The organism is uncultured Victivallis sp., from assembly GCA_944389935.1.
Classification (GTDB): domain Bacteria; phylum Verrucomicrobiota; class Lentisphaeria; order Victivallales; family Victivallaceae; genus Victivallis.
The window spans coordinates 1-40,492 of record CALXOE010000035.1; the positions used below are offsets into that span (position 1 = coordinate 1).

At 61.1% G+C, this 40,492-nt stretch carries 34 protein-coding genes; 20 read left to right on the plus strand and 14 right to left on the minus strand.

The genetic code is table 11. From position 1 onward, the window contains the following. The first annotated feature begins 123 nt into the window (after positions 1–123). Genes Q0J85_RS10715 through Q0J85_RS10725 form a run of 3 tightly spaced genes read left to right on the plus strand, consistent with a single transcriptional unit; the run spans position 124 to position 2,552 of the window. Positions 124–690: a sigma-70 family RNA polymerase sigma factor gene (locus tag Q0J85_RS10715; protein ID WP_294481299.1), complete on the plus strand. Its 567-nt coding sequence runs from the start codon at positions 124–126 to the stop codon at positions 688–690. Between the two features lie 5 nt (positions 691–695). Then, complete coding sequence (locus Q0J85_RS10720; RefSeq protein ID WP_294481300.1) at positions 696–953, plus strand: hypothetical protein; 258 nt, start codon at positions 696–698, stop codon at positions 951–953. Then, the gene (locus Q0J85_RS10725) at positions 954–2,552 is read left to right on the plus strand and encodes a serine/threonine-protein kinase (protein ID WP_294481301.1); all 1,599 of its coding nucleotides are present in this window, start codon (positions 954–956) and stop codon (positions 2,550–2,552) included. Positions 2,553–2,626: 74 nt separating this feature from the next. On the opposite strand, the gene Q0J85_RS10730 is transcribed toward Q0J85_RS10725, so the two are convergent. The 8 genes from Q0J85_RS10730 to tmk form a co-directional block, all read right to left on the minus strand. After that, the gene (locus tag Q0J85_RS10730) at positions 2,627–4,654 is read right to left on the minus strand and encodes an FAD-dependent oxidoreductase (RefSeq protein WP_294481302.1); all 2,028 of its coding nucleotides are present in this window, start codon (positions 4,652–4,654) and stop codon (positions 2,627–2,629) included. Further along, positions 4,651–6,375, minus strand: coding sequence for an NADH-ubiquinone oxidoreductase-F iron-sulfur binding region domain-containing protein (locus tag Q0J85_RS10735; RefSeq protein ID WP_294481303.1), 1,725 nt, complete (start codon positions 6,373–6,375; stop codon positions 4,651–4,653). The genes Q0J85_RS10730 and Q0J85_RS10735 overlap by 4 nt, the downstream gene beginning before the upstream one ends. Then, complete coding sequence (locus Q0J85_RS10740; protein WP_294481304.1) at positions 6,372–6,824, minus strand: NAD(P)H-dependent oxidoreductase subunit E; 453 nt, start codon at positions 6,822–6,824, stop codon at positions 6,372–6,374. The genes Q0J85_RS10735 and Q0J85_RS10740 overlap by 4 nt, the downstream gene beginning before the upstream one ends. A 91-nt stretch (positions 6,825–6,915) precedes the next feature. Next, positions 6,916–7,803, minus strand: a complete 888-nt coding sequence (locus tag Q0J85_RS10745; protein ID WP_294481306.1) for a 4-deoxy-4-formamido-L-arabinose-phosphoundecaprenol deformylase — start codon at positions 7,801–7,803, stop codon at positions 6,916–6,918. 11 nt (positions 7,804–7,814) lie between these two features. Next, positions 7,815–9,809: a bifunctional UDP-4-amino-4-deoxy-L-arabinose formyltransferase/UDP-glucuronic acid oxidase ArnA gene (arnA, locus tag Q0J85_RS10750; protein WP_294481309.1), complete on the minus strand. Its 1,995-nt coding sequence runs from the start codon at positions 9,807–9,809 to the stop codon at positions 7,815–7,817. 164 nt (positions 9,810–9,973) lie between these two features. Then, positions 9,974–11,320 (minus strand): phosphoglucosamine mutase, encoded by a 1,347-nt coding sequence (gene glmM, locus Q0J85_RS10755; RefSeq protein WP_294481310.1) that lies wholly within the window; start codon positions 11,318–11,320, stop codon positions 9,974–9,976. A gap of 16 nt (positions 11,321–11,336) precedes the next feature. Further along, positions 11,337–12,398 carry a hypothetical protein gene (locus Q0J85_RS10760; RefSeq protein ID WP_294481311.1) on the minus strand — a complete coding sequence of 354 codons (1,062 nt, stop codon included), beginning with the start codon at positions 12,396–12,398 and terminating at the stop codon, positions 11,337–11,339. Next, entirely contained in the window at positions 12,376–13,038 is a 663-nt protein-coding gene (gene tmk / locus Q0J85_RS10765) for a dTMP kinase (protein ID WP_294481313.1), read from the minus strand. Before tmk ends, Q0J85_RS10760 begins: the two co-directional genes overlap by 23 nt. 110 nt (positions 13,039–13,148) lie before the next feature. Here tmk and Q0J85_RS10770 point away from each other — a divergent pair, with 110 nt between their 5' ends. Genes Q0J85_RS10770 through Q0J85_RS10795 form a run of 6 tightly spaced genes read left to right on the plus strand, consistent with a single transcriptional unit; the run spans position 13,149 to position 17,907 of the window. Continuing rightward, positions 13,149–14,267: a hypothetical protein gene (locus tag Q0J85_RS10770; protein ID WP_294481315.1), complete on the plus strand. Its 1,119-nt coding sequence runs from the start codon at positions 13,149–13,151 to the stop codon at positions 14,265–14,267. Positions 14,268–14,308: 41 nt separating this feature from the next. Continuing rightward, positions 14,309–15,004 (plus strand): hypothetical protein, encoded by a 696-nt coding sequence (locus Q0J85_RS10775; protein WP_294481317.1) that lies wholly within the window; start codon positions 14,309–14,311, stop codon positions 15,002–15,004. A gap of 12 nt (positions 15,005–15,016) precedes the next feature. Continuing rightward, a complete protein-coding gene (locus Q0J85_RS10780) occupies positions 15,017–15,790 on the plus strand; it encodes an RNA methyltransferase (protein ID WP_294481319.1) in 774 nt (257 codons plus the stop codon). A 5-nt stretch (positions 15,791–15,795) separates the two neighbouring features. Further along, positions 15,796–16,932, plus strand: coding sequence for an MraY family glycosyltransferase (locus Q0J85_RS10785; protein WP_294481321.1), 1,137 nt, complete (start codon positions 15,796–15,798; stop codon positions 16,930–16,932). Further along, positions 16,929–17,426 (plus strand): dCMP deaminase family protein, encoded by a 498-nt coding sequence (locus Q0J85_RS10790; RefSeq protein ID WP_294481322.1) that lies wholly within the window; start codon positions 16,929–16,931, stop codon positions 17,424–17,426. The genes Q0J85_RS10785 and Q0J85_RS10790 overlap by 4 nt, the downstream gene beginning before the upstream one ends. After that, positions 17,419–17,907 carry an adenylyltransferase/cytidyltransferase family protein gene (locus tag Q0J85_RS10795; protein WP_294481323.1) on the plus strand — a complete coding sequence of 163 codons (489 nt, stop codon included), beginning with the start codon at positions 17,419–17,421 and terminating at the stop codon, positions 17,905–17,907. Before Q0J85_RS10790 ends, Q0J85_RS10795 begins: the two co-directional genes overlap by 8 nt. 274 nt (positions 17,908–18,181) lie before the next feature. Here the strand turns inward: Q0J85_RS10795 and Q0J85_RS10800 are convergent, their stop codons facing one another. The 3 genes from Q0J85_RS10800 to Q0J85_RS10810 all read right to left on the minus strand — a co-directional run bounded on the left by Q0J85_RS10800 (position 18,182) and on the right by Q0J85_RS10810 (position 20,626). Next, positions 18,182–18,946 (minus strand): sugar phosphate isomerase/epimerase, encoded by a 765-nt coding sequence (locus Q0J85_RS10800; protein ID WP_294481324.1) that lies wholly within the window; start codon positions 18,944–18,946, stop codon positions 18,182–18,184. Positions 18,947–19,211: 265 nt separating this feature from the next. After that, positions 19,212–19,817: a GntR family transcriptional regulator gene (locus Q0J85_RS10805; protein WP_294481326.1), complete on the minus strand. Its 606-nt coding sequence runs from the start codon at positions 19,815–19,817 to the stop codon at positions 19,212–19,214. Beyond that, positions 19,817–20,626 carry a nitroreductase family protein gene (locus Q0J85_RS10810; RefSeq protein WP_294481327.1) on the minus strand — a complete coding sequence of 270 codons (810 nt, stop codon included), beginning with the start codon at positions 20,624–20,626 and terminating at the stop codon, positions 19,817–19,819. Before Q0J85_RS10810 ends, Q0J85_RS10805 begins: the two co-directional genes overlap by 1 nt. A gap of 218 nt (positions 20,627–20,844) precedes the next feature. Here Q0J85_RS10810 and Q0J85_RS10815 point away from each other — a divergent pair, with 218 nt between their 5' ends. From Q0J85_RS10815 to Q0J85_RS10845, 7 genes are all read left to right on the plus strand, one after another. Next, positions 20,845–21,627, plus strand: coding sequence for an alpha/beta hydrolase (locus tag Q0J85_RS10815; protein WP_294481328.1), 783 nt, complete (start codon positions 20,845–20,847; stop codon positions 21,625–21,627). Then, a complete protein-coding gene (locus tag Q0J85_RS10820; protein WP_294481329.1) occupies positions 21,624–22,547 on the plus strand; it encodes a sulfite exporter TauE/SafE family protein in 924 nt (307 codons plus the stop codon). The genes Q0J85_RS10815 and Q0J85_RS10820 overlap by 4 nt, the downstream gene beginning before the upstream one ends. 90 nt (positions 22,548–22,637) lie before the next feature. Beyond that, a complete protein-coding gene (locus Q0J85_RS10825) occupies positions 22,638–22,913 on the plus strand; it encodes a hypothetical protein (RefSeq protein WP_294481330.1) in 276 nt (91 codons plus the stop codon). Positions 22,914–23,046: 133 nt separating this feature from the next. Continuing rightward, positions 23,047–23,640, plus strand: coding sequence for a hypothetical protein (locus Q0J85_RS10830; protein ID WP_294481333.1), 594 nt, complete (start codon positions 23,047–23,049; stop codon positions 23,638–23,640). After that, positions 23,633–25,012 carry a UDP-N-acetylmuramoyl-tripeptide--D-alanyl-D-alanine ligase gene (gene murF / locus Q0J85_RS10835; protein ID WP_294481334.1) on the plus strand — a complete coding sequence of 460 codons (1,380 nt, stop codon included), beginning with the start codon at positions 23,633–23,635 and terminating at the stop codon, positions 25,010–25,012. The genes Q0J85_RS10830 and murF overlap by 8 nt, the downstream gene beginning before the upstream one ends. Positions 25,013–25,034: 22 nt before the next feature. Then, positions 25,035–26,522: a UDP-N-acetylmuramoyl-L-alanyl-D-glutamate--2,6-diaminopimelate ligase gene (locus tag Q0J85_RS10840; protein ID WP_294481335.1), complete on the plus strand. Its 1,488-nt coding sequence runs from the start codon at positions 25,035–25,037 to the stop codon at positions 26,520–26,522. Positions 26,523–26,625: 103 nt separating this feature from the next. Continuing rightward, positions 26,626–28,503, plus strand: a complete 1,878-nt coding sequence (locus tag Q0J85_RS10845) for a S9 family peptidase (protein ID WP_294481337.1) — start codon at positions 26,626–26,628, stop codon at positions 28,501–28,503. 61 nt (positions 28,504–28,564) lie between these two features. Here the strand turns inward: Q0J85_RS10845 and Q0J85_RS10850 are convergent, their stop codons facing one another. Beyond that, on the minus strand, positions 28,565–29,482 hold the full coding sequence (locus tag Q0J85_RS10850) for a hypothetical protein (protein WP_294481340.1): 918 nt from the start codon (positions 29,480–29,482) through the stop codon (positions 28,565–28,567). Positions 29,483–29,649: 167 nt separating this feature from the next. On the opposite strand from Q0J85_RS10850, the gene Q0J85_RS10855 reads away from it, so the two are divergent. Continuing rightward, positions 29,650–30,474, plus strand: a complete 825-nt coding sequence (locus Q0J85_RS10855; protein WP_294481342.1) for an FtsQ-type POTRA domain-containing protein — start codon at positions 29,650–29,652, stop codon at positions 30,472–30,474. 84 nt (positions 30,475–30,558) lie between these two features. Here the strand turns inward: Q0J85_RS10855 and Q0J85_RS10860 are convergent, their stop codons facing one another. Beyond that, positions 30,559–32,673: a carboxy terminal-processing peptidase gene (locus tag Q0J85_RS10860; protein ID WP_294481344.1), complete on the minus strand. Its 2,115-nt coding sequence runs from the start codon at positions 32,671–32,673 to the stop codon at positions 30,559–30,561. A 173-nt stretch (positions 32,674–32,846) separates the two neighbouring features. Between Q0J85_RS10860 and Q0J85_RS10865 the strand changes: the two genes are divergently transcribed. The 3 genes from Q0J85_RS10865 to Q0J85_RS10875 all read left to right on the plus strand — a co-directional run bounded on the left by Q0J85_RS10865 (position 32,847) and on the right by Q0J85_RS10875 (position 39,557). Further along, on the plus strand, positions 32,847–37,070 hold the full coding sequence (locus Q0J85_RS10865; RefSeq protein WP_294481345.1) for an amylo-alpha-1,6-glucosidase: 4,224 nt from the start codon (positions 32,847–32,849) through the stop codon (positions 37,068–37,070). Next, the gene (locus Q0J85_RS10870) at positions 37,067–38,590 is read left to right on the plus strand and encodes an amidohydrolase family protein (protein WP_294481347.1); all 1,524 of its coding nucleotides are present in this window, start codon (positions 37,067–37,069) and stop codon (positions 38,588–38,590) included. The genes Q0J85_RS10865 and Q0J85_RS10870 overlap by 4 nt, the downstream gene beginning before the upstream one ends. 70 nt (positions 38,591–38,660) lie before the next feature. Then, positions 38,661–39,557, plus strand: coding sequence for an AraC family transcriptional regulator (locus Q0J85_RS10875; protein WP_294481348.1), 897 nt, complete (start codon positions 38,661–38,663; stop codon positions 39,555–39,557). 49 nt (positions 39,558–39,606) lie between these two features. Here Q0J85_RS10875 and Q0J85_RS10880 read toward each other — a convergent pair whose 3' ends face one another. After that, positions 39,607–40,284: a fructose-6-phosphate aldolase gene (locus Q0J85_RS10880; RefSeq protein WP_367274638.1), complete on the minus strand. Its 678-nt coding sequence runs from the start codon at positions 40,282–40,284 to the stop codon at positions 39,607–39,609. Positions 40,285–40,492: the final 208 nt, after the last annotated feature.

Here is a 40,492-nt window from a genome sequence, read left to right on the forward strand (position 1 = left end):
ACAGGGAACTGCCGGGCTCACGACCAATCTGCATGCAGACGGCAGCCCGGTCTGGCTCGACAGTTCGGCTGTCTCGGAGAACCGAACGTATGTGTCTGATGTAATGGAAGTTGCTGCTGACTGATGGCTTATACCACAAAGAAATCCCTCCTGGAGGCGATCTGCCGGGGGGATGAGATCTCCTGGCATGAATTTTACGGGACTTATCGTCCGTTGATCGTGGTGCGCGGAAGGGATTACAAACTCAGCGATACCGAGATCAACGAACTGGTGCAGGCGGTCATGCTGCGTTTTTTCAATCGAAGCAAGACATTTCTCTATGATCGTTCGCGGGGAAAATTCCGGGATTATCTCGGGGTGATGATCTATCATTGCGCATTGAACATCATCCGGCAGCGTCCCAGGAACGAAGTCGGTTATGACGGAATCGAGATTCTCGAACCGGAGAACGATCAGGATCGCTGGCGGCGGGAATGGCAACTGCACATTCTCTCCATGGCGATGAAGCAGTTGAAACTTCGACTGGAGGATTCCACCTTTCAGGCGTTTGAACTCTATGCGGTTCAGGGGGAGGATCCGGCGGTGGTGGCGCGCTTTCTGAGAATCCCGGTCGGGATGGTCTATGTCGCAAAGAGCCGGGCGCTTGCGCTGCTTCGGAAGATTGTCCGGGAGCTGCAGGAAGAGGAGTGACGGTCATGCACTATGCGAGATACGAACTTGATCAGTATCGGTGTCATGAGATGTTCTGGGTTCGTCGTATTTTCTGCAGGCTGCATCTCCGGCACTGCCGCCGGTGCCGGAAGCGACTGGCCCGGCTGGCGATGGATGACATCCTGATTGCCGATCTTCGGAAGTTGATGCAGGAGATGAACATTCCCGACAACCCCGGAGAGTACCACGCCCTCTGTGATTTGTTTCAGGAGGATTCCGACAGGCGGAGATCGACGGTGTAGATGCAGATTCCGGATTTTGAGATTTTATGGAAAAGCGGGCGCGGCGCTTCCGGAGAGGTATGGATCGCCCGGAATCGCGCCGGTTCTCTGGTCGCCTTGAAGACGATTGAAAAATCGGAGCAGGCGGCTGGGGAACTGGCCGGACTGCGCAGTTATTTCCTGATTGCCGGAACTCCGCACCTGATCCGGATTTTTCACATCGGCGAAGTCGACAATATCCTCTACTACACGATGGAGCTCGCGGACAATCTCGGTACGAATGAGCGCTATATCCCCGCGACACTGGACAATCTTCTGCGGCAGAAAAAGCGGCTTTCTCCGGCGGAGACCGCCCAACTCGGCCGGAAATTGCTCGACGGGCTTGAGACGCTCCATCAAAACCGGTTGATTCACCGGGACATCAAACCTGAGAACATCCTGTTTGTCGGCGGGAAACCGAAACTCTCCGATATCGGCCTCATACGCTCCGTGTCCCACTCTCTCGGGATCGGCGGCACTCTGGGATTCATTCCGCCTGAACGGTTGAAAGCCGGTACCGGCGCCATGAGCAGCGCGGACGATCTTTTCGCTCTCGGCAAGGTGCTCTACTGCTGTCTCACCGGAAACGATGTCGAGGAGTACCCTGTCTTTCCCCACTCCCTGCTGCGGCCGGAATATTCGCAGCTGAATAAAGTGATTCTGACGGCCTGCAACCGGGATCCGGCAAAGCGATTCCGGAGCGCGGCCGAGTTCAGTCGGGCTCTGGGGCGGGGCGCGATCGGAAAAAGGCGGCTGCTGCCGTCATTTTTCCGGGGACGTTACCTGGGATTCTGGCTCGGGGCGGTTATTGCGTTTTCCTGCATCTGGCAGCGCCTGACCCCGGAAGTGGTGTCGTCGGAAACGGGACATGTTCCGTCAGCTCTGGCGGGGGATGAATTTTCTCCCGCTGAAAATGTTCCTCCCGGGGGGAGCAACTGCCTCGAACCGACGTTTTCGCAGGCTTCCCCCGATCCGTTTGAGTCGATCCTGAGACATCGGGAGATGATTCCCGACAGCTTTTCCGAAAAAGATTGGAAATTATTAAGCTCAAAAAACCTGCAGCTGTCCAATAAAACGCTCCGGGGATGGCCCGATGCGCGGGGAGGGGTGCGGCTGCTTCTGCCGTTGGATTACTCGTATGCGATTCGTTTCCAGATCGACTACGGGAGGCTCGACGGCCTCCTCATTTTCCGGAGTTCCATCTGGAATCCAAACGGTTCCGAGGACTCTTTCATCCAGTGGAGTCTGCTGCGGACACAGGAACATTTCACCTTGAATCCACTGGAGTTTCAGGAGGAAAACGGTAAGCGCAGGATCTTGATTCATCCGGTCAAACAGCCGCGGAAAACTCCGGGATTCCACCGGGTCGAAATGGTTCAGACCTCCCGGATGTTCGGAGTGTATATCGACGGAGAACTGCTCCTCTATGCGCCCGGTTTCTTCTGCGGGGGATACTTTACGCTCTTCGCCGTAGGAGGGAAATCCAACTTTTTCGAGTTGAAGAACTTTGAATTGTGGCACATGTCGCATCTGCCCGGAGGTCTGTCGACTGACCCGTATTGGCTGACCGCGGGAAGATGATGGCTCTTTTATGAAAAAAAACGGTTGCGAAACGGCATTCCGCCGTCCGCAACCGTTCTGTCTCTTCTCTCGGATTACTTTTTGATCCGCCAGTCGAGCGCGCCGACGGGGCAGGCATTGATGCACTCGCCGCACTCCGCACAGCTCGTCGGGAAGCCCTTGTCGAACGCCGTCCCGATGTAGGTCGAGAATCCGCGTTTCTTGGGCGACAGGAGCGTCTTGTTGACGACCTCTTTGCAGATTTTCACGCAGACGTTGCATTTGATGCATTTGCCGCGATCCTGGATGATCGAGGGATGCCGGATATCGTAGCTGACCGGCAGCCGTTCCCCCTTGATCGAATCAGCCTTGCAGCCATACTCGTCGCCGAATTTGCGGAGTTTGCAATCCTCCTTGTCCGTGCAGCTGCACTCGATGCAGCGCTTTCCCTCGTGCATGATCTGCTCGGGGGTCATCGTCGCCGCGACCTCCTTGAACGAGTTTTTGCGCAGTTCGAGGCTGATGAGCTGCTGCTTCTCGCGCGGATCTTCCGAAACGTCATCGCGCAGGAAAACCAGATCCTCTTTCGCAAGATCCTGCCACTTGCCGCGGCTCACGTAGACGGTGTGATCCACCGGCAGATCCTTGCCGAGCAGCGCGTTGGTCACCTCGAGCGCGGCCTGCCGACCGGAGGCGACACCCTCGACCACGGTCGCCGCGCCGGAGAGACAGTCGCCCGCCGCGTAGAGCCGGTCGCCGAACTGGCAGGTGTTCTCTTTCACGTCGATGTTGCGGAAGCGGTTGGTCGGGATTCCCGCCGGCACGACGGTTCCCTGGCCGATCGCCGCGATGATCGTGTCGGCCTCGGTCTCGAATTCGCTGCCCGGGATCTCGACCGGTTTGCGACGCCCGGAGGCGTCCGGTTCGCCGAGCTGCATGCGGCGGCAGGTCATGACGAGCTTGTTCCCGCGCTTTTCGACCTTGACCGGGGCGACGAGGAAGTGGAAGTTCACACCCTCTTCGCGCGCCTCGTGGATCTCGATCTTCTCCGCCGGCATCTCCGCCTCGGTACGGCGGTAGAAGCAGTTCACATCGGGGCTGCCGAGGCGGACGCTCGTGCGCACGCAGTCCATGGCGGTGTTGCCGCCGCCGACCACGATGACCTTGCCCGGATTCGGCGCATTGTTGCCGTTCGAGGCGACTTCATACAGAAATTCGATGCCCTGTTTCGCGAGTTCTTCCCCCTCGCAGCGGAGGCCGGAGGCTTTCCAGCAGCCGACTGCGACGATGACCGCGTCGAAGTTCGCCTTGAGTTCGTCGAGCGAGAGATTGTCACCGAGTTTCCGGCCGAACTCAAAATGGATTCCCATCTTCGGGAAGTGCGCGAGTTCGCGGTCGAGTGTCGCTTTCGGCAGACGGTACTCCGGAATGCCGTAGCGCAGCATGCCGCCGGCTTTCGGCTGCGCGTCGAAGAGCGTCGACTCGATCCCTTCGAGCCTCAGATAATAGGCGGCCGAGAGTCCCGCCGGACCGGCGCCGACAATCGCGACTTTCTTCCCGGTCAGTTCCGGGAGCTCCTCCATGTATTCGTCATAGTGCAGATCCGCCGCGAGACGCTTGAAGTCGTTGATCGCGACCGGTTCGCCGTAGACATTGCGCCGGCACTGCTTTTCGCAGAACCGCGGGCAGACACGGCCGATCGACATCGGCAGCGGAATCCGCTTCTTGATGATCTCGAGACTCTTGAGAAATTCGCCCTTGCGCCCGGCGCGGACGTACTCCTCAACGCTCGCATGGGCCGGGCACGCCATCGTGCACGGGGCTTCGCAGTCGCCGGTGTGCTCGGAGAGCAGCAGCGAGAGCGCGGTCCGGCGCATATCGAGAACTTCCGGAGAGGAGGCGTCGATCTCCTGTCCCTGCGACGGTTTCGCCGCGCAGCTCGGCAGGAAACGGCCGGTTTTCTTGTCGCGCACCACGCAGACGAAGCAGCTCGTGGTCTTGGAAATACGCGCTTCGCCGCAGAGCCCCGGGATCCGGATCCCGTTGGCTTTGGCGACATCCATGATGGTCTGGCCGGGTTCCGCCGTGACAGTCCGGCCGTCCAGGATAAATTCAATGCTCATTGTATGGAACCTTTCTTGACCCGGTGAATGGTCTTCTTGGGGCAAACGTCCTTGCAGGCGTTGCAGCGGGTGCACTTTTCATTGTCGATCACGAGATCATCGGAGATCGCTCCGACCGGACAGGTCTTGACGCAGAGCTTGCACTTGATGCAGTTCGTCTTGTCGAGGTACATGTCCACGAGCGCGCTGCACTGCAGAGCCTCGCACTGATGATCTTTCACGTGCGCTTCGTACTCGTGACGGTAGTAGCGCAGCGTCGCGAGCACCGGATTCGGCGCGGTCTGGCCGAGGCCGCACAGCGAGCCCATCCGGATTTTCGGGCCGATGTCCTCGAGGAACTCCAGATCGGCCATCTCGCCCTTGCCGGCGACGATGCGTTCGAGCGTCTCGAACATGCGGGTCGTTCCGACGCGGCAGAACGTGCACTTGCCGCAGCTCTCACGGTGCGTGAAGTCGAGGAAGTAACGCGCGGTTTCAACCATGCAGCGGTCTTTGCCGATCACGATCATGCCGCCGGAACCCATGATTGCACCGAGTTTCTTGAGCGAGTCGTAGTCGACCGGCGTATCGAAGAGCTCGACCGGAATGCAGCCGCCGGAGGGACCGCCGGTCTGAACCGCTTTGACTTTGTCCGGATCCGCTCCGCCGATATCGAAGACGATTTCGCGCAGCGTCGTTCCCATCGGAACCTCGACGAGGCCCGGATTCTTCAGGTCTCCGGCGAGAGCGAAGAGCTTCGTCCCCTTGCTCCCCTCGGTACCGATCGCCGCGAACGCCGCCGCGCCCTCGCGCAGAATCAGCGGCACGTTGCCGAACGTCTCGACGTTGTTGATCATCGAGGGATAGCCTTTCCAGCCGCTGTCGGTCGGGAACGGCGGACGGAAACGCGGCGTGCCGCGCTGCCCCTCGAGCGAAGCGATGAGAGCGGTCTCCTCGCCGCAGACGAATGCTCCCGCGCCCTCCTTGATGATGATCTCAAGTTCGCGGCCGTTGATGACGTTGAGCTTGTGCTCATAGATCTGGTTGATCGCGATCTTCAGATGGCAGATCGCCATCGGGTATTCCGCGCGGCAGTAGATGAACAGTTTCGTCGCTCCGGTCGCGTAGGCCGCGATCAGCATGCCCTCGAGCACCTGGTGCGGAACCGACTCCATGAGCGAACGGTCCATGAACGCACCCGGGTCGCCCTCGTCGGCGTTGCAGATGAGGATCTTTTCCGGCGCGTCTTTCGCGGCGAGGAAGCTCCACTTCGTCCCGGTCGGGAAGCCGCCGCCCCCGCGGCCGCGCAGCCCGGAGAGCTTGACCTCGTTCACCACATCGGCGGGGGTCATCGAGAGCGCGCGTTTGAGTCCCTCGTAGCCGCCGTTTTCGGTGTAGTCCTCGAAGCGGGTCGGGTCGATCCGGCCCGCGAGGGCGAGCACCTTGATGAGCTCTTTCGCCTTGCGGGCGGGCGGCACTTCAAAGCGGTCTTTCTCGCCGAGCGAGAGGATGTTGTCGATATAGCCGTTCTCGGCTTTCACGTTGCGGTAGAAAATGGAGTCCCCGTTGTCGAGCAGAACCTCGACCATCGGTTCGGCATAGCAGTGCCCGAGGCACCCGGTTCCCTCGACCGGAATCGATTCGGCGCGCGAACGCAGGAGTTCGAGCACCGCATCCGCACCCGCGGCCACGCCGCAGCTCGCGACGCCGACACGGATCTTCCTGATTTTTTCCTGGCTCATTTGTTCTCGTACTCCTTCAGGATTTTGACGATGCTTTTGCGGTCGAGCTTGCCGTAGACGCGGCCGTTCACGCTCATGACCGGGGCGAGACTGCAACAACCGAGACAGGCGACCGTCTCGAGCGAGAAGTGGCCGCGGGCGTCGGTTTCTCCCGACTTGATGCCGAGTTCACGGCTCAGCCACTCGCCGACCTGCGTCGATCCCTTGATGTGGCATGCCGTTCCGTCGCAGATCGCGATCTTGTACTTGCCGGGTTTGACCCGCTTGAACTGAGCGTAGAAGCTCAACACTCCCTCGACCTCGACCGCCGGAATCCCGAAATATTCGGAGATCGCCGCGATGCTCTCGTCGGAGACGTACCCTTCGGCGCCCTGAACCGCCTGCAACCCCTTGATGAGGTTCGACGGCTCCTTGCCGACCTTCTCCAGAAACGCGTACTTTTGGTCCATTCCTTTTGAAACTCCTGTTTCACCTTTTTCGGGATTCCGCGCCGGGCCGCGGCATGGAATCCCTGTTCTGCATTTTGCTTTTCGTAATTCTCTATTTCTGCACGGCGAGAACGCCTTCGCGTCCCGGGAACTCCCGCAGTTCCATTTCCCCGTCCGGTGCGGAATCTTTCACGCGCCGGGCGAGTTCGCCGAGCGGAATGATTTCGTAACCCAGCGCTTTCACCCGGTCGAGATAGGCGTCGAACATCGCCGCGCACTTCCCGCCCTCCGCTTCGGCGTGGATGGTCAGCACGTTCGGACGCTCTTCCGTGAGCAGCCCGATCTGGTGATCGTTGTAGTTCGCGTCATTCACTCCGTCGCGGCCGAGCGCCTCGTCGTAAGTCGGCAGCGTGACCGGAATCTGCAGCTGCTCGAGCCGTTTCCCGTTCACAACCGGATAGAACGGATGCGTTCCGCGGCAGTCGCTGTTGTACTTGAACGGATAACGCATCTTCACTTCCAGCAGCCGGGCATTCGTGCGCCAGCCGGGCGCGGCGCTGGTGTGGACGATCCCCCCGGTGACTCCGGCGAGGAACGCCAGCCCTCGATCGATCTCGTCGGCCATTTCCGCCTCGCTCATCGACATGAGCTTGGCCTGTGCCTTGTGGTGATCCCACGCATGGAATCCGATCTCGTGCCCCGCATCCATCGTTTCGCGGATCACCGGGCGGAAGCGTTTCCCGATTTTCGGACCCGGCCAGGCCGTTCCCATCAGGATGATCTCCGGCCCGTAAAGCCCAGCCGCATCCGTGCGCAGCATCTTCCAGAGGAACGACGGTTTCAGCAGCCGCCAGAGATGGCGCCCCATGTTGTCCGGGCCCACCGAAAAGTAGAACGTCCCTCTGACTCCGTGCTTTTTCAGAATTTCGCAGAGACGCGGAACGCCGCGGCCGGTGCCGCGATAGGTGTCCACATCGATGCGAAGTGCGATTGTTTTCATCTGGCCGGGGCTCAGTCGAGGTTGAATTCACCGGACTTGATCGCTTCGGAGAGGAAGAAATCCAGCGTCGTTTCGATCGACTGCTCGAGCGGAATCTTCGGCTCCCAGTCCAGCAGACGTTTCGCGTTCCGGATCGACGGCACGCGGTGCTGCACGTCCTGATAGCCCTTGCCGTAGAATGCGCCGGACTCCACCACGAGATAGCCCGCGAACGGCGGAAACTTCGCGCGCAGCGGGTGGCGGTCGAACTTTTCAACGAGCATTTCGGCCATCGCCTTGATGCTCGCTTCATTGCCCGGATTCCCGATGTTGATGATCGCGCCGTCGCACTTGCCGTCCTTGTTTTCGATGATGCGGTAGAGCGCCTCGATTCCCTCGGTGATGTCGACGAAGCACCGTTTCTGCTCGCCGCCGTCGATGAGCTGAATCGGAGAACCCTGCACGAGATTCAGAATCAGCTGCGTAATCGCCCGCGACGAACCGATCCGGGCGCTCGTGAGGCTGTCGAGCCGCGGTCCGATCCAGTTGAACGGCCGGAACAGCGTGAACTGCAGCTGTCCTTTGGCGCCGTAAGCCCAGATCACGCGGTCGAGCAGCTGTTTGCTGGTCGAATAGATCCACCGCTGCATGCGGATCGGCCCGGTCACAAGTTTGGAGTTGTCCTCGTCGAACTGCGGATCCTGGCACATGCCGTAGACTTCGCTCGTCGACGGGAAGATGATCCTCTTGTTGTATTTCACGCAGTAACGGACGATGCGCAGATTCTCTTCAAAGTCGAGCTCAAATACCCGCAGCGGATTGCGCGTATATTCGATCGGAGTCGCAATCGCCACGAGCGGCAGGACGATGTCGCATTTGCGGATGTGGTATTCGATCCATTCGCGGTGGATCGAGATGTCCCCCTCGCGGAAATGAAACCCCTCGCGCCCCATCAGGTGATCGATGTAGTTGCTGCGCAAGTCGAGCCCGAACACCTCGTACTTGCCGGAGTCGAGCAGCCGTTCCGAGAGATGGCTGCCGATGAAGCCGTTCACGCCGAGGATCAGCACGGATTTCTTGCGTTTCGCCTCCCGGAGTTTTTTCGGATTCGCGCCGAACGCCATGTTCGGGACGATGCGCGCATCCGCGGCGAGCTGGTCGCCGGTCATGAACACCCCGTTTTCAAGCTGTGCGGTTTTGATCCGCAGCGCCTGTTCGCCGCAGGCGATCGTGAACGGGGACGCGGCAAGCACGGTTCCCGGCGCGGCCTTGCGTTCGGCCGGAACCACCTCCGCCGACCAGAAGAAACATTTCCGGTCGCCGATGAAGCTGAACGCTCCCGGATACGGTTTCGTGACCGCGCGGATCAGATTGCGGACGGCTTCGGCGCTCTTCGACCAGTCGATCTCGCCGTCGGCGGGTTTGCGTCCGGGGAACTTCGTCGCTTTCGAGTCATCCTGCGGGGTGCGCGCGGCTGTTCCCGCTGCGAGTTTCGGCAGCTCGCGGTCGAGCAGAACCCCGGCCGCCACGGTCGCCTTGTCGAAGACGGTTTTCGCCGTATCGTCGCTCGTGATGGAGATTTTCTCCTGCGAGATGATGTCGCCCGCGTCGGCGCGTTTTTCCATATAGTGCAGCGTGAGACCGGTTTCGGTTTCCCCGTTGATGATCGCCCAGTTGATCGGAACGCGGCCGCGATATTTCGGCAGCAGCGAGCCGTGCAGGTTGATTGCCCCTTTCGACGGAATCGCAAGGAGCTCCTCCCCGAGCATCTCCCGGTAATAGAACGAAAAGAGGAAATCCGGCTGCATCGCGCGGATCCGGTTGATCCAGACCGGGTGGTTCACGCTCTCCGGCGCGAAGACGGGAATCCCGTACTCGCCGGCCAGTTCCGCGACCGACCCGAACCAGATGTTTTCCGTCGGATTGTCCCGGTGGGTGAAGACCGCACTGATTTCAAATCCGTTTCTGCGCAGCGCCTCGATTCCGGCGCGGCCGATGTTATGATACGCAAGAACAACACATTTCATCTTGTCAAACCCTTCCTGATCATGGCAGCACACAATAACGTCATAATATACTCCGCTTTTACGGAGTTTTCCAGACGCCCCCGGTAAAAAACATTTTTTTTATAAAACCGCGAAACGAAAAAGCCGCCGCAGACGGAAGCCGGCGGCGATTTTCCGGAGTTCCGTCAGTTCAGCTCCTGCTTCGCCGCGGCGGAGAGCCGTTCGATCCAGTGCTGTACATCGGAACTTTGTTCGGCTTCGACGAGAATCCGGATCTTGTTTTCGGTTCCGGAGTAGCGTACGATCGTGCGTCCCGATTCGCCGAGCGCCGCCCGGCACGCCTCGATCTCCGCGGGCAGCAGCGACAGCTCCTCGAGCGGAGTCTTGCGCGCGACGGCGAACGAGTGCAGCTTCTGCGGAAAGACCGTCATGAATCCGGCCAGTTCCGCGAGCGGTTTCCCGCTCTCTTTCATGAGTTTGAGCACGTGCAGGGCCGAGATGATGCCGTCACCGGTGGTCGCGTAATCCATGAAGATGATGTGCCCGGACTGCTCACCGCCGACGTTGAACCCGCCCGCGCGCATCCGTTCGATCACGTACCGGTCGCCGACGTCGGTCACTTCCACGCGGATGCCCGCCTGCTTCATCGCGCGAGAAAGCCCGAGATTGCTCATGCTCGTGACCACGACCGTGTCAGAGGCGAGTTTTTTCTCGCGCTGGAACGAGAGTGCGAGCATCCCGATGATCCGGTCGCCGTTGACCTCATTGCCGTTCGCGTCGCAGAAGATCACGCGGTCGGCATCGCCGTCGAGCGCGATTCCCGCATCGGCGCCGTACTTGCGGACCAGCTCGCCCATATTTTCGGGGTGCAGCGCACCGCAGCCATCGTTGATGTTGAGGCCGTTGGGCTTGACCGCGGTCTCAATCACCTCCGCACCGAGCTCCCGGAAAATCGGCGGCGCGATCGAGTAGGCTGCGCCGTTCGCGCAGTCGAGAACGAGCTTGAGCCCGCGCAGACTCAGATTCCGGATCGACCCTTTCGCAAACTCGATGTACCGCCCGCGCGCGTCTTCGATGCGGAACGCCTTGCCGATCGCCTCGCCGGGGACGCCGTCCTCCGCGAGTTTTCCGCCGAGAATCTCCTTTTCGATCTCGAGTTCCACCGCGTCGGGCAATTTGAAGCCGTCTTCCGCGAAGATCTTGATTCCGTTGTCGCAGGCCGGGTTGTGGCTCGCGGTGATCATGATTCCGCAGACCGCCCCCATCGATTTGGTCAGGTGAGCCACGGCAGGAGTCGGCATCGGGCCGACCGCGAGCACGTCCATCCCCATGCTGAGCAATCCGCTCGTGATCGCGTTTTCGAGCATGTATCCCGAAATGCGCGTATCTTTTCCGAGCACGACCCGCTGATGTCCCGAGGCCCCGCCGAGCACTTTCGCCGTGGCTTTTCCGACCAGCAGCGCGAGTTCCGGTGTGATCGGGTAACTGTTTGCGCGGCCGCGGATTCCGTCCGTTCCGAATAATTTTTTCATCTGCGTGAATCTCTCCTCATGATTTCATGGCTGTGCCGACTGCGAATGCGCGCAGCGCCAGCTCCTCGTTGACGTTGAAGCGGAGCGTGAACAGCAGCTCATCGGCTCCCTTGAGCACCATAGCGGCGAATTCCGGCGTCACGTTGGCGGGCGGCCCCGCCGGGAACAGCTCCGGATTCGCAAGCTCCCCGAACGGAACGCCCGACGCGAGCTGGAACAGCTCCGCGGCGAACGTGTGAATCGCGCTCAGAAACATTCCGCGCTCTTTCATGTAAGCGCCGTAACCCGCGTCCGTGGCCTGTGCTTCGACCCGTTTGACGGTGGGCGCATCGCCGGACTGGGCCGCGGCCTGGATTCTCCCCTCCCACTCCGCAGCCGTTCTCGCGGTCGCGGCGCTGTTGAGTCCCGCCGCAACCCGGCAGATGGCCGCGGCCTGCGCTTCGGCGAGCGCCAGATTGCCGCGGGCTTCCCCGACAAGTTTGTTCAGCGCCGCAACGAGCTCCCCGAACCCCGCGAAATCGTATTCGCAGCGGTTCGCCAGGAGCGGCAGAAGCTGGCAGCGGGAACGGGTCGTCGGGAGCAGCGCGGCCGGATTCCCGGTCGCGAGAATGAGCAGCGTCTCGGGCGGCGGCTCTTCGAGCGTCTTCAAGAGCGCGTTCTGCGACTCCTCGTTGAGCCGGTCCGCGTCGAAGATGATGCCGACCTTGCGTCTGCCGCCGGAGGTGCTGGTCAAGTGGAACTGTTTTTCAAAGTTCCGCAGCGTATTCGGCTCGGGGTTGTTCCGGTCGCCGATCTTGATCTCGTACATCTTCCCGACCGGTGTGAGCGTGTAGAGCTCCTGATAGTTTCCGGATTCGATTCCGCGGCAGACGCGGCAGATGCCGCACGGCTTCCCGTCCCGCCCGGCAGGGCAGGCCGCAAGCTGGGCGAGCACCGTCGCAAACTCCCTGCGGACACGTTCGGAATCGGCCTGCAGCAGAAATGCGTGCGTGAGTCTGCCCGCGCGGGAAGCGTTTTCAAGATGTTGAAGAACAACCGGATACAGTTTCCGGTACTTATCGTACAAATTCGTCGGCAATTCCTCGAATCTCCTCGTGAATCGTCTCCGGAGTGCGAGTCGCATCGATGATGCGGATCCTCTCCGGTTCGCGGGCGGCGATCGCAAGAAATGCGGCGCGCACGCGCTGGTGAAATTCCAGCTTCTCCTCCTCGAAGCGGTCATGTTCTCCCCGGGTTTCTTCCCGGATGCTGGTGCGCGCGAAACCGACTTCGGGCGGGAGGTCCAGCAGAAACGTGAGATCCGGCACGCACTCGGCCATCGCAAATCGGTTCAGAAATTCGATCGCGGGCGGTTCGATCCCGCGCGCTCCGCCCTGGTAGGCGGTCGTGGAGTCCGCGAACCGGTCGCAGATCACGATCGTGCCGGCCGCGAGGGCGGGCCGGATCTTTTCGCGCACATGCTGGGCGCGTGCGGCTTCCATGAGCAGCAGTTCGGTGCTTGCGTGCATCTTCTCCGGGCCGTCGAAATTCTTCACGAGCGTGCGCATCCGCTCCGCCAGAGGTGTCCCGCCCGGTTCGCGGGTGACGAGAACCGGACGCCCGAGGGCGGCGAAATGTTCGGCGAGCTTCCGCACCTGCGTGCTTTTTCCGGAACCTTCGGGGCCTTCAAACGTGATGAAATATCCGTTGTACGAGTGTTTGAGTGCTTTGTTTACCATAATTCCCGTTTTTTCCTTGCAAAAAGAAGATAGCTCCATTTGCCGGAAAGTTCAACCTGTGTTATATTTTACGATATGATTTTTTTCAACATTAACCGGAAAATGAGATCATGGCTAAAGAATTGACCCGGGACACCTATTTGTCCAAGCATGTCGGCGACTTCCCCGCGGAAGTCACAATCGGCGGACGCACCTACGTGAAAGTGGACGATCTCCGCTACGGGACGAACCCCCATCAGGCGGCCTGCTACTACAAACCTGTCGGCGAAATTTGCGCGATCGGCGACATGGAGATCCTGAAGAACGGCAAGAGCGGACTTTCGCAGACCAATCTTGAGGACATCTCCTACGCGCTCAACATCGTGAAGTTCTTCGACCGCACCGCCTGTGCGGTGATGAAGCACGTGAATCCCTCCGGCGCGGCGGTCGGGCTGCCCGGCGAAAGCATGAAATCGGTCTACCTCAAGGCGCGCGACGCTGACGCCCGCGCCGCGTTCGGCAGCGTGATCGCATTCAATGCCGAGGTCGACGCCGATACGGCGCGGGAGATCATGGGCACATTCGTCGAATGTGTCGTCGCTCCCTCGTATGCGCCCGGCGTGCTCGAGATCTTCAACGACGGTGAAACCTACAAGCTCAACCGGCACATCCGGATCATCCGCTGCGGCGCGATCTCTTCGCTGCCCCGCTTCGTCGGCGAGGCGCGGGAGATTCACAACACGATCAAGGTTCTGGGCGACGGTTCGCTCGTGATGGCGCAGCCGCTGCTCACATCGCTGCATGGCGTCGAAGATCTGGTTCCGGCAGAGGCGGAAAACAAACGTTGCGGTCACCAGAAGTCGACCGTCGAGGCGACCGAACAGCAGAAGCTCGATCTCCTCGCCGCCTGGTACATCAACCTGAGCGTCCGCTCGAACGGCGTGGTCATCGTGAAAGACGGCCAGACGCTCTCGGTCGGAACCGGCGAACAGGACCGCGTCGGCGCGATCGAGCAGGCGATCGCAAAGTTCAATCAGAAATATTCCGGCAGCGGCACACTTCAGAATTCGGTCATGTCCAGTGACGGCTTCTTCCCGTTCGAGGATGGCGTCGAAACCGCGGCGAAAGCCGGAGTGACTGCGATCATCGCCCCCTCCGGTTCGTTGCGTGACGCGGATGTCATCAAACGCGCGAACGAACTCGGCGTAGCGCTCTACCATGCCCCCGAGCGGATCTTCTCCCACCATTGATGAGCAACGAATTGACAATTCAACGATAAGGAATCGGACGTATGGCGAAGAAACAAATCGACAAGAAAGCGCTGAATGCGGAAATTTCCAAGGCCATGATGAATGACTTCGAGCGGATCGGGCAGGGGGTCGTCGATTACTGGAAGCCGCTTGCGGCGGTGGTGGTCGGAGTCGCGCTGCTTGTCACCGTGATCTGCTGGGCTGCGGAGCACCAGAGGAACTCCGTACGCAAGGCGCAGGAGGCGATTTCAGAAGCGACGGACGTCGCCGCTTTGACGAAAGCGCTCGAGACCTACGGCGATACCGACGCCGCTCCGACCGGGCGTTACCGTCTTGCACTGCTTTATCTCAATGAGAAAAAATATGCCGAGGCTCTGAACGAGCTCGAACAGGCCGCCGGACGCGGAGATGCGTTTCTCAACGGCAACATCGCGCTGACCGAAGCATACGCGCTCGAGCTCTCAGGAAAACCGGCCGAGGCGGCGGAGAAATTCGCGGTCGCGAGCGGTGAAGCAACCTATCCGGCCGCGATGCGGGCCGAAGCACGGTTTGCTGCGGGTCGGCTCTTCGTCGCGCAGAAAGATCTCGCACGGGCGAAATCGCTGCTGGAGCAGGCGCCGGCCGACGGCGTGCCGCAGGGCGCTGCGGCCGGCTGGGATGAATCCTCCGCCGCGCTGCTGCGTGCGATCGAATCGGGCGAGTACGGCGCCATCTCTGCGGAACCTCTGGCGCAGTAAGGCTGGTTTTGCATGAACTCGAACGGGCTGACGCGCAGACAGGAGTCGCTGATCCGTTCGCTCTACACCCGGCATGGCCGCCGCAAGGCGAAGTGCTGTGTCTGCGAGGGGCTCAGGGCGGCGCGGGAGCTTTATACGCTCCGCCCGGATCTGGTCCGCTTCACGGTCGCAACCGAGGCGGGGAGCAACGCGCTCGCGATTCCCGGGGAGTGCTGTATCGTCGGGGAGGAGAAGATGCGCGAACTCTCGGGAACGGTCAATTCGCAGGGAATTCTCGCGGTGGCCGCGATTCCGGAGGAACCGTCGCCGGACGAACGGCCCGCGGATCCGTTTCTGTTCGCGGTCGACCGGCTCGGTGATCCCGGCAATTTCGGCACGATCTGCCGGACGCTGCGCGCTGCGGGGCTCTCGGAACTCTGGTATACGAAAGGTTCGATCGATCCCTACGGCGACAAGGCGGTCCGTTCGGCGCTCGGCGCGCAGTTTTCGCTGAAACTGCGTTCGTTTGAAGATCTCGCCGGGCTGAGCGGGGCGGCGAAACGTTTCGGCTACGCCGAGACCTGGCTGACTGATCCGCACGACGGCGAGAATTGTTTCACCGCTCCCGCCCTCTACGACCGCAGCGTGATCGTGATCGGGGGAGAGGCGAACGGCGTCTCTCCGCTCCCCGGAGCGAAACACGTCATGATCCCGATGCCGGGCAATTACGAGTCGCTGAATGCGGCGCAGGCGGCCACGATCTTTCTGTTTGAATATGTCCGGCGCAGCTGTTGCGGGAAAGGGTGAATCTCATGTCGGTCTGGAATCAAATCTATCTTTTCGCGTTTCTGGCGGGAGCGGTTTCGACGCTGCTGACGACGCCGCTCTTCGGCTGGATCGCGCGGAAGCTCAATTTCATGGATGTGCCGCAGGCCAATCACAAGGGGCACGGCCGCGCGACGCCGCTGCTCGGCGGGGCGGCGATTTTCACCGGGTGGTTTCTCTGCCTGGCCGGAGGAGTCGGGCTGGCGATGTGGGGAGGGCTCGCGGTGCTCTTCGACGAGGTCGCGGGGCATCTGCCGGGGCTCGAAGCGTCGCTGCCGAAGCTCGGAGTTCTGATCCTCGGCGCGTTTCTCGCGGTCGTGCTCGGCCTGATCGACGACAAGTGCGCCCTCTCGGCCGGGAGCAAGTTCGGCGGCCAGTTTCTCATCGCGTTGATCGCGGTCTGGTTCGGCGGAGTGCGGGTCAACATCTTCTTCACGAATCCGGTTCTGGTCTGGGCGGTGTCGATCTTCTGGATCATGCTGCTCATGAATTCGATCAACTTCTTTGACAACATGGACGGACTTGCGGTCGGTACGGTTACGATCGCCATGGGATTTTTCGCGGTCATCGCGGCGTTGAACGGGCAGTTTTTCATCACGGCGCTCGCGGCGTTGACCTGCGGCGCGGGGGCGGGATTCTGGTTTTACAACACCGCTCCGGCGACGATTTTCATGGGGGATTCCGGCAGTCACTTTCTCGGCTACATGGCGGCGGTGATCTCGGCGGAGGTGACCTGGTTCGGAATCGATTTCTCGCTGTCGCGTTTTCCGATCCTCATGCCGCTGTTCATTCTCGCGCTGCCGCTTTTCGACACCGGGATGGTCGTGTTGATCCGGACGCTGAAGAAGAAGCCGTTCTGGATCGGCGACCACAACCACATTTCGCACCGGTTCGTCCGAATGGGGCTCTCGCGGCCGCAGGCCGTGCTGCTTGTTCACCTGATGGCGCTCTGTGTCGGGCTCGGGATTCTGCCGGTGTTCTGGGGGGATTTCCGCACTGCGGCGATTCTGGTCGCGCAGGCGTTTCTGTTTCTGCTGGTCATCACCATCATGCAGTTCGCGCTCTCCGATCGGCAGGACACCCGGGAGAAACCGCAATCTGAAACGAAGGACAAACAGCAATGAGTACGAGAAAACGTCCCGGCTGGGATCAGTATTTCATGGACATCGCGCACGTTGCCGCGAGCCGCAGCAACTGTTCGCGGCGGCAGGTCGCGGCCGTGCTGGTCCGGGACTGCCGGATCATTTCGACCGGTTACAACGGCACGCCGCGCGGCGTGCGAAACTGCTCGGACGGAGGCTGCCCGCGCTGCAATTCGGATGCCCCATCCGGGACGAATCTTACGCAATGCCTCTGCAGCCATGCCGAGGAAAACGCGATCGTCCAGGCCGCTTATCATGGAATTGCGGTCAAAGGGGCGACGCTCTACACGACTTACAGCCCGTGCCTGCTCTGCGCGAAGATGATCATCAATGCCGGGATTCGGGAAGTGGTTTACCATACGCGGTATTCGATCGACGACGTTTCACTCGCGCTGCTGCATGAAGCGGGTGTCATCGTTCGGCCGCTCGAGGAGTCCGGGGACAATCACCGGGAGGAGTGCAAGAGCGATGAATAAGAATCCCGCCGACGGCATCATGACGCTGGAACAAGCAAAAGCGTGGCGCGAACAGTTACGCGCCCGGGGGAAGAAACTCGTCATCACGAATGGCTGCTTCGACATTATGCACCGCGGCCATGCCGCCTATCTGTACGAGAGCCGGGCCCTCGGTGATGCGCTGCTCATACTTGTCAACTCCGATGCGAGCGTGAGCCGCCTGAAAGGGCCGGAGCGGCCGATCGTCGATCAGTACAGCCGCTGCTATATGCTCTGTGCGCTCGCGAGCGTCGATGCGACGGTGGTTTTTGACGGGGAGCGGTGCGACCGGGAGCTGCGCGAACTTGCGGCGGATCTTTATGTGAAAGGCGGCGACTATACGATCGAAAAACTCGATCCGTCCGAACGCGCCGCGCTCGAGGCGGCCGGGACGGAGATCCGGTTCAAGCCGTTCATCCCCGGCTTTTCCACCACCACCATCATCGAGAAGATCCGCCGCTGACCGACTTTTGCATTCACTTGCGACTGTGAAAGTCGCAGACGCTTCACGCCACCGGTCGAGGCTGGAGCCTGCGGAAACCGTCGGGCAGAAGAACCGGAAATGACTGCATGAAGACTGTTTCGGTCGCAGATGCAGACCCGGAGACCGGAAGCGGGGGAACCCTTGTCGCCGGCAGAATCGAGTGATTCATGCCGTGCCGGATGATGTGCGGCGGCAACTTCGGCTCCTCCCGTTTCCATCTCCCTGATTTTTTCCAGAACTGATCGGGGAAGCGTTATTTCACGAAGTTCTCAACGAGATAGTGGAGACTGTCCGCGAGCGAATCAAACGGATCTTTCAGGCAGACATCCTGTTCGACGATGAAATATTCGACTCCGGCGGCTTCGCCCTCGGCGATGATCGACTTCCAGTCGAGATTGCCCGATCCGATCGGGAACATCGCGCGCTGACGTTCGTGAATCCCGTAATCTTTCAGGTGCAGCAGCGGCATGCGTCCGGAGAGTTTGCGCACCCAGTCGGCGGGATTCTGGCCGCCAGCCTGCACCCAGAACGTATCGATTTCGCCCTGCAGTGCCGGGGCGTTGTCGTAGAGCAGTTCGAGGATCAGGGAGCCGTCCTCCATGCGCATGAACTCGATGTCATGGTTGTGGTAGCAGAGCACCTGACCGGCGGCGGCGAGTTTTTCGGCGGAGGCGTTGATTCTGCGGGCGAGGTCGACCGCTTCAGCCCGGGTCGACGGAATGATGTGCGGCCACGGATAGGCGGTGTATTTGCAGTGCAGTTTGCTGAGACGTTCGATGACCCGTTCCGGCTCTTCGACGATCATCTGGCCGCCCTCGTGAGTTGCGCAGATGTCGAGACCGAGATCCGAGCAGATGCGGACGAGGTTCTCTTCGGCGATCGGTCCCATGCCGGAGATTTGAACGGCGTCATAACCGATTGCTTTGACTTTCTTCAGGGATTCGGCGATCTCCGGTTCGGTTTTCAGGAAATCCCGGAGGGTGTAGAGCTGGGCGGCAATCTGTTGTTTTTTCATCATGAAACTCCTGTGTTTGAGAATGGGTCGCACCGTGTTCAATATAACCCGCCGACCGGTGATGTCAAGCAGCTTTTCCGCCTCCGCAAAAAAGAAAACGGTTGAGAATTCCCGGAACGCCCGGCCCGGGGCAGCGGCGATGTGGAGTCCAGCCCGATCCGCTCCGGCTTTTTTTCGATGCCGGAATCGATGTCTCCGCAAATTTGTGACCGTGCGGCGGCGCCTCCTGCAATCTGCCGTTTCTCGTGGAATAAGATCGGAACGGGGATCAGGGTTTCGGATCGGTTTCAGCGAAGCGGAAATGGCGGGCCAGAAGTTCCGCAGCCGTTTCTGCGTCTCCCGCGATCATCGCGTCGAGCAGGCCGATCCGCTCCGAGCGCGGCGTCTCCGGAATCGCGCTGTTGCGCAGCGTCCGGTACGGCGCCGACCGCTTCAGCAGATTCAGCGCGATTTCCCGAAAAAAACGGTTGCCGCAGTGTTCCGCGATCAGCCGGTGCATCGCTTCGTCCACCGCAAGCGACTCTTCCGGACCGCCCGTTTCGATCCGCTTGCGCAGCTCGCGCAGTTCGGAGGTCGGAATGCGCGGCAGCGCCTCGCGCAGAAGTTGCGGCTCGATCCGGCTCCGGCAGTCGAAGAGTTCCGCAACCTCTTCCGGAGTCGGAGCAACAACCCGCAGTCCCCGTTTCGGCAACGGTTCGATCAAACCCTCGGCCGTGAGGCGGCGCAACGCCTCACGCAACGGAGTCCGGCTGATTCCGAACTCCGTCGCGAGCGCTTCTTCGGTCAGACGCGCTCCCGCCGGATAGCGTCCGCCGATGATCCGCTCCGCCAGCAGCCGATAGGCCTGTTCACACAGACTTTTCTTCTCCAGCATCAATCCACCCAGGTGATTTGCAGCGGATGCCGCTCGGGTATCCGCTTATGCTGATAGCGGGGGAATCCCGCGACAATGGCGCCTGTTACGATCTTCCCCGGGGGAAGTTCCAGCAGCTCGAGCAGTTGCGGATCTCCACTCATTGCTGCGGCTTCCACCAATCCCACCCAGCAGCTCCCGAGTCCGATCATCGGGGCGTAAAGTTCGGCGTAGGTCAGCATGAATTTTCCGTTCTGCCGGAACAGCGGTCCCGTGGATTCATCCATGAGAGCGAGAATCAGGCATGGCGCATTCCGCAGTACGTTGTCCCGGCCGGAGGCTCGGTGAAACGCCACCATCGACGCGAGATGAGGCGCCATACTCTGACGATTTTCCGCCCAGGCCATGATCGCGGCCGTGATCTCTTTCAACCGCCCGGGATTGTCAATCACGTGGAAATGAACGCCCTGCAGATTCCCTGCAGTCGGCGCAATGCGGGCAATGTTCAGAAGTTTGTCGATTGTCTCATGCGGAACATGTTCTTTTTTGAAACTGCGAATGGAACGCCGCGTGCGCAGAAAACAGGCGGCTTGCTCCGGTGTCGGGAGTTTTTCCGGGTTGATGAGCTCCTGACCGGCGCGCGGAGTCCGGAGATTGTCGATCGCTCCAGTCGGACAGACCGATACGCAGTGTCCGCATTCGATGCACTGATCCTCCCGGATCTGCGGCCCGTTATCGCCCATTTCCAGAACGCAGGTCGGGCAGTCCGCGATGCAGAATCCGCATTTCACGCATTTTTTCCGGTCAAGTCTGATAAAATCCGAACTCATTGCACGCCCCTTTCTTTGAAAAATTGTCCTCTTCCCGTGTCCGGGTGACCAACCCGATCCCATACTATAGCATTATTTGGGAAAGTTACACCCCGGAATCTCACAAGATTGAAAAAATCCGGAATATTCCGTCCGATATTTGCATTTCTGGAAAAGCTGTATACTGTATACAAAATAGTTTTGTTTTTCCGGATTGCAAATAGAGAGGTTACGACCCCATGAAAAATGAGTGGAAAGATTTCCGGATTCCGAATGCGGCGGCTTACCGACCGGTCCGGCGGATCGATTTCGGCGGAAAAGGGTTCGAGGAACAGTCTCTGTATGTCAGCACTCCCGCCGGGGAAAGGCCCTGTCCGGCGGCGGTGTGGTTTCATGGCGGCGGACTCACATCCGGCGGGCAGGAGGTTCCGGACGCGCTTTACGACGGACAATTCGCCGTGATCGAGGCGCGCTACCGGCTCAGTCCGGCATATCCCGCGCCCGCCGCGCTGGAGGACGCCGCCGCCGCCGTCGCCTGGGCGATGATTCATTCGGAGGAGTTCGGGATCGACCGGTCGCGGATTTTCGTCGGCGGCATGTCGGCGGGGGCGTGGCTCGCGGCGATGGTCGGAATGGACGGCAGCTGGCTCGCCCGCCACGGCTTTGATCACCGGAAACTCGCGGGTGTGTTCCCGATCAGCGGACAGATGACGACTCATTTCCGTTTCAAAGAGGATCTGCACTATCCGCAGACGCAGTTCGAGCCGGTTATCGACCGGTATGCGCCGCTCGGACACCTCTCTGCAGATCTGCCGCCGATCCTGCTCGTGACCGGGGAGTCGGGGCTGGATATGCCGGGACGCCCCGAGGAAAACGCGCTCCTGGCGGCTTCACTGAAAGCGCTCGGGCACCGCTTTGTCCGCTGCGTCCATCTGGCGGGGTGCGACCACGGCGGAGCGCTCGACCACTGCGGGCCGGTCCTCGCGGAGTTTCTCGCCGAGGTTCTGGAGGGGAGACGATGAACTCTCTCTGGATTGCGGGGCCGCTCATCGGGTTCGTCGGCATGATGTCGGGGGGCTTCTGGGGCGTCGGCTGCGGCTGGATCGTCGTCCCGGCGATGCTGATCCTCGGCTTCGATCCGCTCGATGCGGTCGGGATCGGTTTGCTGCAGATGGTTCCGGCCACGATCCCGACTGTGATCCGGCAGTTCCCCGAAATCGGCTGGCGTCGGGGCGATCCGGGTCGGGTGCTGGTCCTGCCGCTGGCCGTCGGGGCGATCGGAGCTTCCCTGTTCGGGAAGATGTTCAACGAGAAGCTCTTTGAACTTTTCGGCGGACCGGAGATTCTGCAGTGGCTGCTGGCCGGGTTCATTCTGGTCATCGCCTTTCAGACGGCCTTTTCGCGCACCCGGGTGAACGCCGATGAGTTTCCGGCGTTTTCTTCCGCGAAACGGGCGGGCGTGTTCGGCACCGGTGTGGCGACCGGGGTGCTTTCGTCGATGCTCGGCGTCGGCGGCGGACTTCTGATGCGGCCGCTGCTGACCTCGGGATTCAAGGTTCCGGAGTATTACACGAGCCGGATCGTGCGGCTCATGGTGACTTTGACCACGCTCTCCGGGGGGATCACCTATCTGTTCCAGTCCGGCGCGGTGGCGTGGCAGGTGCTCTGGGGAGCGGTGCTGGTTTCCCTGGGAGGCTTCGCGGGGTTTCCGCTCGGGACGCGGATGCATACGATCGCTTTCAACGCCGGGTACGCTCAGCATATTCACAAGAGTTTTGCGATTCCGGCCGGGGCGATGTTCCTCAATACGATGCTGAATGTGACCGGTTGCCGCGAGGCGAGCCGGATCGCGATGGTGGTGATCGCGTTCGGCGTCGCGGCGGGACTTGCGCTTTTCACGCGGTACGCCGCGCGCCACCGGAAAGGCGAGACGGTTTCATGAGTGATTTCCCGGCTTTTCCGATTCCGGAACTTGAAAAAACATTCCGGCGGGTATATTCTTAACTCCGTGAATATTCAGGAGGCGCAATCGATGGGCTTGTTTAAATTCAGATGCGTGTTCTGCCGCCAGAAGATCGCGGCGGAAGAGGAGTGGATCGGGATGTTTGCGGAGTGTCCGAGCTGTCATCGCCGGATCGATATCCGCCGCGATGATGAGTTTCTCGATGAGATTCCGGAGCCGCCGGAATCCGAGGTTCCCGCGCCGGAGCCGGAGAAGCCTGCCGTGCCGGACGCCCCGGAACCGTTCCCGAAGCCGTTTCAGATCAATCTGCCGAAATGGGAGCTGCCGAAAGCGGAGAAACCGTGACGGCGGACGATTCCGGAGAGATTTTGCGATTTAATGCACCGTTCCGGCGGGCGGGGACTTGCGAAAATCGCCATTTGCGCATAGATTATACATGTGTCGCAAATTTCAACCTTAGTTTAGTGGAGTATCATTCATGCGCCGATTTTTGTTTGTTCTTGCCGCGCTCGCTGCCGTGTTTATCGCGGGAGGGTGCGCCGATCCCGAAGTGATGGCCGAGGTGCTTCAGCAGAAGCAGGATCAGAAGATCTATACCCGTTACAATCTGTGGTATCTGAACCCCGCCGAGATCAGCTGCCTGAACATTCAGCAGGGGAGTTTTCTGCCGCTCGGCAGCGAGATCGAACCGGTCGGGACTTCCTACAGCATGATAACCGGAAAGAGCACGCTCACGTTCCGCGACATGACGGGGCGGGAATACACGATCATTTTCGACCCGGGTTACCGGCTCTGTTCGCTGCGCGACTTCATTTCCGCGACGTTCACGACCGAGCCGCCGGAGGAGATGCTCAAGGGGATTCCGCAGCCGACGCTGGAGCGGATCAAGGCCGGGCAGGTGGTCGCCGGGATGGGACGGCGCGACGTGCTGCTCGCCTACGGACCGCCCCCGGCCGTCCGGACGCCGGATTTGCGCAACGAAACCTGGATGTACTGGCTGACCCCCTCCGAGACGGCTCGCGTGATCTTCCGCGGCGATACGGTACGCAACGTTCTCAATATCAATGAGTGATATGATTTCCGGCGGATTTTCGGCGAGGGAGGCCGCCGCGGCGACGGGCGGTCACTGGACGGCGGATCCCGGGGAGCTTTTTTTCCCGGGGGTGTTCACGGATACCCGGCAGGCGGGGGAGGGCAGGCTCTTCCTGGCGCTTGCGGGGGAGAAGTTCGATGCGCACGACTTTCTCGATGCGGCAATCGCGGCCGGTAGCGGCGCCCTCTGCGTTGCGGAGCGGAAACGGGAGAAAATTCCCGCGAATTGTCCGATTCCGGTGCTGCTTACGGAAGATCCTCTGCGCGCCTATCAGGCGCTCGCGCGGATGCACCGCATGCGGTTTCCCGCGCTCCGGCTTGCGGCGGTGACCGGCAGTGTCGGAAAAACCAGCGTCAAGGAGATGCTGCGCGCGATTTTTTCTGCCGCCGCCGGTGAGGAGAATGTGCTCTGCACGGCCGGAAATACGAACAATCAGGTCGGTGTTCCGCAGAATCTGCTCCGGCTCAACTCCGGGCATCGTTACGCCGTGATCGAAATGGGGACCAATCACCACGGGGAGATCGAGCCGCTGAGTCGCTGTGCGCTGCCGCAGGTGGCGCTGGTCAATTCGATCGCGCCGTGCCACCTGGAGTTTCTCGGAGATCTTGCGGGGGTCGCGCGGGAAAAAAGCCGGATCTTCTGCGGACTGCCGTCGGACGGTACGGCCGTGATTCCGACGGAATGCCCCGCATCGGAGGTGCTCGAAGAGGCGGCGAAACCGTACCGTGTACTCCATTTCGGGGAGGACGCGGGGGATGTGCGGGCCAGGTATCTGGGCGGAAAACTTGAAGGCAGTTCGTTTGAGCTGCAGTTTCCCGAAGGGGAGACGTTCCGTGTCGAGTGGCGGCTTGCGGGCCGCCATCAGGCGCGGAACGCCGCGGCGGCGTCTGCCGCGGCGCTGGCGGCGGGAGTCGAACCCGCGGTGATCGCCGCGGGGTTGACGCGGACGGTACTGCCCGGCATGCGCAGTCGCGTGACCCGGATCGACGGCGTGACCTACCTGAACGCTGCCGACCATCCGAGTCCGGGCCGTATGTGCGCGGCGTTCGATCACCTTGCGGAGTTTGCGGATCCCGCGTCGCTTCTGCTGCTGCTCGGGGAGATGCGCGAACTCGGGGCGGAGTCGGAACGGGAACACCGCCGGGTGTTTGAACTGGCCCGGAAGATGTTTCCCGGCGCGCGCATTGCGACGGTCGGCGCCGGATTCCGGGGAGCGGGATGCGAACGCCATTTTGAAACAGCATCGGAAGCGCGGAGTTTTATTGCCGAGGCGAAACCCGGCGACCTGGTATTCGTGAAAGGGTCGCGAGGTATCGCCGCGGAGGAGGCGCTGCCCGAAGCGGCGCGCTGATTCGGAAAGAGAGGGGAGTTGTATGATTCTGTCATTTGAAAAAGTGCTCGGCGAACTTTTGATTGCGCGGCGCGGCTTTCACGGGGATCAGGCGCGCGGCCGGGTGGTGAACGATTCCCGCCGGGTGCTGCCGGGGGATGTGTTCGTTGCGATTCCGGGGACGGTCAGCGACGGACACAACTACATTGACGCTGCGATCCGGTCGCGGGCGCAGGTGGTGATTCATCAGCATCCGCTCACGCACTACGATCCGGCGACGACCTATCTGATGGTGACGAACACGCGACTGGCCTATGCGCGCTGCTGCCGGGAATTCGCCGACTGCCCGGATGAGAATCTGCCGCTCTTCGGTGTGACCGGAACGAACGGCAAGACGACGACGGTCTATCTCATTGAACACCTGCTGCGGGAGGGAGGACGCTCCTGCGGGCTGGTTTCGACGGTCGAGACCCGCGACGGCAAAGTCGTCCGTCCGGCCGACTGCACGACGCCGGAGGCCGGGACGCTTTTTCCGCTGCTCGCGGAGATGCGTCGAAACCGGATGGCGGCCGCGGCGATGGAACTCTCGAGTCATGCGCTCGATCAGGGGCGGGTGGCCGGAGCGCGTTTCCGGGTGGCGATCTTCACGAATCTGACCGGGGATCATCTCGACTATCACCGCGATATGGAGCACTATTTTCAGGCGAAGCGGCGGCTTTTTACGGAACAGCTTTCCGCGAAGGGGGCGGCGGTCATCAATGTCGACGATCCCTACGGGGCCCGACTTGCCGATGAGATTTCCGGCGACAGGAAACTCATCACGTTCGGCGGGGTCGATTCTGATGCGAAGTGGCACATCCGGGATGTCGAGCTCTCTGCAGACGGGGTCAAATTCCGGCTTGAGGGGCGCCGTGCGGCGTTCGATGTGGCGTCGAACCTGATCGGGGAACACAATGTTTACAATCTGACCGGCGCGATTCTCGCCGTGCGCGAATTCGGGTTGAAACCGGAGGAGATCGACCGGGCTCTGGCCGTGCCGATTCTGGTCCCGGGGAGGCTTGAGCGGATCGACAGCGGCATGGGATTCCCCGTTTACGTCGACTACGCGCACTCCGACGATGCGTTGAGGCATGTTCTGGAGATTCTGCGGCGGATCACGGCAAAACGGGTGATCGTGGTGTTCGGCGCGGGAGGCGACCGTGACCGGTCGAAACGGCCGCGCATGGGGCGCGCCGCGGCGGAGATTGCAGACCGGATCGTTCTGACCAGCGACAATCCGCGCAGTGAGGACCCGGAGTCGATCATCCGTGAAATCGCCTCCGGCATTCCGGACAGCGTCGCTTACGAGACGGAGCCGGACCGCGGCCGGGCGATCCGCCGGGCGATTGCGCTGGCCGAGCCGGGCGATGTTGTGCTCGTGGCCGGGAAAGGGCATGAGAGCTATCAGGAGATCCGGGGCGTCCGGCATCCGTTCGACGACCGCAAGGCGGTGAAAACGATTCTGGCGGATCTCCGGGCAGCCTCGAAGTGAGGACTCCCCCTCCGGAAAAACGCGAAATTTTCCGCAGGAGCGTTGTATATTGCTTGATTTCCGCAGTCCGGAATTTATCTTGAATGAAAAGGAGATCTTCATCATGATTCGTCCGCCGGTTTACAGTGACATGCTCCAGAACTACTATGAAGAAAAATTCCGGCGGCTGCGCGCGGAACGGCAGGCGCGGCTGGCGGCTGTCACGACTCCGGAGGAGGCGCGAGATTATGTCGGATGGGCCCGCCGTACCGTGCGTGAGGCTTTTCAGCTGCCGGAGGAACGCACTCCCCTCCATGCGCGCGTGACCGCCATGGAGGAGGAAGATGGTGTTTTGACCGAAGCGATTCTCTTTGAGCCGCGCCCCTGTTATCTCGCTTCGGCGCTGCTGTATCGTCCGGCGGGGGAGGTGGCAAACGGGTCGCTCCCGGTGGTGCTGGGACTTTGCGGCCATTCGCAGAACGGGAAGAGCAGCGAAACGTACCGGACATTCGCACGGACGCTCGCGAAAATCGGTTTTCTCGTGCTGCTGGTCGATCCGGCGGGGCAGGGGGAACGGCTGCAGTTCGTTCGCACGGCGGGCGACCGTTTTTCCGACTGCTCTACGCATGAGCACAACCAGCTCGGGAAGATGCTCGGGCTTTTCGGCGACAACTTCGCGTACTGGCGCGCCTGGGACGCGATGCGCGCGCTCGACTATCTGCTCGCCCGGCCGGAGGCGGATGCGTCCAGGGTCGGCGTGACCGGAACCTCCGGCGGCGGCACGATGTCGACCTATCTCTGGGCGCTCGACGACCGGATTACGATGGCGGCGCCGGGCTGCTACATCACAAGTTTCTTCCACAACTTCGACAACGAGCTGCCGGTCGACGCCGAGCAGGCGATTCCGGGGCTGGCGGCCGCCGGATTTGAGATGGCGGACTTCCTCATTGCGCGTGCGCCGGAGCCGTGCCTGATTCTCGGACGCGGCAATGATTTCTTCGATCCGCGCGGCGGCCGGGAGGCGTTCGCACAGTGCCGGAACATCTATGATCTGCTCGGCGCCGGGGACAGCATCCGGTTTTTCGTCGAGGCGGGCGAACACGGTTACGGCCCCGGCAACCGGCGGGCGATGTACCGTTTCTTCGCCGCTTTGACGGGGTTGTGCGGGGAGGTCGAGGAACTTTCACCGGGAACGGATCTTCCTGCCTCGCCCGACGGACAGGTGAACTGGATTCCCGGCAGCCGGACGCTGCCGGAGTTTCTCGCCGGCAGGTGCGGCGAACCGGTGCCAGAGCCGATGGGCGTTCGCGACTTTCTCCGGAACGCGGGGATCGCTGCTCCGGAGTCGGCGCCGGATTACAAGGTGCTGCGAAACGGGCGGGCCGATTCCAAAATCATTTCGATTTTCGGGTTGCGCAGCGAACCGGGAATCCTCGCGTTTCTGCACTGGTATGACGGGCGCGAGTGGAACATTCTGCCGGAAGAGGAAAAGGCGACCTTGATCGTCGCCGCCCGGGACGGCGAGGAAGAACTGCTGGCTGCGCCCCGACCGGGAGACGGTTCGCGACTTTTCTCTCTCGACGTGCGCGGTTTCGGCAAGAGTTTTCCGCTCACGAGCGACCGGGACAGTGACTTCTTCTCGCCGTACGGGACGGAGTACTTCTATGATGCGACGGGGTTGATGATCGATTCACCGCTGTTTTTCGGCCGGGTTCGCGATGTGCTTGCGGCGCTCGCGTTCCTGCGGGCCGGCGGTTACCGCGAGATCCGTGTGGTCGGCCGCGGGGTTTCGCTGCTGGTGACGGCGTTCGCCTGCTGTGCGGCGCCGGAATTGTGGGATTCGCTGGTGCTGGAGGGGGCGCCTGCGTCCATGCGCGAACTGGTCCGGAAAGCGGTCTATCCGGAGCCGCAGTCCTATGCGCCGCGCGGAATGCTCCGTCATTTCGATCTGGCGGAACTCTACGCGGAGCTGGCGGTCGGCCATTCTCTGAAGCTCTCCTGAGCGTCGGAGCCGGTGGCGCTGCCCCCGCGAGGTCGGATTCCGCATCCGGGAGTCCTGGTTTTCAGCGGCGCCGCCGCAGGGAATCGATCAACGCCCCGAGCCAGCTTGCGCAGGCGATGACTCCGGCGGCGGTGAATTCCCGATAGATCGCCAGTTGCACTGCAGCCAGCCAGATTCCGAGGAGCGCGAGCGAAACGACAAGTTCGGCCGGGTCGATGAATCTGATGATTTTTCCGGCGAAAAACCAGAAATTCGCGAGCGGAATCAGACAGTACCAGGCCCTGCCTCCCGCGTCGGGCGGATTGCGCAGCCCGAGCCAGACGCCGCAGCCGTAGATGGCCAGAAACAGCACTCCGCCCGCCGCCGCCAGCGGCAGTGAGGCGAGCGCCGCCGCAAACCCGAGCGCCGTGAGCGCGATGAGTTCGGCCAGGATCAGCAGCAAATAGAGCTGTCCCGCCCCGAATGCGCTCCACCCCGCTCCGAACACGTAAACGAGGTGCAGCCCGGGCAGAATGTTCCACATCGAGGAATTCCACGGCGGCAGCAGCGGTTCGGCGGTTTTTTCCGGAGGCGGTTTCGCCGGCGAGCGGGGAGAGCGGTTTCGGGGGACTGCGGTTTTTTCCGCAGGAGGCTCCTCTTCGCGCTCTTTGCGCGGCGGAGCCGCGGCCGCTTCCGGGGTTGGAGCTGCGGAGTCTGCGGCGATTTTATCGAGTTCAAGGAGAATCTCCTCCGTGGCCTCCTCGAAGAGTTCAAGTTCATCCGGTCGGAGTGTCGTGCCGCTTTCGTGCGCGACGCGGTTGCGGATCGTGCCGACGAAATGGATGAGCTGCACGGCCTCTTCCGGCAGTGCCGAACCGAGGGAGTCGGCTTTTTCACGCAGTCCGGATCCGGAAGCGCCGCATTCGACGAGTCGGCTTTCGATTTTCCGGGCGGCGTCGATCACCCGCCCGGTTGTCAGGAGTTGTTCTTCGTGGTTCATGAGCGTCTGTATCCGATGATTCCGGGCGATAACATACTCCGCATGCGCTCTCTTGTCAAGAAGTTGACGAAAAAAGCCGGTAAAGTGTTGCGATTTCACTGGAACAGCGTTATATTACCGCTCGTGAACAATGGATTTTGCAGATCTGTATTGACCGGATGACCGTCATGGCGAAAAAGCCCCCGGAAAAACATAAGTTGCCCGCGAAGAATGCGGCGAATGTGCGCAGCGACAGCGACAAGCTGTTGCGGGCGCTGATTGTGCTGTTCATCCTGATGGGTACGGCGGCCGCGCTGGTTGCGGGGCTTGTGGTCCTGCGGCGCGTTCTCTTTACGTCGAATCCCCGCTTTCTGCTGCGCGAGGTTTCGGTGCAGTCGGAGGGATACTGGCGCGACCGCTCACCGGCGCTCGCGTCACGGCTCGGGATTCATCTGGGAGACAATCTCTTTTCGATCGATCCGGGCGAACTGCGCCGACGTCTGGCGGCGATTCCGAACGTGGAGCATTGCGAGGTGACGAGGATCCTGCCCGATACGCTGCACCTGCGGATTGTGGAGCGGATTCCCCGGGCGATTCTCTCGAATCCCGGCGGCCGGTTCGTCGTGGATGAGGAGGGCATCGTGATTCCGCGGCGGGAGTCGATGGCGGACAAACTGCCGCAGCTCCCGGTCATCTTCGGTTTCCGCAGCCAGATCATCGAGCCGGGGCAGAAACTCGATGAACTGGCCCCCGCGCTCGAGGTGATTATGCAGGCCGCATTGAATTTCCCCGACATCAGAATCATGGTGGTGGATATGCGGAATCCCGGCAAGACGGTTATTTCCATGCGTTTCCGCGATCAGAAAGTGTGCCGGGTCCTCATCCCGGCGAAAGACCGGGATGTGAATATGCTGCTGACCGCGCTTCAAAGCGCGATTCTCAAGGCCGAGCGCAGCGGCAACACACGCGGCATCTTCGATCTGTCGTTCGACCGCAACGTCATCATCCGCTGAAGTCGGCGGCAATAGAAAAACGGGAAAGAGCTCCGCGGATGGCGCAGACCGTTCTTTCCCGTTTCCGGCGTGGGCGCCGGCGCTTCAGAGTGTGGAAAAATCCGCGGCGATGTTCGCGGCTTCCCGAAGTACGAGATCGCTGTCTCCGGACTTCTTCTTCTCCCCGCCGGGCTGGTTTTCATAAAGCTTGTCGGCTTCGTCCTGAAGCTGTTTTTCCTCTCGGTACTCCCGCCAGCGGGCCTCCTCGTTCAGAGAGACGCTCTTGCGGTCCTTGTATTTGTTGTAGAGTTCCAGTTTCTTGCGAAATGCGGTGTACTCGGGATCTTTTTCGATGCGCGCCTGCGAGAGAGCTTTGAGTTTCTCCACCTTTTTTCCGAAATCAGGAACGAATGTCTTGACCCCGTCGGCCGGCTTGACAGAATCCCAGGGCAGGTGATTTTTCATGAACATCTCTCCAACCTCCATCTGGTCCGTCAGCGACGGAAGCACGATGTCCGAAGCGATGCCGAGCTGCTGAACGGAGCCGCCGGCGATCCGGAAGAACATCGCGGTCTCATAGGTCGCGGAACCGGCCTGGAACTCCTCGCCGATGTAACGCAGATAGCGATCGAGAGGCACCACGTCGAGGACGGTCCCCTTGCCGAAAGTCCGGCTGTCCCCGACGACAATGCCGCGCTCACAGTCGCGGATCGCGGCGGAGAAGATCTCCGCAGCCGAGGCCGAGAGTTTGCTCGTGAGCACCACGAGCGGCCCGGCATAGGTCTGTTCATTGTCCTCATCGGACTTGACGGCGATCCGCTGGTTGGCGGACCGGATCTGCACGACCGGGCCGGACGGAATGAAGAGTCCGGTCAGCGTGATCGCTTCCGGGAGACTGCCGCCGCCGTTGCGGCGCAGATCCATCACGACCGCGTCGACTTTCTCCTTCTTGAAGTTTTCGAGGATTTTCTTCACGTCACGGGTGCAGCTTTTGAAGTTCGGGTCGCCGCGCATGGCTGCGTCGAAATCCATGTAGAATCCGGGCAGGGTGATGATGCCGATCCGGCGCTCTTTCCCGTTTGCGGCCTTGACGGTGCGGATCTCGCCCTTTGCCTCGCTTTCGACGAGGACGATTTTATCGCGCGTCAGCGTGATCGTTTCGGGGACGGCACTGCGCCCCTTTTCCCCGGGGAGGATGGTGAGCGTGACTTTCGACTTCTCCGGGCCGCGGATGAGCTGTACGGCCTTGGAGAGCGGCATATCGACCACGTCGACCGGTTCGCCGTTCTCCTGGGCGACGGCGATGATGCGATCCTCCACTTTCAGCCGGCCGTCGAGGGCGGCGGGACCGCCCGGTGAGAGACCGACGATCTTGATGTAACCGCCGTCGCTCGTGAGCGTCGCGCCGATACCGGAGAGCGAAAGGTTCATCGACATCTCGAAGTCCTCCTCAAGTTTCGGCGCATAATAGTTCGAGTGGGGGCCGTAGACCTGAGCCAGAGAGTTCAAATAGATCCCGAGGATATCGACCTTGTCTTTCTGGATGATGTCGTTGTTGATGTCGCGCAGGCGGCTGAGCACCTTTTCTCCGGGATTCCGGATCTCCCATTTCGCGGCGGTTTCGAGCCGTTTTTTCTCTTCTTCGGTCAATTTCCCTTTGTTTTCGGCCCGTTCCTCTTCCTGAACGCGGTTCATCAGGCGGTAGGAGAGAACGTCGTTTTTGAGCCGCAGATACCAGAGTTTTTCAAGTTCGGCGCGATCTTTCGCGCGCGGCTCTTTGCTGCGGTCGGGGGTGAAACTCTCGTCAAGGGTGAAGTCGAACGGTTCCCTGAGCCGTTTTTCCGCAAAAGCGCGGAATTCGTTGACCCGCTTGCGGAACACGTCGTAGACCTTGAATGCGAAAGAACTGTCGCCGTTTTCAAGACGGCGGCAGAGCGTATCGCGATCTTTGGCAAATTCCGCGACATCCTCCTGGGTGAAATAGACTTTCCCCGGGTCGAGTTCGTCGAGGTATTCGTCGAACAGCTGCCGGGAGAGATTCACGTCAAGCTCCTGTTGACGGTAATGGTTTTTCGAGAGCAGCCGCGCGGTGATTCTCGTGATCAGCGCAAGCTCTTTATCTCCGTACTCCGCCGCGGTCCGGGAGGGCGCTGCGGCGAAGCCGGGAAACATGCCGGCCAGCAGCACGGCAAAAACAACGGAACGAAATATCTTCCTCATTATATGAATGACTCCTGCTCTTTTACAATGAATGATGAAATTAAGATAACACGTTTGGTCGGAAAATAAAGGCTGTAAAGGAGACAAGTTGCTTTTTTTTTCATATTTTCAGGTTATATTATGTGTACAGAAGTGATTTGGGTTTAATTCCAATGTGTTCAGGAATCAGGATCATGAAGCAGAGCATCCGCCCGGAGCGGGCTATTTTTTATGCGGGCGATACGGTCACTTTCATCCTCTGCGGACTCAAAGGCCGGGCCGGACGTGCGGTTTTGCGCACGACCATCGGGCGGGCCGCCGTCCGCCGGCGCGAACTCATCGAATTCAACGAAAAAGGGAGCGCCCTGCTCGGCATGGAGTGGCACGATATCGAGATGGACGCGGCGGGAGACGGGGTGTTTTCCCTGACGCTGCCGCTGGTCGAAGTCGGTGTGTTCGAGGCGAAATGCTGTTTCGTCCCGGCGGGCAGGACGGCCATCGAGTGGCCTCCGGGGGAGAATTTCCGGATCAAGGTCGAGCCGGCCGCCGCAATCTGCGGGAACACGATGTATTCGGCGTTCGTGCGGCAGTTCGGCGGAAACTGCAACCGGAAGATTTCCGCCCCGCTGCCGGAGACGGTCAAGGCGCTCGACGAGGCGGGCTACACGGTCATTCCGCCCTCCGGGACGTTCCGGAGTCTCGCGGCACATCTCGATCATATTTTCGACCATCTCGGCTGCCGGATTCTGCAGCTCCTGCCGATCCATCCGATGCCGACGCAGTACGGACGCATGGGGCGGTTCGGCAGTCCGTTTGCCGCGCTGGACTATTTCAGCGTCGATCCGGCGCTGGCGGAATTCGACCCGAAGTCGACGCCGATGGAGCAGTTCGACGAGCTGGTCGATCAGGTCCACGCGCGGGGCGGCCGCATTTTCATGGATATCCCTGTGAACCATACCGGCTGGGCCTCCAAACTGCAGATGGAGCATCCGGACTACTTTGAGCGAGAAGCGGACGGTACGTTCACAAGTCCCGGCGCCTGGGGCGTTGTCTGGTCCGATTTGTGCAAATTGAATTATCGGGACCCGAAAGTGCACCGGCTTATGGCGAAAGTCTTTCTCTTCTGGTGCCGCCGCCGGGTCGACGGTTTCCGCTGCGACGCGGGCTACATGCTCCCGGTCGAGGCGTGGGAGTACATCATTCCGAAAGTCCGCAGCGAATTCCCTGACACGGTGTTTCTGCTCGAGGGACTCGGCGGGCCGCTGCCGGTCCAGGAGGAGCTGCTCGGCAGGATCGGATTGAACTGGGGGTACTCCGAGCTGTTTCAGAATTACACGCGCGACGAGATCTCCCGCTATTTCCCCTATGTCGACCGCTGCAGCCGCAGTTGCGGAACGCTCGTGAACTTCGCCGAGACGCACGACAACGCCCGGCTGGCGGCTTCCGGGCAGCGATATGCCCGACTCCGTTTTCTGGTCGCGGCGATGCTGGCGGAGGACGGGGCGTTCGGGTTCGCGAACGGAGCGGAGTTCTTCGCCACCGAAAAGATCGACGTTCACGGCGATTCGGCGCTGAATTTCGGCGCCGAGCCGAATCTTGTCGATTTGATCCGCAAACTCAACACGCTTCTGGCGGACCATCCGGCATTTCAGGCACATGCCCGGGTCGAACTTGTGCAGGAGGGACCGGGCAATGTGCTGGCGGTGCTGCGCACGGCGCCGGACGGGAATACGATCCTCGCGCTGTTGAATCTCGATTGTGAAAACCGGGCCGTGGTCAGCTGGAAGAGCGGGCTCACCGCCGGGGAGGGCGTCGATCTCCTTTCGGAGCGGGCCGTGCATTTCGGGCACAATGCCGGATTGAGCACGTTTGAGCTGGACCCGGCGGAGGGACTCTGCATCGGATTCGATCATTACCGGATTTCCGGCCGCTCGGGCCGGATCGAACCGGAACGGTCGAGACTTCAGCGGGCTGAAGCGATGGCGATGTCCATTCAGATTGCGCTCGGAGGAATCAAGGCCGGCAAAGCCGGTTCCGGGCACAGTATGCTGCATGAGCCGGAGGCGTTCTGCGCGGCAGCGGCCGAACGTCTGCTGCCGCCGGTGACGCATTACCGGATCAACAGCGACGCCCGGCGGCATGTCATGATTCCGCCGGGAGACATTCTGCTCATTGAGGGGGAACATCGATTCCGCATGGCGATCTTCAACGGACGCGAGGCGGTGTTTGTCTCGAACAGCCTCGAAGCGGAGGACGGCCGGCACATCGTGCTTGCGCCGCTGCCGGAAAATCCGGAATCCTGCGGGCGGGAACTCTCGATCCATGTCTGCTGCTTCGACGGCGGCGGGAGCGGGGCGCACCGTTCATGCGGGCATCTGCTGCAGTTGCCGCGAAACGACCGGAGGAGATTTCGCATGACGAGCACGGCCGGGGAGATCCGGGCGGGAGAATTGCTCGCATTTTCGGCGAACGATCTCGGCGGATCGAGTCTCTTCCGGGCGGCATGGGGTGAGCTCGGAAGCAAATATGAAGCGATTCTCGCGGCGAATGTAAACCCCGATTATCCGGTGGACCGCCATGTCATGTTCACGCGGTTGCGCGGCTGGGTGCAGGTCAACGGCTATTCGCATGCACTCGATGCGCGTTCAATCGAGTCGTTTTCGGCGACGGCGGAGAACCGCTGCTGCTGGCGATTTCTCGTTCCGGCCGGGCAGGGATGCCGGGTGCGGATCGAGATCGGGTTTCAGGGGGCCTTGCACGGCGATGCCGTGCGTTTCCATTTCCGCCGTCCGCCGGTTCACGACGGCGGGGAGGAGGACGGTCATCTGCTCGATGACGAGACTCCGGTGCGTTTGATCCTGCGCCCCGATCTCGAGGACCGGGTGAATCACGGAATCACGAAAGCGTATACGGGACCTGAGAAACGATTTCCCGAGTCGGTGCGCGAGACCGCGGACGGATTTGAGTTCGCCCCCTCCGACTGCACGCTGGAGATCCGGCTCGAGAACGGCCTGTTTCACCGCGAACCGGAGTGGCATTATCTCGTCGATCTCCCCGCCGAGCGGTATTACGGGCTCGAGGACAAAACCGATCTCTTCAGTCCTGGCTACATTGAAATGCTGCTCCCCGGCGGTGGCGAAACGGGTTTGTATGCGGAAGTCCGCAGGAACAATACGGCTCCGGATGCGGTGAAATTCGCCGCATGCGGGGAGACGTTCCCGCCGGATTCGGTCGATCCCGGTGAGCTGTTCGAGCCGGTGATGCGCCGTTTCATCGTCAAACGCGAACTTGAGAACACGATCATCGCCGGGTATCCGTGGTTTCTCGACTGGGGGCGTGATACGCTCATTGCGCTGCGCGGTCTTGTCGAGGGGGCGTTTGAACGGGAGGCCGCCGCGATCATCCGGCAGTTTGCTCTTTTTGAACGGAACGGAACGATTCCGAACATGATCCGGGGAGTGGACGACGGAAACCGTGATACGAGCGATGCTCCGCTCTATTTGATTGTCGCGACCCGAGATTATGTCGATTGCCATTCTGAAGCGATTCTCAGAACGAAATGCGGACAGCGGACACTTGAAGAGGTTCTGCGGTCGATCGTCGACCATTACCGGAGAGGAACGCCGAACGGCATCGGAATGGATGAGGAGTCGGGGCTTATTTTCAGCCCTGCGCATTTCACGTGGATGGACACGAACTTTCCGGCCGGAACGCCGCGCGAGGGGTATCCGATCGAGATTCAGGCGCTCTGGTACGCTTCGCTCGCATTTCTCGGGCGGCATGATGCGGAGTATGCACATCTGGCCGAACGGGTGCGAAACAGCATCGAAGAACTCTTTTTCCGCTCCGCTAACGGGCCGCTCTTCTGCAGCGACTGTCTGCATGCGGGGCGTGGCGTACCGGCCCGGGAGGCGGTGCCGGACGATCATAACCGCCCGAATCAGCTCCTCGCGGTCACGCTCGGAGCGGTGCGGGATCCGGAGAAGCAGCGGGGCATTCTCGCCGCAGCGGAGGAGCTGCTCGTCCCGGGCGGGATCCGTTCGCTGGCGGACCGCCCGGTCGCCTGGAAACTTCCCATCGAACGCGACGGCCGGCTGCTGAACGATCCGGCGCGGCCGTACCAGGGATATTACCGCGGTCCGGAGGATACTGCGCGCAAAGTGTCGTACCACAACGGCACGGTCTGGTGCTGGCCGTTCCCCGCCTACTGCGAAGCGCTCTATCTGCTGGGCGGAGAGCCGGAACGGGAGCGGGCGCTTTCGCTGCTGCTGTCCGTGGCACACTACTTCGAGAGCGGGATTCCGGGGCAGTTGCCTGAGGTTGCCGACGGCGACTATCCGCACCGGCCCGGAGGATGTCCGGCGCAGGCGTGGAGCGCGTCGGAATTCTTCCGCGTATACCGGATGCTGGACCGATGAGGACGCTGTTCCGGAACTTGTGGCTGGCGGACGGAAGCGGTTCTCCGCTGCGCCGTTCGGCGGTGCTGGTCGACGGGGAGCGGATTCTCGCGGTCGAGCCGGAGATCACGGCATCTGCCGCAGACCGCACGGTTGAGTTGCGCGGGCGCATTTTATCGCCGGGATTCATCGACGTTCACGGCCACTCGGATCTCGCGCTCGCGGCGCGTCCGGAGGGGTTCGGCAAGATCTCGCAGGGGATCAGCTGCGAGATCATGGGCAACTGCGGGCTGTCGGCTTTTCCGCTCTCGCCGGAAAACCGCGAACACCTCGGTGAGCTCTGGGCGCAGTACGAAACAGCGCTCGACTGGGAGGATTTTTCCGGGTGGCGCGCGGCGCTGCGGAGTCGCGGCGTGCGTCTCCGGCCCGAGGCTCTGGTCGGACACAACACGCTGCGGGCGGCGGTCGCCGGATATGCGGATGAGACGCTTTCGCCCGGGCAGCTCGAAGAGATGAAGCGGCTGCTTGCCCGGGAACTCGCTGCCGGTGCGCTGGGGCTCTCGACCGGATTGCTCTACGTCCCCGGCAAGTTCGCTCCCCCCGGTGAAATCGAGGAACTCATGCGTGTCGTCGCCGCGCACGATAAGATCTACGCCACGCATCTGCGCAGCGAGGGGAACGAACTCTTCGAGTCACTCGACGAGACGATCGAGTGCGCGCGGCGGGCGGGGTTGAAAAAACTGCACATCAGCCACTTCAAGACTGCCGGCCGGGCGAACTGGGGCAAGCTCGACGGTGCGCTCGAACGGCTCGAGTCGGCCCGTGCGGCGGGAATCCGGGTGACGGTCGACCGCTATCCGTGGACGGAGTCAATGACGCAGCTGAGCGTGATTCTGCCGGGGAAGGCGGGGGACCTCGACGATTCATCGCTCTCGCGGCTGCTGGCGAATGCGGAAGAGCGGCTGCGCATTGCCGCGGCGCTTGCGGCGTCCCGTTCCGCTGATTACTGGGAGGGCGTGACGCTCGTTTCGACGCGGAGTGCAAAATTCCGGGGCGACGGCGGCCGGACCATCGCCGCTCTGGCCGAACGCGAACAGATCACGCCTGCCGGGCTGGTTGTGGAGCTGCTCGCGGAAGATGCCGCCGGGACGACGGCGGCTTTCCGCGGCATGTCGGAGGAGAATCTGCGCCGGATTCTCGCGCTGCCGTTCTGCATGATGGGGAGCGACGAGAGTGCGCGCCCGGCGGACGACTCGATCGGGCGCAGCCATCCGCGCGGGTTCGGCAGTGCAGCGCGTTTTCTGCGGCGGCTTCTCGATGCGGGTTCCCCGATCGAGTCCGCCGTGTACCGGATGACGGGGCTTGCCGCCGGGACGTTTGAACTTTCCGGAATCGGGCGCATCGAGCCGGGGAAAGCCGCCGACTTCACGGCATTCGATCCGGATGTGGTCGATGCTGCCGCGGATTTTGCGAATCCGCATACGCCCGCGGCCGGAATTCTCTTCACCATGTCGGGCGGGGAGTTCGTGTACCGCCCTTGAGAGGGACGGGGTTGACCCGAAACACAATTCGGAAAACATGACGGCGAGCGGGAGGGAGGCGGAACGGATCATGAAACACTCTTCGGCGAAAACGGCGGCGGTCTATCACCGGATCAGCTTTTTTTCGGACGAATTTCCGTTCAGCATCCAGCGGGAGTTCGATCATCCCGCCGACTTCAACGAATCGAAGCGGTTTCGGCGGGAGTTCTGGAAGATCGTCTATGTGGTGGGAGGCCGCGGCGAGGAGATCGTGAACGATGAGCGTTATCCGCTCAGCCCCGGAACGGTCTTTCTCGTGCATCCCGATGATGCAACCACTTTCCGCATCGAGAGCGACGCGCTCGAGATCTACAATATCCTTTTCATGCCGGAACTTCTGGGCGACGGGCTGCGCGAACTGCAGGATGACTTCGATTTTTTCTCCATCATGCGCCGGGACGGCCGGAAAACCGGCGGCGAGTCGAGTCTCTACGTCACGCAGAGCGATCCGGAGATCCGGCGCATCGTCCGCACGCTCGAGCGTGAGTTCGACCGCATGCCGTTGAACTATCGTTCCCGCATCCGTTTCCTCCTGCTCGAACTCCTGATTCTTCTCGCCCGCAAGGCGGGAAAGCAGCTCCGGAATCGCGGAGCGGAAGCCATCTGCGCCTACATCGATCATCTGATTGCCCACCATTTCCGTGAAGCGTTCAGACTCGACTTTCTCGCCGCTCAAACCGGTATTGACAAAAGCCGTCTCTGCCGCATTTACCGTGCCGGTTCCGGCATGACCATCATGGACGCATTGCGTCTGCGTCGCCTGACGGAAGCGGCGGAACTTCTGATCGCCACGAACAAAACCGTCTCCGAGATCTGTTTCGTGGCCGGATTCCACGACCTCAGTTACTTCTACCGCGCCTTTTCCGCCCGTTTCGGCGTCAATCCCGGCGATTACCGGCGGAGATTTTCCGATTCCGCCCCGGTGTGACGGGGGCAGGGGAGGGGGAGAGTTTCCCCCGCAACCCCATTCCCCCATTTCAGTCGAGGTTGTAGATCCGTTTTCCCTGGCCGTAGACGCCGGCCCAGTCGCGGTTGAACTGTTCGATGCTCATATCGGTGAGCGGGTGTTCGGCGAGATGCCAGAGAATGTCCGGGCTGATGGTGATCGCCTGGCATCCGGCGAGGGAGACGTCGTTGACCTGCTGCACATTCTTGAATGATGCGGCCAGCACCCGCGTTGACATGTTGTGAATCTTGAAAAGCGTCGTGATCATCTGCACGACGGTGACGCCCATCCCGCTGATATTGTCGATCCGGTTCAGGTACGGAGCGGTGAAATCGACGCCGGCCTGAGCAGCGAGCAGCGCCTGTCCCGGCGTATAAATCGCAGTGGCGGTGACTTTCATCCCCATTTGTTTGAGTTTGGGCATCGCCTTATATCCGGCGGTGGAGACGGGCACTTTGATATAGAGGTTTCCGCCGATTTTCTCCTGCAGAGTTTCGGCGTCGCGGATGATCTCCTCGCAGGTTTCTCCGATCACCTGGGCATGGAGCATCTTGTCACCGATAACGGCGCGGATCTCTTTCAGAATCGTGAAGAAATCACGTTTTTCCTGGGCGATGATGGAGGGGTTGGTCGTGACTCCGGCGAGCGGAAATACTTCTGCGGCCTTTTCGATTTCCTTGACATTGGCGGTATCGAGCAGATAAAGCATTTGATTCCTCATATCAGTTCTGTGCCGGGATGGCCTGCCGTCGGAGCGGGCTCCGGCTGTTTTTATGAAGTACATAATATACATGACCTTGTCTTGTTTTGCAAGACAATTCGTCCGGAGGAGGAAACGGTGTAAGCGCCCAGCGAGCCCCATGGAGGGATCAAGGGGAGATTTTTTGAAGGGGAAATTGCCAAAAGATGAATGCCGT

Bases quoted from the DNA above. Each gene is read 5' to 3' on its own strand.
- Q0J85_RS10745 (WP_294481306.1), bottom strand. From the start codon at position 7,803: ATGAAAACAATCGCACTTCGCATCGATGTGGACACCTATCGCGGCACC.
- Q0J85_RS10735 (WP_294481303.1), bottom strand. From the start codon at position 6,375: ATGAGCCAGGAAAAAATCAGGAAGATCCGTGTCGGCGTCGCGAGCTGC.
- Q0J85_RS10780 (WP_294481319.1), top strand. From the start codon at position 15,017: ATGAACTCGAACGGGCTGACGCGCAGACAGGAGTCGCTGATCCGTTCG.
- Q0J85_RS10725 (WP_294481301.1), top strand. From the start codon at position 954: ATGCAGATTCCGGATTTTGAGATTTTATGGAAAAGCGGGCGCGGCGCT.
- Q0J85_RS10715 (WP_294481299.1), top strand. From the start codon at position 124: ATGGCTTATACCACAAAGAAATCCCTCCTGGAGGCGATCTGCCGGGGG.
- Q0J85_RS10850 (WP_294481340.1), bottom strand. From the start codon at position 29,482: ATGAACCACGAAGAACAACTCCTGACAACCGGGCGGGTGATCGACGCC.
- Q0J85_RS10770 (WP_294481315.1), top strand. From the start codon at position 13,149: ATGGCTAAAGAATTGACCCGGGACACCTATTTGTCCAAGCATGTCGGC.
- tmk (WP_294481313.1), bottom strand. From the start codon at position 13,038: ATGGTAAACAAAGCACTCAAACACTCGTACAACGGATATTTCATCACG.
- Q0J85_RS10795 (WP_294481323.1), top strand. From the start codon at position 17,419: ATGAATAAGAATCCCGCCGACGGCATCATGACGCTGGAACAAGCAAAA.
- Q0J85_RS10805 (WP_294481326.1), bottom strand. From the start codon at position 19,817: ATGCTGGAGAAGAAAAGTCTGTGTGAACAGGCCTATCGGCTGCTGGCG.
- murF (WP_294481334.1), top strand. From the start codon at position 23,633: ATGAGTGATATGATTTCCGGCGGATTTTCGGCGAGGGAGGCCGCCGCG.
- Q0J85_RS10830 (WP_294481333.1), top strand. From the start codon at position 23,047: ATGCGCCGATTTTTGTTTGTTCTTGCCGCGCTCGCTGCCGTGTTTATC.
- Q0J85_RS10810 (WP_294481327.1), bottom strand. From the start codon at position 20,626: ATGAGTTCGGATTTTATCAGACTTGACCGGAAAAAATGCGTGAAATGC.
- Q0J85_RS10825 (WP_294481330.1), top strand. From the start codon at position 22,638: ATGGGCTTGTTTAAATTCAGATGCGTGTTCTGCCGCCAGAAGATCGCG.
- Q0J85_RS10870 (WP_294481347.1), top strand. From the start codon at position 37,067: ATGAGGACGCTGTTCCGGAACTTGTGGCTGGCGGACGGAAGCGGTTCT.
- Q0J85_RS10790 (WP_294481322.1), top strand. From the start codon at position 16,929: ATGAGTACGAGAAAACGTCCCGGCTGGGATCAGTATTTCATGGACATC.
- Q0J85_RS10855 (WP_294481342.1), top strand. From the start codon at position 29,650: ATGGCGAAAAAGCCCCCGGAAAAACATAAGTTGCCCGCGAAGAATGCG.
- Q0J85_RS10730 (WP_294481302.1), bottom strand. From the start codon at position 4,654: ATGAGCATTGAATTTATCCTGGACGGCCGGACTGTCACGGCGGAACCC.
- Q0J85_RS10820 (WP_294481329.1), top strand. From the start codon at position 21,624: ATGAACTCTCTCTGGATTGCGGGGCCGCTCATCGGGTTCGTCGGCATG.
- Q0J85_RS10875 (WP_294481348.1), top strand. From the start codon at position 38,661: ATGAAACACTCTTCGGCGAAAACGGCGGCGGTCTATCACCGGATCAGC.
- arnA (WP_294481309.1), bottom strand. From the start codon at position 9,809: ATGAAATGTGTTGTTCTTGCGTATCATAACATCGGCCGCGCCGGAATC.
- Q0J85_RS10740 (WP_294481304.1), bottom strand. From the start codon at position 6,824: ATGGACCAAAAGTACGCGTTTCTGGAGAAGGTCGGCAAGGAGCCGTCG.
- Q0J85_RS10785 (WP_294481321.1), top strand. From the start codon at position 15,796: ATGTCGGTCTGGAATCAAATCTATCTTTTCGCGTTTCTGGCGGGAGCG.
- glmM (WP_294481310.1), bottom strand. From the start codon at position 11,320: ATGAAAAAATTATTCGGAACGGACGGAATCCGCGGCCGCGCAAACAGT.
- Q0J85_RS10860 (WP_294481344.1), bottom strand. From the start codon at position 32,673: ATGAGGAAGATATTTCGTTCCGTTGTTTTTGCCGTGCTGCTGGCCGGC.
- Q0J85_RS10845 (WP_294481337.1), top strand. From the start codon at position 26,626: ATGATTCGTCCGCCGGTTTACAGTGACATGCTCCAGAACTACTATGAA.
- Q0J85_RS10815 (WP_294481328.1), top strand. From the start codon at position 20,845: ATGAAAAATGAGTGGAAAGATTTCCGGATTCCGAATGCGGCGGCTTAC.
- Q0J85_RS10720 (WP_294481300.1), top strand. From the start codon at position 696: ATGCACTATGCGAGATACGAACTTGATCAGTATCGGTGTCATGAGATG.
- Q0J85_RS10865 (WP_294481345.1), top strand. From the start codon at position 32,847: ATGAAGCAGAGCATCCGCCCGGAGCGGGCTATTTTTTATGCGGGCGAT.
- Q0J85_RS10840 (WP_294481335.1), top strand. From the start codon at position 25,035: ATGATTCTGTCATTTGAAAAAGTGCTCGGCGAACTTTTGATTGCGCGG.
- Q0J85_RS10800 (WP_294481324.1), bottom strand. From the start codon at position 18,946: ATGATGAAAAAACAACAGATTGCCGCCCAGCTCTACACCCTCCGGGAT.
- Q0J85_RS10880 (WP_367274638.1), bottom strand. From the start codon at position 40,284: ATGCTTTATCTGCTCGATACCGCCAATGTCAAGGAAATCGAAAAGGCC.
- Q0J85_RS10775 (WP_294481317.1), top strand. From the start codon at position 14,309: ATGGCGAAGAAACAAATCGACAAGAAAGCGCTGAATGCGGAAATTTCC.